60 protein-coding genes and 1 pseudogene (1 of these 61 running past the window's edge) are annotated in these 55,694 nt (G+C 58.9%); 27 read left to right on the forward strand and 34 right to left on the reverse strand.

Going from position 1 to position 55,694, the window contains the following annotated elements; translation table 11 throughout:
- From BM131_RS12400 to BM131_RS12415, 4 genes and pseudogenes are all read right to left on the reverse strand, one after another.
- Window positions 1-219 (reverse strand): annotated as a pseudogene (locus BM131_RS12400) (IS110 family transposase); the annotation flags it as partial.
- An 82-nt stretch (window positions 220-301) separates the two neighbouring features.
- Window positions 302-1,045, reverse strand: a complete 744-nt coding sequence (locus tag BM131_RS12405; protein WP_175499322.1) for a CHASE4 domain-containing protein — start codon at window positions 1,043-1,045, stop codon at window positions 302-304.
- Window positions 1,046-1,513: 468 nt separating this feature from the next.
- Window positions 1,514-2,437, reverse strand: a complete 924-nt coding sequence (gene ctlX / locus BM131_RS12410; protein ID WP_090189936.1) for a citrulline utilization hydrolase CtlX — start codon at window positions 2,435-2,437, stop codon at window positions 1,514-1,516.
- Window positions 2,437-3,498 (reverse strand): ornithine cyclodeaminase, encoded by a 1,062-nt coding sequence (locus BM131_RS12415; RefSeq protein WP_090189938.1) that lies wholly within the window; start codon window positions 3,496-3,498, stop codon window positions 2,437-2,439. Before BM131_RS12415 ends, ctlX begins: the two co-directional genes overlap by 1 nt.
- 129 nt (window positions 3,499-3,627) lie before the next feature.
- Between BM131_RS12415 and BM131_RS12420 the strand changes: the two genes are divergently transcribed.
- Window positions 3,628-4,074: an Lrp/AsnC family transcriptional regulator gene (locus BM131_RS12420; RefSeq protein WP_090189940.1), complete on the forward strand. Its 447-nt coding sequence runs from the start codon at window positions 3,628-3,630 to the stop codon at window positions 4,072-4,074.
- Between the two features lie 24 nt (window positions 4,075-4,098).
- Here BM131_RS12420 and BM131_RS12425 read toward each other — a convergent pair whose 3' ends face one another.
- Window positions 4,099-5,436: a FliI/YscN family ATPase gene (locus BM131_RS12425; protein WP_090189942.1), complete on the reverse strand. Its 1,338-nt coding sequence runs from the start codon at window positions 5,434-5,436 to the stop codon at window positions 4,099-4,101.
- A 67-nt stretch (window positions 5,437-5,503) separates the two neighbouring features.
- Here BM131_RS12425 and BM131_RS12430 point away from each other — a divergent pair, with 67 nt between their 5' ends.
- From BM131_RS12430 to flhB, 8 genes are read left to right on the forward strand one after another with little or no spacing between them, the layout of a single operon-like run.
- A complete protein-coding gene (locus tag BM131_RS12430) occupies window positions 5,504-5,908 on the forward strand; it encodes a flagellar basal body rod protein FlgB (protein ID WP_090189944.1) in 405 nt (134 codons plus the stop codon).
- 9 nt (window positions 5,909-5,917) lie between these two features.
- Window positions 5,918-6,328, forward strand: a complete 411-nt coding sequence (gene flgC / locus BM131_RS12435; RefSeq protein ID WP_090189946.1) for a flagellar basal body rod protein FlgC — start codon at window positions 5,918-5,920, stop codon at window positions 6,326-6,328.
- Between the two features lie 7 nt (window positions 6,329-6,335).
- Window positions 6,336-6,662 carry a flagellar hook-basal body complex protein FliE gene (fliE, locus tag BM131_RS12440; protein WP_090189948.1) on the forward strand — a complete coding sequence of 109 codons (327 nt, stop codon included), beginning with the start codon at window positions 6,336-6,338 and terminating at the stop codon, window positions 6,660-6,662.
- Window positions 6,663-6,665: 3 nt separating this feature from the next.
- Window positions 6,666-6,935: a flagellar biosynthesis protein FliQ gene (fliQ, locus tag BM131_RS12445; protein ID WP_090189950.1), complete on the forward strand. Its 270-nt coding sequence runs from the start codon at window positions 6,666-6,668 to the stop codon at window positions 6,933-6,935.
- Entirely contained in the window at window positions 6,932-7,753 is an 822-nt protein-coding gene (locus BM131_RS12450; RefSeq protein WP_090189953.1) for a lytic transglycosylase domain-containing protein, read from the forward strand. Before fliQ ends, BM131_RS12450 begins: the two co-directional genes overlap by 4 nt.
- A complete protein-coding gene (gene flhA / locus BM131_RS12455; RefSeq protein ID WP_090189955.1) occupies window positions 7,750-9,831 on the forward strand; it encodes a flagellar biosynthesis protein FlhA in 2,082 nt (693 codons plus the stop codon). Before BM131_RS12450 ends, flhA begins: the two co-directional genes overlap by 4 nt.
- A gap of 3 nt (window positions 9,832-9,834) precedes the next feature.
- Window positions 9,835-10,590, forward strand: a complete 756-nt coding sequence (locus BM131_RS12460) for a flagellar biosynthetic protein FliR (protein WP_175499324.1) — start codon at window positions 9,835-9,837, stop codon at window positions 10,588-10,590.
- 4 nt (window positions 10,591-10,594) lie between these two features.
- Entirely contained in the window at window positions 10,595-11,713 is a 1,119-nt protein-coding gene (gene flhB / locus BM131_RS12465) for a flagellar biosynthesis protein FlhB (protein WP_090189957.1), read from the forward strand.
- Here the strand turns inward: flhB and BM131_RS12470 are convergent.
- Genes BM131_RS12470 through BM131_RS12485 form a run of 4 tightly spaced genes read right to left on the reverse strand, consistent with a single transcriptional unit; the run spans window position 11,710 to window position 14,204 of the window.
- Window positions 11,710-12,339: a MotE family protein gene (locus BM131_RS12470; RefSeq protein ID WP_090189959.1), complete on the reverse strand. Its 630-nt coding sequence runs from the start codon at window positions 12,337-12,339 to the stop codon at window positions 11,710-11,712. The genes flhB and BM131_RS12470 overlap by 4 nt on opposite strands.
- Window positions 12,336-12,737, reverse strand: a complete 402-nt coding sequence (locus BM131_RS12475; RefSeq protein ID WP_090189961.1) for a hypothetical protein — start codon at window positions 12,735-12,737, stop codon at window positions 12,336-12,338. Before BM131_RS12475 ends, BM131_RS12470 begins: the two co-directional genes overlap by 4 nt.
- Entirely contained in the window at window positions 12,718-13,665 is a 948-nt protein-coding gene (locus tag BM131_RS12480; RefSeq protein ID WP_090189963.1) for a flagellar motor switch protein FliM, read from the reverse strand. Before BM131_RS12480 ends, BM131_RS12475 begins: the two co-directional genes overlap by 20 nt.
- A complete protein-coding gene (locus BM131_RS12485) occupies window positions 13,662-14,204 on the reverse strand; it encodes a flagellar basal body-associated FliL family protein (RefSeq protein WP_090189964.1) in 543 nt (180 codons plus the stop codon). Before BM131_RS12485 ends, BM131_RS12480 begins: the two co-directional genes overlap by 4 nt.
- A 182-nt stretch (window positions 14,205-14,386) precedes the next feature.
- On the opposite strand from BM131_RS12485, the gene fliF reads away from it, so the two are divergent.
- Genes fliF through BM131_RS12510 form a run of 5 tightly spaced genes read left to right on the forward strand, consistent with a single transcriptional unit; the run spans window position 14,387 to window position 19,066 of the window.
- Window positions 14,387-16,075, forward strand: coding sequence for a flagellar basal-body MS-ring/collar protein FliF (fliF, locus tag BM131_RS12490; RefSeq protein ID WP_090189966.1), 1,689 nt, complete (start codon window positions 14,387-14,389; stop codon window positions 16,073-16,075).
- Window positions 16,072-16,719: a FliH/SctL family protein gene (locus BM131_RS12495; RefSeq protein ID WP_090189968.1), complete on the forward strand. Its 648-nt coding sequence runs from the start codon at window positions 16,072-16,074 to the stop codon at window positions 16,717-16,719. Before fliF ends, BM131_RS12495 begins: the two co-directional genes overlap by 4 nt.
- Window position 16,720: 1 nt before the next feature.
- Window positions 16,721-17,164 carry a FliM/FliN family flagellar motor switch protein gene (locus BM131_RS12500; RefSeq protein WP_245754233.1) on the forward strand — a complete coding sequence of 148 codons (444 nt, stop codon included), beginning with the start codon at window positions 16,721-16,723 and terminating at the stop codon, window positions 17,162-17,164.
- 49 nt (window positions 17,165-17,213) lie between these two features.
- A complete protein-coding gene (fliP, locus tag BM131_RS12505) occupies window positions 17,214-17,987 on the forward strand; it encodes a flagellar type III secretion system pore protein FliP (RefSeq protein WP_090189969.1) in 774 nt (257 codons plus the stop codon).
- A gap of 26 nt (window positions 17,988-18,013) precedes the next feature.
- Window positions 18,014-19,066, forward strand: a complete 1,053-nt coding sequence (locus BM131_RS12510; RefSeq protein WP_090189971.1) for a flagellar motor switch protein FliG — start codon at window positions 18,014-18,016, stop codon at window positions 19,064-19,066.
- A 7-nt stretch (window positions 19,067-19,073) separates the two neighbouring features.
- Here the strand turns inward: BM131_RS12510 and BM131_RS12515 are convergent, their stop codons facing one another.
- The 12 genes from BM131_RS12515 to BM131_RS12570 form a co-directional block, all read right to left on the reverse strand.
- The gene (locus tag BM131_RS12515; protein WP_090189973.1) at window positions 19,074-19,904 is read right to left on the reverse strand and encodes a DUF1217 domain-containing protein; all 831 of its coding nucleotides are present in this window, start codon (window positions 19,902-19,904) and stop codon (window positions 19,074-19,076) included.
- A complete protein-coding gene (locus BM131_RS12520) occupies window positions 19,901-20,326 on the reverse strand; it encodes a flagellar biosynthesis repressor FlbT (protein WP_090189974.1) in 426 nt (141 codons plus the stop codon). The genes BM131_RS12515 and BM131_RS12520 overlap by 4 nt, the downstream gene beginning before the upstream one ends.
- 1 nt (window position 20,327) lies before the next feature.
- Window positions 20,328-20,732, reverse strand: coding sequence for a flagellar biosynthesis regulator FlaF (gene flaF, locus BM131_RS12525; protein ID WP_090189976.1), 405 nt, complete (start codon window positions 20,730-20,732; stop codon window positions 20,328-20,330).
- A gap of 84 nt (window positions 20,733-20,816) precedes the next feature.
- Window positions 20,817-21,653: a flagellin N-terminal helical domain-containing protein gene (locus BM131_RS12530; protein ID WP_090189978.1), complete on the reverse strand. Its 837-nt coding sequence runs from the start codon at window positions 21,651-21,653 to the stop codon at window positions 20,817-20,819.
- A gap of 129 nt (window positions 21,654-21,782) precedes the next feature.
- The gene (locus BM131_RS12535) at window positions 21,783-22,655 is read right to left on the reverse strand and encodes a flagellin N-terminal helical domain-containing protein (protein WP_090189980.1); all 873 of its coding nucleotides are present in this window, start codon (window positions 22,653-22,655) and stop codon (window positions 21,783-21,785) included.
- 107 nt (window positions 22,656-22,762) lie between these two features.
- On the reverse strand, window positions 22,763-23,140 hold the full coding sequence (locus BM131_RS12540) for a hypothetical protein (protein ID WP_090189982.1): 378 nt from the start codon (window positions 23,138-23,140) through the stop codon (window positions 22,763-22,765).
- A complete protein-coding gene (locus BM131_RS12545; protein ID WP_090189984.1) occupies window positions 23,137-23,439 on the reverse strand; it encodes a rod-binding protein in 303 nt (100 codons plus the stop codon). The genes BM131_RS12540 and BM131_RS12545 overlap by 4 nt, the downstream gene beginning before the upstream one ends.
- A gap of 11 nt (window positions 23,440-23,450) precedes the next feature.
- Window positions 23,451-24,551 carry a flagellar basal body P-ring protein FlgI gene (locus BM131_RS12550; protein ID WP_090189986.1) on the reverse strand — a complete coding sequence of 367 codons (1,101 nt, stop codon included), beginning with the start codon at window positions 24,549-24,551 and terminating at the stop codon, window positions 23,451-23,453.
- Window positions 24,552-24,566: 15 nt separating this feature from the next.
- Window positions 24,567-25,595: a flagellin gene (locus tag BM131_RS12555; protein ID WP_090189987.1), complete on the reverse strand. Its 1,029-nt coding sequence runs from the start codon at window positions 25,593-25,595 to the stop codon at window positions 24,567-24,569.
- Between the two features lie 56 nt (window positions 25,596-25,651).
- A complete protein-coding gene (flgK, locus tag BM131_RS12560; protein WP_090189989.1) occupies window positions 25,652-27,070 on the reverse strand; it encodes a flagellar hook-associated protein FlgK in 1,419 nt (472 codons plus the stop codon).
- A 14-nt stretch (window positions 27,071-27,084) separates the two neighbouring features.
- On the reverse strand, window positions 27,085-28,353 hold the full coding sequence (locus BM131_RS12565) for a flagellar hook protein FlgE (RefSeq protein WP_090189992.1): 1,269 nt from the start codon (window positions 28,351-28,353) through the stop codon (window positions 27,085-27,087).
- A 101-nt stretch (window positions 28,354-28,454) separates the two neighbouring features.
- Window positions 28,455-30,173 carry a hypothetical protein gene (locus BM131_RS12570; RefSeq protein ID WP_139222624.1) on the reverse strand — a complete coding sequence of 573 codons (1,719 nt, stop codon included), beginning with the start codon at window positions 30,171-30,173 and terminating at the stop codon, window positions 28,455-28,457.
- A gap of 151 nt (window positions 30,174-30,324) precedes the next feature.
- On the opposite strand from BM131_RS12570, the gene flgF reads away from it, so the two are divergent.
- The 5 genes from flgF to BM131_RS12595 all read left to right on the forward strand — a co-directional run bounded on the left by flgF (window position 30,325) and on the right by BM131_RS12595 (window position 33,986).
- On the forward strand, window positions 30,325-31,068 hold the full coding sequence (gene flgF, locus BM131_RS12575) for a flagellar basal-body rod protein FlgF (protein WP_090189997.1): 744 nt from the start codon (window positions 30,325-30,327) through the stop codon (window positions 31,066-31,068).
- A 39-nt stretch (window positions 31,069-31,107) separates the two neighbouring features.
- A complete protein-coding gene (gene flgG, locus BM131_RS12580; RefSeq protein WP_090189998.1) occupies window positions 31,108-31,893 on the forward strand; it encodes a flagellar basal-body rod protein FlgG in 786 nt (261 codons plus the stop codon).
- Complete coding sequence (gene flgA, locus BM131_RS12585) at window positions 31,893-32,552, forward strand: flagellar basal body P-ring formation chaperone FlgA (protein WP_090189999.1); 660 nt, start codon at window positions 31,893-31,895, stop codon at window positions 32,550-32,552. The genes flgG and flgA overlap by 1 nt, the downstream gene beginning before the upstream one ends.
- On the forward strand, window positions 32,549-33,319 hold the full coding sequence (locus BM131_RS12590; RefSeq protein WP_090190001.1) for a flagellar basal body L-ring protein FlgH: 771 nt from the start codon (window positions 32,549-32,551) through the stop codon (window positions 33,317-33,319). Before flgA ends, BM131_RS12590 begins: the two co-directional genes overlap by 4 nt.
- 82 nt (window positions 33,320-33,401) lie before the next feature.
- The gene (locus tag BM131_RS12595; protein ID WP_090190003.1) at window positions 33,402-33,986 is read left to right on the forward strand and encodes a hypothetical protein; all 585 of its coding nucleotides are present in this window, start codon (window positions 33,402-33,404) and stop codon (window positions 33,984-33,986) included.
- A 9-nt stretch (window positions 33,987-33,995) separates the two neighbouring features.
- Here BM131_RS12595 and BM131_RS12600 read toward each other — a convergent pair whose 3' ends face one another.
- The 6 genes from BM131_RS12600 to BM131_RS12625 all read right to left on the reverse strand — a co-directional run bounded on the left by BM131_RS12600 (window position 33,996) and on the right by BM131_RS12625 (window position 39,595).
- Window positions 33,996-34,667, reverse strand: coding sequence for a flagellar hook assembly protein FlgD (locus BM131_RS12600; protein ID WP_090190005.1), 672 nt, complete (start codon window positions 34,665-34,667; stop codon window positions 33,996-33,998).
- A gap of 11 nt (window positions 34,668-34,678) precedes the next feature.
- The gene (locus tag BM131_RS12605) at window positions 34,679-35,908 is read right to left on the reverse strand and encodes a flagellar hook-length control protein FliK (protein ID WP_090190007.1); all 1,230 of its coding nucleotides are present in this window, start codon (window positions 35,906-35,908) and stop codon (window positions 34,679-34,681) included.
- A 42-nt stretch (window positions 35,909-35,950) separates the two neighbouring features.
- Window positions 35,951-36,586 (reverse strand): hypothetical protein, encoded by a 636-nt coding sequence (locus tag BM131_RS12610; RefSeq protein ID WP_139222625.1) that lies wholly within the window; start codon window positions 36,584-36,586, stop codon window positions 35,951-35,953.
- 303 nt (window positions 36,587-36,889) lie between these two features.
- Window positions 36,890-37,810 (reverse strand): flagellar motor protein MotB, encoded by a 921-nt coding sequence (locus BM131_RS12615; protein WP_245754234.1) that lies wholly within the window; start codon window positions 37,808-37,810, stop codon window positions 36,890-36,892.
- Between the two features lie 34 nt (window positions 37,811-37,844).
- The gene (locus BM131_RS12620) at window positions 37,845-38,279 is read right to left on the reverse strand and encodes a Ros/MucR family transcriptional regulator (protein ID WP_090190012.1); all 435 of its coding nucleotides are present in this window, start codon (window positions 38,277-38,279) and stop codon (window positions 37,845-37,847) included.
- 200 nt (window positions 38,280-38,479) lie between these two features.
- Complete coding sequence (locus BM131_RS12625; RefSeq protein WP_090190014.1) at window positions 38,480-39,595, reverse strand: hypothetical protein; 1,116 nt, start codon at window positions 39,593-39,595, stop codon at window positions 38,480-38,482.
- A 95-nt stretch (window positions 39,596-39,690) separates the two neighbouring features.
- On the opposite strand from BM131_RS12625, the gene motA reads away from it, so the two are divergent.
- From motA to BM131_RS12640, 3 genes are read left to right on the forward strand one after another with little or no spacing between them, the layout of a single operon-like run.
- Window positions 39,691-40,557: a flagellar motor stator protein MotA gene (gene motA, locus BM131_RS12630; protein ID WP_090190015.1), complete on the forward strand. Its 867-nt coding sequence runs from the start codon at window positions 39,691-39,693 to the stop codon at window positions 40,555-40,557.
- Complete coding sequence (locus BM131_RS12635; RefSeq protein WP_090190016.1) at window positions 40,554-40,823, forward strand: hypothetical protein; 270 nt, start codon at window positions 40,554-40,556, stop codon at window positions 40,821-40,823. Before motA ends, BM131_RS12635 begins: the two co-directional genes overlap by 4 nt.
- A complete protein-coding gene (locus BM131_RS12640) occupies window positions 40,820-41,251 on the forward strand; it encodes a hypothetical protein (RefSeq protein ID WP_090190017.1) in 432 nt (143 codons plus the stop codon). Before BM131_RS12635 ends, BM131_RS12640 begins: the two co-directional genes overlap by 4 nt.
- 25 nt (window positions 41,252-41,276) lie before the next feature.
- Here the strand turns inward: BM131_RS12640 and uvrA are convergent, their stop codons facing one another.
- Window positions 41,277-43,781 carry an excinuclease ABC subunit UvrA gene (gene uvrA, locus BM131_RS12645; RefSeq protein ID WP_245754235.1) on the reverse strand — a complete coding sequence of 835 codons (2,505 nt, stop codon included), beginning with the start codon at window positions 43,779-43,781 and terminating at the stop codon, window positions 41,277-41,279.
- A gap of 379 nt (window positions 43,782-44,160) precedes the next feature.
- Entirely contained in the window at window positions 44,161-44,826 is a 666-nt protein-coding gene (locus BM131_RS12650) for a GntR family transcriptional regulator (RefSeq protein WP_245754236.1), read from the reverse strand.
- 160 nt (window positions 44,827-44,986) lie between these two features.
- Here BM131_RS12650 and dctP point away from each other — a divergent pair, with 160 nt between their 5' ends.
- The 5 genes from dctP to BM131_RS12675 are packed head-to-tail and all read left to right on the forward strand — an operon-like array spanning window position 44,987 to window position 50,716.
- Entirely contained in the window at window positions 44,987-45,976 is a 990-nt protein-coding gene (gene dctP / locus BM131_RS12655) for a TRAP transporter substrate-binding protein DctP (RefSeq protein ID WP_090190019.1), read from the forward strand.
- Window positions 45,977-46,035: 59 nt separating this feature from the next.
- Window positions 46,036-46,602: a TRAP transporter small permease gene (locus BM131_RS12660; RefSeq protein ID WP_245754237.1), complete on the forward strand. Its 567-nt coding sequence runs from the start codon at window positions 46,036-46,038 to the stop codon at window positions 46,600-46,602.
- The gene (locus tag BM131_RS12665; RefSeq protein ID WP_090190020.1) at window positions 46,602-47,921 is read left to right on the forward strand and encodes a TRAP transporter large permease; all 1,320 of its coding nucleotides are present in this window, start codon (window positions 46,602-46,604) and stop codon (window positions 47,919-47,921) included. Before BM131_RS12660 ends, BM131_RS12665 begins: the two co-directional genes overlap by 1 nt.
- On the forward strand, window positions 47,921-49,189 hold the full coding sequence (locus tag BM131_RS12670) for a malonyl-CoA decarboxylase (protein WP_090190021.1): 1,269 nt from the start codon (window positions 47,921-47,923) through the stop codon (window positions 49,187-49,189). The genes BM131_RS12665 and BM131_RS12670 overlap by 1 nt, the downstream gene beginning before the upstream one ends.
- A 12-nt stretch (window positions 49,190-49,201) precedes the next feature.
- Window positions 49,202-50,716: a malonate--CoA ligase gene (locus BM131_RS12675; RefSeq protein ID WP_090190022.1), complete on the forward strand. Its 1,515-nt coding sequence runs from the start codon at window positions 49,202-49,204 to the stop codon at window positions 50,714-50,716.
- Here the strand turns inward: BM131_RS12675 and BM131_RS12680 are convergent.
- The 5 genes in view from BM131_RS12680 to BM131_RS12700 are tightly spaced (at most 23 nt apart) and all read right to left on the reverse strand, a layout consistent with a single transcriptional unit that may run on beyond the window.
- Window positions 50,713-51,960: a glycerate kinase type-2 family protein gene (locus tag BM131_RS12680; protein WP_090190023.1), complete on the reverse strand. Its 1,248-nt coding sequence runs from the start codon at window positions 51,958-51,960 to the stop codon at window positions 50,713-50,715. The genes BM131_RS12675 and BM131_RS12680 overlap by 4 nt on opposite strands.
- A complete protein-coding gene (locus BM131_RS12685; RefSeq protein WP_090190024.1) occupies window positions 51,960-52,646 on the reverse strand; it encodes a D-lyxose/D-mannose family sugar isomerase in 687 nt (228 codons plus the stop codon). Before BM131_RS12685 ends, BM131_RS12680 begins: the two co-directional genes overlap by 1 nt.
- Window position 52,647: 1 nt before the next feature.
- Window positions 52,648-53,919 carry an amylo-alpha-1,6-glucosidase gene (locus BM131_RS12690; RefSeq protein WP_090190025.1) on the reverse strand — a complete coding sequence of 424 codons (1,272 nt, stop codon included), beginning with the start codon at window positions 53,917-53,919 and terminating at the stop codon, window positions 52,648-52,650.
- An 18-nt stretch (window positions 53,920-53,937) separates the two neighbouring features.
- Entirely contained in the window at window positions 53,938-54,978 is a 1,041-nt protein-coding gene (locus tag BM131_RS12695; protein WP_090190026.1) for an ABC transporter ATP-binding protein, read from the reverse strand.
- 23 nt (window positions 54,979-55,001) lie between these two features.
- A protein-coding gene (locus BM131_RS12700) for a carbohydrate ABC transporter permease (RefSeq protein ID WP_090190027.1) crosses the window boundary here: on the reverse strand, window positions 55,002-55,694 show its 3' portion. The gene runs 147 nt beyond the window's last position; only the last 693 of its 840 coding nucleotides appear in the window; its start codon lies beyond the right edge, outside the window; it ends in the stop codon at window positions 55,002-55,004.

Raw genomic sequence — 55,694 nt, forward strand, 5'->3', positions numbered from 1 at the left:
GCGCACGTCGTGGCCCAACTTCTCAAATTCCCGACCCCAGCCATGCGCCGTTGCACAAGCCTCCATGGCGATCAGGCATTTAGGCTGCTGCGCCACGAACGCGAGAAACTGACCTCGTGAAAGCTTCTTACGAAACGCGACCGAACCGTCTTGGTGTGCACCGTGCAGCTGGAAAACGCGCTTTGCCAGATCGACACCGATAATAGTAACTTCGGACATGGATACTCCTTCCTTCTGTGATGGTTTCAACACTCATCATAGTGGCACATTGCGATGCCGTCGGGAGGGGGCATCCAAGCCATCAACAAAGCACGTCACCCGACGGACTGGTCACAGGGATACCCGCCTGATGTCCAGCAGGCGGATCCGTATTGAATTCCGCGCTGTCTAGCTCGATCGGGGAACCGATTTGTGTGGCGAGCTCTGCGTCGAAGTACCGCAAAGCGACATGCAACGCTTCGGTTCCCGGCTTTTGCGCGATGTCGCCAGAGTCAGAAATAATGGGGATGACACTGACGATAGCCGTCCTGTCGCCAATCAGAACAGATGCCACGACCGCAACTTCGGCCAGCGCCTCGTATGGATCGTCCTCGCCTTGGCTGACTTCTGCCATATTTTCGCGCAGCTGCGCGACAAGCGGTCCGATGAATTCAGCGCGGGCCTCATAGCGTTCTGGGGGCACGATTTCACCTAAGACCGCGGCGAAGAAGGCCACATTCGCTTGGTCTAGGACATAATTTTCATCATGCCCAAAATAGCTTTGCATCCAGGACCCAAGGTTATCGTCCATCCACTTCGTATCACGGGCAGCTGTTTGCTCAACCGCGTCATCCCAAACGGTGGCGCTGCGCTGTTGTTCTGGAAGGACCTCAATCGCGGCGGTAAGGCGTTTCGCGGCAAAACGTTCCTGCTGCGCGCGCGCGTTCTGATCCGCGATATTGATCGCGTTATGTCCAACAAAAACAAGGCTTAAAAGGCCAACGCAAACGACGATAAACAGCGATCTGACGATCTGGAACGAAAGCCTGTTTAGACTAGCCGTCATGATGGAAATCGCCTTCATATGCGTGTCACTGAATGGGCTGTTCGATACCTAAACCAAAGGCGAATTGGGATAGGTCATAGCGCCTGAAAGACGGTTAATTAAACACTATGGCAAATAAAAGGCACGGCGGGATCGCCAAACAAGTTGGCGCGGTTCATGCGCAAAAATCATGGCAAGGCGCAGTCTGCTTGTGGCGCCATATGACGCCGGTATAGTCGGTTTTGGCTGGTCGGGACTGTCTACGCCACGACCCCCAGCAGAGTCTGCATCATCGACAGCGATAGCGGCGACCCGAAGACAAATCCGAATGATCACCAAGGCCCGAATGTCGCCATCGCCATCCTTCTCGCACCGCTGCCCTTTACGACGCCCAAGTGGCTGTCAGCGTTTGGCCCGGCCGATCCGGTTTGGATCAACCCTATTCCCCAGTTGTGCCACAGCCAAGCCCGGCACCCCTGGCCCAGTCAATCATCGCCGGGGCGCAAGGTGGATGCCCGCGATGGTGCACCGGACCGAACCGCCTGCCATCTCGATTGTCGGGATGGACAGCGGGACAAGCGTGGCGCTTTGGGCGATCAATGCAATTTGGGACGGGTCCAGCGCATCATAGGCGGTCTGCGACAGCGCCAGCAGGCGACCATCGCGGCCCTGAAGTTCGATCGCATTTCCGGCGAATTGGGCGATCTGCGCCTCGGTCAGGGCGATGACGTCGCGGCCAGAGTCTTGCAGGCGGGTGATCACCTCGTCGCGGCGGGCATCGTCAGTGATCATATCGGTCCCCAGCAACGCATAATCCGTTCCGATGCACATCAGCACGTTGGTATGATAGATGTTAACGCCGCGTGAATCCGCGGCCGGGAACACCATGGGTTCAAAATTGAAATGCGTGCAGAACCGTTCGAGCGCGATGGAGTTCGTGCGATCAGATGCCACCGCATAAGCAACCCGGTCGATATGATCGAGGACCATCGCACCGGTCCCCTCTAGGTACAGGCGGTCGGGCTCTAACCCCGAATAATCAATCACATCCTGAACGCGATATTTTGCTTTCAGCAACTCGATCACATCGGCGCGCCGTTCCAGCCGACGGTTCGCGGCCTTCATCGGATAGATGGCCACATGACCGCCCGCGTGGGTCGAAAACCAGTTGTTGGGAAAGACACAATCCGGCGTAGCCGCATCGGTACCTTCAAACACATGGACGCGCATGCCGCGGCGTTCCAGTTCCGCCATCGCAGCCGTATGTTCGTCATAGGCGCGGCGTGACAGGTCACTGCCCTGCACATCCATCTGCGCCTGAAAGGCATTGTCCTGCGCGGTTTGCGTATTCACCGTGAAATGGTGCGGGCGCACCATCACAACGGCGGCCGGGACCTGAACAGAGGGGCGCATTATGCCCCTTCGATGCCAGCGCGGCGCACCATGCCGAACAGATCACGGGGATCGTCCGGGTCGGCAATCATGTCGAGCGCATCATAAAGCCCCGTGCTTTCCAGCTGATCGCGCAGATAGCGCAGCGCCGAGAAATCCTCGGTCGCGAAACCGACGCCGTCGAACAAGGTGATCTGGCGCGCATCGCGGCGGCCCTTGGCTTTGCCGGTGATGACTTCCCACATCTCGGTCACGGGGAAATCGGCTGGCATCTGCTGGATTTCACCCTCTATCCGCGTTTGCGGCGGGTATTCGACGAAGACGTCTGCGCGGCTCAGGATGTCTTTGTGCAATTCAGTTTTGCCGGGGCAGTCGCCACCGATGGCGTTGATATGCACGCCGGCACCGACCATGTTGTCAGTCAGGATTGTAGCATATTGCTTGTCCGCCGTGCAGGTCGTGATGATCTGCGCGCCCTCGATTGCCTCTTGGGCGGATGAGCACGCCGTCAGCTCGAACCCCTGATCCGACAGGTTGCGCAGCACCTTTTGCGTGGCCGCCGGGTCGATATCATACAGCCGCAGCTTGGTGATGCCGCAGATCGCCCGAAAGGCCGTCGCCTGAAATTCAGACTGCGCGCCATTGCCGATCAGCGCCATCGTGTCGGCCCCTTCCGGAGCCAGATATTTCGCGACAAGCGCCGAGGTCGCCGCCGTGCGCAGCGCCGTCAGCAAGGTCATTTCAGACAGCAAAACCGGATACCCGGTCTGGACGTTGGCCAGCAGGCCAAAGGCCGTGACGGTCTGTAGCCCCTCGGCCGTATTCTTGGGATGCCCGTTGACGTATTTAAAGCCGTAGACCTGCCCGTCAGAGGTCGGCATCAGTTCGATCACACCGACGTCGGAATGCGATGCGACGCGCGGCGCTTTGTCGAACAGCTCCCAGCGGCGAAAGTCTTCCTCGATATAGGCGGCGATGCCGGTCAACATCTTGGACAACCCGGTGCGGTTGATCAGCCGCATCATATTGGCGACGCTGACAAAGGGCACATAGGCCAGTTTTGATGGTGCAGGAGCCGACATGGTGGACCTCATTTTTAATATGTTCCATTGTCTGCTATAATAATTGCGCCGAATATGGCGAAGTTGCTATGATTATGCGGGCAAATTGTGCAAATTGCGTAGTGTTAATTAACAAATTGCAGGGCAATCATGGGGCAACAGGCAGAGACGAAATATGTCTTCGACAATCTGGACCGCACATTGATCGGGCTGCTGCGCAGTGATGGCCGGGCGCCCGTATCCAAGCTGGCCGACATCATGGGGGTGTCGCGCGCCACGGTGCAGACACGTCTGGACCGTCTGCTTGCCTCTGGCGCCTTGCTGGGCTTCACCGCGCGGGTGCGCGAGGATTACGCCATCAACCAGATCCGCGCGATCATGATGATCGAAGTGTCGGGCCGGAATACCACGCAGGTCATCAACAAGCTGCGCGGCCTGCCTGAACTGACCGCCCTGCACACGACCAGCGGCAAATGGGACCTGATCGCAGAGGTTCTGGTTGAAAGCCTGTCCGAGTTCGACAGCGTCCTGCGCGAGGTGCGTCTGGTCGATGGCGTGCTGAACAGCGAGACGAACATCCTGCTAACTAGCATTTAAAGCGAAGGCAGAACGCAAATACCCTCAAGGCCGAATACCCGCCTGATCTAGCAGCGTGGCGACGTCCGAAAACGCTGTGTCAGGCGGCGTTTGCTCGTGCTTGCGCTGCGACAGGAACGCCTCGCAGGGGCCAGCAAAGGCGATGGAGCAGTCCAAGTCCGGATTGCTACCGCTGCGATATGCGCCAATGCGGATCAATTCCTCCATGTCGGCATGGGCGGCCAATGCACGGTGAGCCGCCTTGAGAAGGGTATATTCCACGTCGGTATGACATTCCGGCAACGTCCGAGAGACGCTGGCCAGCAGGTCAATCGCCGGATAGCGCCCCCGCTCTGCGATCCGGCGATCCAGCACGATATGGCCGTCAGTGATCCCGCGCACAGCATCCGCGATGGGGTCATTCATGTCATCGCCATCGACCAGAACGGTAAAGATGGCCGTGATGTCGCCCTTGCCCACAGGACCCGGTCCGGCCCGTTCCAACATTTGCGGCAGCTCTGAAAAGACCGTGGGCGGATAGCCTTTCGCGGTTGGCGGCTCGCGAGAGGCAAGGCCGATTTCGCGCTGCGCCATGGCAAAGCGGGTCACGCTGTCCATCAACAGCAAGACGTGTTGGCCTTGATCGCGAAAATGCTCTGCCACGGCCATCGCTGTCCAGGCCGCTTGGCGCCGTGTCAGGGGCGGTTCATCGCCTGTCGCGACCACCAGCACCGCCTTTTTCATACCTTCTGGACCAAGGTCGGTCGAAATGAAGTCCTGTACTTCCCGGCCCCGTTCACCGACCAGCGCCATGACGACGACGTCGCATTCGGTATAGCGTGCCAGCATGGCCATCAGGGTGGACTTGCCGACGCCAGAGCCAGCAAAGATGCCCAGCCGCTGCCCGCGGCACAGCGGCGTGAAAATATCGAGCGCGCGCACATGCGTGGCCAGTTTTGGGCCAATCCGTTTGCGGTCGAACGCACTGGGCGGGGACGCACGCAGGGGGCGCGGTGTATCGCCCTCTGGCAGATGCCCTTTTCCGTCAAGGGGCGCGGCAGCGGCATTGATGACGCGGCCCTTCCAGCTTTCATCTGGTCTGATCACATCGCGGCCATGATCGACCTCGACCAGATCGCCCGCCGCCACACCGCGCCACGACCCGAACGGCAGCAGCTCTGTCCCGTGCGTGCCAAGGCCGACAACCTCTGCATGAACCGGCCCGGCAGACCCGTGGACAATGCACCGCTCGCCGATCCCAAGCACCCGTTGCAGGCCAACCGCAGTCAGGGTGATGCCGGTGATGGCCTGCACCTCGCCGGTGATGACGGCCTCTCCTGCGTCACGCGCAAAGCTCGTTAGCTCGGAAAATATGGTTTTCATGTATAATTCACTTTGAGAGGCGTTTGTTTTTGTACTATACAAGAATAAAATAAGCGGCAGTAAAAAAATGAACTTGTCTAACCTTTCTATTTTTGGCTTGGCATCCGACCGGATGACGTGGCTTGCTGCGCGGCAGAAGGTGACATCGGAAAACGTAGCGAACGCGGGCACGCCTGAATTTCAGTCCCGCGACGTGACCTCTTTTGCGTCAATGGTTGACGGCCGCAGCACTGCGACCTCTGGCCTTGCGACAACGGACCCGCGGCACATCACGGGCATAACCAGCACATCGACAGCTGGCATCCGCGAAATGGACGACCCGACGGCGACCCACGCCTCGATCAACGGCAATACCGTCAATCTGGAAGAGCAGGCCATCCGGTCTGCGGACATCAGCGACCAATATCGCATGGCAGCACAGCTTTACCGCAAAAGCTATGATCTGCTGACGATGGCAGTGACCGGAAGGTAAGGAATAATCATGGACCCGCTTCAGTCTATCGCACGTATCGCAGCCAGCGGCATGACCGCGCAAACGGCGCGTCTGCGCGTCATATCGGAAAACGTGGCCAACGCGGATTCCACTGGCGCGACCCCCGGCGATGATCCGTTCCGCCGCAAGACCATCAGCTTTTCAGAAATGGTCGACCGCGATAGCGGCGCGACACTGGTGGAAGTGGACCGGATCGGCCGCGATCAATCTGATTTCCGGCTCGATTACGACCCATCGCACCCTGCGGCGGACGAAACCGGTTATGTGAAACGGCCCAACGTCGATCCGATCATCGAGATGGCCAACATGCGCGAGGCATCGCGCAACTATGAAGCCAATATGAACATGTTCGAAGCAGGCCGCCGGATGCGCGGCCAAATGCTTGATCTGCTGAAGTGATGCTACGATGAGCGATCCAACCTCCCTCGTCTCCTCCGCCGCTGTCCGGGGTGCTTACCGCACCTCGCAGTCGATCATGGGCGAAAAGGGCGCGGCAGCGACCGAAGAGTCCAATCCGACCAGCTTTTCCAACATGGTGCGCAGCGCATCCGAAAACGCGATCGACACGATGCGCGCAGGCGAGCAGACGGCGCAAGCCGGCCTGCGCGGCGAGGCTGACACGCAGCAGGTCGTCGAAGCGATGATGGCGATGGAGTCGACCGTCAAAGTCGCCGTTTCCGTCCGCGACCGCTTTGTCGAAGCCTACCAAGAAATCCTGCGGATGCCGATCTAGGTCATGAATGAAGCGCAAGCCTACGACATCATCTCTGACACTGTGCTGGCCGTTTTGCTTGCATCGGCGCCCGTGCTTGGCGTGGCGCTTGTCATCGGGCTTGTGATTGCGTTCTTTCAGGCGCTGACCCAGATTCAGGAAATGACGCTGACCTTCGTGCCTAAGATCGTGATGATCTTTGTCACCCTGCTTGTCGCGACACCGTTCATGTACGGCACGCTCAAATCGCTGTCCGATACCGTCTTTGACCTTGTCGAAAATGGTGGATTATGAAGGGGCTGCACCGCATTCTTGTCGCGGGCCTTATCGGGCTTACCTTCGGTACCACCGCGCTGGCTGATGGCTGGGGGCAGTTCTATGTGTCCAAAACGCCGCGTGCGGCCCGCGCTGGGGCACCGATTGCCAGCGGCGGCGAAGATGGCGTTTGCATCCGCGAAATCCTAGCCGCGCAGGCGCGCCACGGCATTCCAGACAACATGCTGCTGGCCATCGGCCTACAAGAGGCCGGCACCCGCCGGAACGGGCAATTTACCGTCTGGCCCTATGCCGTGAATGCCGAAGGCGAAGGCCGGCTATTTGACAGCCGCCTAGCCGCGCTTGATTGGATTGCAGAGCGTCAACGCGCTGGTGTGCGGTCGATTGATGTGGGCTGCATGCAGATCAACATGCGATGGCATCCCGATGCGTTTGTAAACGCAGCCGAAGGGTTTGATCCGACGGTGAACGTCGATTATGCCGCGCGCTTCCTCAAGCAACTTTACGCCCAAACAGGCAACTGGATGCAGGCCGCCGGGTCTTATCATTCGCAAGAGCCGCAGTACCGCGACATCTATTTGTCGCGCCTGCACAGCAATATCGCTGCCGCCAATGCACGGCTGCCGGAATTTATCGCCCTTGCTGGCGGGTCCGCCCCCCGCCGCACAGCCCCGCCCGTCCAGCGTGACGACAACGGCAATGTCGTCGTGGCGCGGGCAACATGGGGTGCAAGTTTGGGCGGCGCATCGAACGCACGCACATCGCTTTATTCCTCGCAGACCATCCAGCCGATCCTGCCGACTTATACCTCATCACTCTTTGGACCAGCGGGATGAGCGGGAAACCCACAGTCCTGCCGCAGCTTGGCATCTTTCGCGGCAACAAGGACGTTGGCTTTGCTGTCGGCATGGCCCTTGTGCTGGCTATCTTGTTCCTGCCGCTGCCGCCGGTGCTGCTGGACCTTGGGTTGGCCGTGTCGCTCTCGCTCAGCGTGCTGATTTTCATGGTCGCGCTTTGGATTCCATCGCCGCTGCAATTCAACTCTTTCCCGACGCTTTTGCTGGTCACGACCATGCTGCGCCTGTCGCTGAACGTCGCCTCGACCCGGTTGATCCTAAGTGAAGGTCACACGGGGATGCAGGCCGCTGGCGACGTCATCCAAGGCTTTTCCAAGTTCATCATCGCAGGCAACTTCGTCATCGGCGTCGTGATATTTGCGATCCTTGTGATCATTAACTTTGTCGTCATCACCAAGGGTTCGACCCGCATTGCAGAAGTCGCGGCGCGGTTCTCGCTCGACGCGATGCCGGGCAAGCAGATGGCCATCGACGCCGACATGGGCGCAGGCCTGATCGACGAAGACGAGGCCCGCCGCCGCCGCAAGGAACTGGAGGACGAGACATCGTTTTTCGGCGCAATGGACGGTGCATCTAAGTTTGTGCGCGGCGACGCCGTTGCGGGCCTGATCATCACGCTGATCAACGTGATCGGCGGCATCCTGATTGGCGTCGTGCAGCGCGGCATGTCGGTCGGGGATGCGGCCAATGTCTTTACGTCACTGACCATCGGCGACGGTCTGGTCAGCCAAATCCCCGCGCTTGTCGTGTCGCTTGCGGCCGGTTTGATCGTCACCAAAGGCGGCACCCGCGGCGCTGCAAACGAAGCGGTTTTGGATCAGCTGTCGAACTTTCCCAAGGCGCTTTATATGTCGGCGCTGCTGCTTTTCGGGATCGGCATGCTGCCGGGCTTTCCACTGTTCGTCTTTAGCCTACTTGCGGCCACCATGGGCGGCCTTGGCTATTTCATCCAGATCAACGCCGCCAAAGCAGCCGAAAAGAAAACGCAATCTGACGCGCTGGACGCACAAAAGAAAGCGGCCCCTGAATCCGACAGTAACCCGATGCGCCTTGATGATTTACGGCTCGTCTTGGGCGAAGGACTTGTTGGGCTGGCCAACCGGCCAGATGCGGTATTGCCCAGCAAGATCAAATCCCTGCGCAAGCACTTTGCCGAAAAATACGGCTTTCCCATGCCATCGGTGCGGATCAAGGACGACGCCAGCCTGCCGATCAACAGCTATGTGTTTCAGGTACACGGCGTCGATGTCGCACGCGGCGACATCCGGGCCAATCAGATGATGGTCATCAATCCAGACGGCATCCCCCTGCAATTGGTCGGAGAGCGGACCAAAGAGCCAACATTTGGCCTTGATGCGCTTTGGGTCGACAAAGCGGTGGCAGAACAGGCCGAAAACAGCGGCCTGACCGTGGTCGACCCCGAAAGCGTAATCACCACCCACCTCACCGAAGTCGTGAACGAAAACATGGCGGAGCTGCTGACTTATGCCTGCGCCAAAGAGGCAATCGACGGTTTGGACCGGAACTATCAAAAACTGGTAAGCGATCTGCCTGTGCCATCGCCCGCAATCATGGTGCAAAAAGTGCTGCAGGAACTGCTGCTGGAACGGGTGTCGATCCGGAACCTGCCGCTGATCATCGAGGCGATGGCCGAGGCGACCCGCCACACAACCAAGCCTGCAATGATCCTAGAGAACGTTCGCCGCCGCCTGTCGAGCCAGATTTGCCAAGGTTTGCTGGACGATCAGGGATTTGTCCACGTCATCACCCTGTCCCCCGCTTGGGAAGTCGAATTCATCGAGGCGATCAAAAGCGTCGGCGATGATCGGAGTTTTGTCATGTCGCCAAAGCGTGTGCAGGAATTCGTGCTGCAATCGCGCCAGCAGATCCAGCGGTTTGCCAGCGATGACGTCTGGCCCGCCATTATGGTCAACCCAGAGGCCCGGTCCTACATCCGCTCCATGCTCGAACGGGTCAGCCCGATGACGCCGGTGATTTCCAATGCGGAAATCCACCGCAAAGTGTCATTGCGGACCGTCGCCACCATCGGGTCCTAGGACGTGGACCTGTCCACCCTGCTGACCGGCACCGTCATGGGCTACTTCGTGGTTTTTGCGCGGATCGGGTCGGCGCTGCTCTTTATGCCGGGATTTGCCGAAAATACGGTCCCCGTCCGCCAGCGGCTGTTGTTCGGCCTGATCCTGAGCGCGGCGCTTTTCCCCGTCTCTGGCGTTGGACCCATCGTAGAGGATCGGCCCGTCGCACTGATGTTGCTGTTCGGGGCAGAAGTCACGGTTGGCCTGTGGATCGGGCTTGTTGGGCGCACATTGCTGTCGGCGCTGCAGTTCGCGGGCTACCAGATCGCGCTGATGTCCGGCCTTGCCAATGCCCTTGCCCCCAACACCGGATCGATGGAAGGCGCGACCAGTCTGGCCGCCATGTTGATTGCCGGGGCCACAGCGCTGATTTTTATCACGGATTTGCACCATATCATCATCCGATCCTTGCTGATGTCTTATCAGGTCTTTGCGCCGGGCAGCTTTATGCTGGCTGAACTGACCGACCAATTCGCCCGCGCGGTGCAGGTCAGTCTGTATATGGGGCTGTCGATTGCCGCGCCGTTCTATATTGCGGGTCTGGTGCTGAACGTCGGCATGGGCCTTGCGAACCGGATGATGGCAAGCCTGCAGGTCTTCTTTATCGCGCAGCCTGCCTTGATCGTCGCGGGCCTTGCCTTGATGGTGCTGGCGATCCCAACCATGATGCGCGGGTTCCTTGAACCCTTTGCCGATTGGCTGGCGACTTACGAGTTCTGATCACATGTCAGAAGAAGACAAAAGTTCAAACACCGAAGAACCAACCGACAAGAAATTGCGGGACGCGCGCAAAAAAGGCGACGTAGCCCAATCGCGCGAGACAGGCACGGCCATGGTCGTATTTGCCCTGCTGATGATCCTTGTCTTCATCCTGCCCGCCTCTGCCAGCCGCATGGTGGCCGCGTTGCAAAGCCCATTGCTGTCCGCGAGCATCACGCAAATTGGGACGGACAGCGTGGGATTGGTGGAAACGGGGATCGTGCTGAAGGAATTGGGCTATACCCTTGGCATGGCGATGGTCCCGATTGCGTCTGTTATGGTCCTTGCTGCGCTGTTTGGCGTCTTGGTGCAGGGCGATACCGTCGTCGCCACCGATAGGATCAAGCCAAAATTGTCAAAGCTGAACCCGCTGGCGGGGTTTAAACGGCTGTTTTCCGTCGATGCCTTTGTCGAGTTCCTGAAAAACACCGTCAAAGTTCTGGCGATCTGTTTCATCACATACATCGCTGTGCGCGATATCGCGCAGTCATTGGCGCAAACCCAAGGTTTTGTGCCTGAACGCCTCGCTGCGCTGACGCTGGACAAGGTGCGCTGGATCTTCCTTGTCACCACCATGATGCTAATCCCCATCGCGATTGCGGACATCATCTGGAAGCGGTTCCAATGGAAGAAAAAGCAGATGATGAGCCTGAAGGACATCAAGGACGAGAACAAGGATAGCGAAGGCGATCCGCAAATTCGCGCGCGCCGGGCCGAATTGCGACGCGCCCGCGCACGTCAGCGGATGGCGCAAGCAGTGCCGACGGCCAGCGTTATTTTAACCAATCCCACGCACTACGCCGTCGCGCTCAAGTATGAGCAGGGCAAGGACGATGTGCCGATCTGCGTCGCTAAGGGTGCCGATGTAATGGCAAAGCGCATTCGCGAACTCGCGCTGGAACATGACATTCCGATGATCGAAAACCGCCCCCTCGCCCGCGCACTGCACGCCGCTGTCGAGGTTGATCAGCGCATTCCGATGGAGCACTGGCAAGCCGTCGCGGAAATCATCGGCTTCGTGATGGACGTCCGCCGCAACGTGCGCCGCAAACCGCCCGCCGGGTCCACCCTGCGAGAGGACTAGCGCAGGCGCAGCCCTTCTAGGTTGCGGTCTGCGGGCAGCTTAGAGCGTTCTAGAAGGATTTTGGTAATCAGCCGCGCGCGGACCAAACTGAACGATCCCATGATCTGCGCGGCGTCACGTTCTGCCATGGCCCCGATCACCTCGACCGCGGTTTCGATGTCGATTTCGTCCATGATCCCTGCGGCGACTTGCGGTTTCATATTGCGGTAAAGCTCGACCAGTTTCGTCATGTCTTGGTCTTTTGCGCCCTCAATCACAGCAAGCTGCGCAGCGATTTCGTCGCGCGTTTCGGACAGGCGTGTCTGCTCGGCCCGCAGGCTTTCCTCTGCCAGCGCAAGGCGCGCCTGCTCGTCTGCGATCTCTTGCCGCTGCGTGATCAGCAACGCGCGTTCTTCTGCGATTGCGTCGGCAATCACCTGGCTTGGCTCGCACACATTGCTGTCGATGATGTCGCCGGTGGGCCGGGTGGTCGCGGGCAGATCAGCGCCGACTTCGGGCGCTGGCAATGCGCTGTCAGTTGCGGCCTCTGCAATCGCGGCCATCGGCATCAGGTCGACCGAAAGCTTTAACATGCCCGCCACACCAAGGCCCAAGACGATGATCTTTGGAAGCGAGAAGAACTTCATTTTTTACGCTCCTTGGTGATGTCGAAAAACGTGCGGACCAGTTCTGATTTGCCTGGCACTGGCGTCTGCCACTGGACCGGCTCGTTCGCGCGCAGCCGTGCCGCGCGTTGCTGGGCAGGGGTCTGGTCTGTCAGGGTGCTGGTGCGGATGGTTTTCGGCGCGGATTTTGGCACCTCTTGCGCGGTGGCCACGGCGTGACGCGCCGCTTCGCTCAGATCGCGCATATCCTCGACCGACCGTGTCGTCTGGTCGACGGCGTTGGAAAAGGCGGTGACCATCGGCTCCATGTCCCGCAGCGTCGCCATCAGTTTGCGCATCCGGCGGTCCAGAATGACGGCATAGGTGAGCGTGCCGACCAGCAGGACCATGATGACAATATCAATCACTGCTGACATCATCTTGGCCTTCCTCCGGTTCAGTTTTTGGCAATAAGGATCGAATAACACGCAGCGCCAATGCGCCATTGTTGCGCTGCCCGAACGAGGCATGGAACATCGGTTGCGCGTTGACCATGCCCAAAACCGGCGTGTCGATGGTCATGCCAAGGTCGATCACCTCGCCCACCGTCCAATTCAGCACCTCGTGCAGCGGGAGAGAGATTTCCTGCATCATGCCCGTAATCGTGACGTTTGTCCCCGATATCTGCGCATTCATGTCACTGCGCGAACTGCTGTCGCCCCCAAGCCGGCCACCCAAAAAGGGCTGCGCAAGCTTGGCGCTGACGTCATCCAGCGTGCCATAAGGCAGGACGAATGTGATATGCCCGCTGCGATCCTCGAACTGCAATTTCAGCCTAATCCGCAACGTCGCCGTCCGCGGGGCCGCCAGCAGAACAGACCGGGGGTTTGATTCAAGCGACTGCGTGGCAAAGTGCACGGGGATAATGTCGGAAAAACTGGATCCCAGCGTCGCCAGACATAGATCGGCCAGCTGGCGACCCAGTTTCTGTTCAATCGCCGTCAGATTGCGCGGCGTCCAAACACGAGAGGTGGCACGCCGTCCGCCCAGCATAATCTCAAGAACAGAGAACAGCAGGTCAGGCTCTATCACGCAGGCCAGCTGGCTATCCCAAGGATCAGCCGCCGCGATGGCGATCAGCGACGGCGACGATACCGTTTCCATCGCATCCTCGTAGGGAAGGTAGTCCAGCGAGGCCAGTTCGATTTCCGGCGCGATGGTGCAATAGGCTTTCATCTGCGGCACGAGCGCGAGCAAGAAGCGGTCGACAATGATTTCAAGCGTCGGCAACCGGTCGAAGTTTTCCCGCGCATGGCGGATCATCGCCTCTTCCAGCGACTCCGCTGCGATATTCTTCGCGACACTCATTGCACCACCATATCCGCGATCAAGATTTCAACCGGCGCTTCGGTGTGGCCAACAGCGCGGGCGCGGCGCAGCAGTTCTGATTTAATCATGGCCAATCCTTGACTACCCCGGATATCGGCAACCTCTAGCTGGCGTAGGAAATCCTGAAATGTGTCGCGCAAATAGATTTCGCGGCTGATGAGCCGATCCGCGCCCTCTTGGGTGTCATCATAGACCAGCAGCATGTTCAGCTTTAGAAAACGGCTGCTTTGACGCCCATTGGCACCCGTTTCGGTAACGTTCACGATAATTTCTGGAAATGGCATGACAGGCATTTCGCCCGCGTCAGCCGCTGCTTCACCATGCCCGCCTGCGTCTTCGCCCTCCGCAGGTTCTTCGGCCGCATGATCCTCTGCCGGGGCGGCATCGGGCGCAGCCGTATCAGACCCAAGGCCCGCGACACGCATCATCGCGTCCGTTCCGACCGCAAGCGTCGCCCCGCCGATACCGGCGAGAAGACACAAAAGACCGATAGCAAGGATAACCAGAGACTTTTTCATAATTTAAACTTTAATAAAAACCTTTGCGTGCCGCTACCAGCAAGGACAAACAAATCGTCATGCAAGCCTTACTGCAACAGTAACATGATTATTTGCCACACCTCGCAAGTATAAAAACGTATATACTTGCGTTTTATCCCGTCTCGCAGGAACCTTAGGTCAAAACAGCGAAGTGAGGGTCCGTGCGTCAGATTATCGACAACCTAAAAGACTTAGGCCCGCAGCGCTTAGCCGTGCTGGGCGGCGTCGGTCTTGCCATCATCGCAGCGGTCCTGATCGGGATGCGCACTATTTTCGCGCCAACCTATGTACCGCTGTATAGCCAACTGTCCCCCGGCACTGCGTCACAGATGATGCAATCGCTGGAACAAGCGGGCCTGACGGTCGATTTGTCGCGTAACGGCGATACAATTTCTGTGGCCGAGGACGATATTGCCCGCGCGCGGATGGCATTGGCCGACGCGGGCCTGCCTGGCGAAGGCGTGCCGGGTTGGGAAATTTTCGACAATATGTCGGGCATGGGCATGAACACCTTCATGCAAAACGTGAACCGGTTGCGGGCGCTTGAAGGCGAGCTGACCCGGTCCATCCAGACCATCAATGGCATCAAAGCCGCGCGCGTTCACCTTGTCCTGCCAGAACGTGCCGCATTTTCGCGCGAACGCTCTCAGGCCAGCGCTTCTGTTATCGTGCGCACCTCTGCGAATACCACGCTGTCGCGCAATCAGGCACAGTCTATTCAGGCACTGGTCGCATCGGCTGTGGCCGACCTTGACGCACAGAACGTCACGATCCTGTCCGCCTCTGGCGAGACGATTTTGGCCAAAGAAGACGCCGGCGGGTCCGATTATTCCCTGCAAAGCCAGCGCAGCACGATTGAAGAGCAGTTGGCGCAAAAGGTGGAATCCATCCTGAACGCACGGGTCGGCACCGGCAATTCGCGGGTGCGGGTCAGCGTCGATCTGACCACCGAACGCGAACGGCGGGTCACGCAAAGCTTTGACCCCGATCAGCAAGTCGCCCGGTCCATCGAAACGCGCGCGCGCAATTCCAGCGAAGCCGACGGCAACGCTGGCACTGTCGATGTGGGTAATAACATCCCGGCTGAACTGCGCGACGCAACTGCGGCGGGCGGCGGCCAGTCGACCCGGAATGAGAACGACGAGATCATCAATTACGAGATCGGCTCGGTCGAAAGCGAAATGACCCGCGAACCGGGCGATATCGAACGCGTATCCGTGGCCGTTTTGGTGAACGGCAGCTACGGCACCCTGCCCGACGGGTCCGAAGGGTACATCGAACGTTCTGCCGATGAAATGGCGACGCTGACCCGGCTGGTCACAACGGCCATCGGATTTGACGAAAATCGCGGCGACCAAGTTCAGGTCGATAGCCTAGAGTTCCTGAACTACGAGACTGATTTCAACGGCATGCCGGGCCGCGGTTTGGGTACGATCCTTGCCGACAACACTATGGCGATCCTGCGCGCCCTGTTCGCACTGGCCTTTGCCGCGATCGTTATGCTGTTCGGTGCCAAGCCGCTGCGCCTGATCCTTGATGCGACCTCTCCGATGCCTGCATTGGCGGGCGCGGGCGGCGATGCGTCGATGCTGGGTGCCTCGTCTGGCAGCGGCTCGCGGGCCATTGGCTCTAGCGCCGGGCAAGACCGCCTGCCCGGCCCTGCCGTCAGCCAATCGCGCGAACTTGTGGTGGCTGGACAGGAAGGTTCCCGAGAGATGATCCAGATTGCCTCTGTCGATGGCGGGGTGCGTCAAAGCCAGATCAAGGCCGCCGTGGATCTGGCACAAGAAGACTCTGACGGCGCCCTGCGGGTGCTGGGTCAGTGGCTTGCAGAAAAGGATGCACGATGATCACTGCCCTGAAACTGCGCAACTTTGACGACGACGGCTCTGCGCCGTCCCACGACCCCAATCAGCTTAGCAGCGCAGAGGTCGCGGTGCTGGTCGCCAAGGCGCGTGAAGAAGGTCGGATCGGTGGCTACTTGGCCGGGGCAGAGGATGGTCGCAGTGAAATGCGCCGAACGATGCAAGCAACGCAGGCTGAAATGCTGGACAGCCTGACCCAGCAACTGGCCCAACTGGCCGCCACATCCGCCGCCCAGCAAGAGGCATTGGTTGAACAAATCGTCGGGTTTACTCTGCAAACCTGCGAGATCGTCTTTCCCGAACTGATTGAGACGATGTCGGTCGCGCGAGTCAAAAAGACCGCGCTGCAATCGCTGAAGATGGCCATCGGCTCTAGCCGGATACAGGTCAAACTGTCCCCCACGACCCTAGCTGAAATTGGGCCAGAATTGCAGGCGCGGGCAACCTATTACAGATGCGCCAAGGCGCTTGAATTGCAGGCAGACCCTGATCTTGCCGACGGCGACGCCCGGATGAGCTGGGATCACGGCAGCCTTGATTACGGCTTTCGGAAAATCTGTGATCGCCTGCTGGCCGAATTGCGCGAAACCCATAAACGAGCGGTAGACGCTCAAATCAAGAAAGACTGACATGCATAAGCTTGACCAGAAAGACGCTGACTCCGCCGCGCATGCCAAAACTGACGCGGACGACGTGGATACACCAATGACGCCGCAAGACACCGCCGAAATGACCCAAACCGCTACCAGCGAAAGCGCGGTCTTTCCCCATCTTGATACCGATGACACTGAAAACGCGCTTGCGGCGCAGCCCGAAGAAGGCGGCGCTGGCATGAATGCGATGCTGAATGTCCGTCTGGATGTGCAGGTCGTCTTGGGACAAGCACGGATGCCGATTTCGCGCCTGCTAGAGCTGACCCGCGGCTCTATTGTTGAGCTGAACCGCAAGATCGGCGCCCCTGTGGACTTGATGGTCAGCGGCCGACTGGTCGCGCGCGGCGATCTGGTCAAGGTTGGCGAGGATCGCCTTGGCGTGTCCCTGACCCAGATCGTCAAGGATTACGTCCCTGACTGATTTTATACATTTCCGTTCCGAGTGGGTGATCCGTTTACTGCTGGCAAGCATGTTTGTGCTGCCCGGCGTCAGCATGGCCAGCGCGCAGGACAGCGGTTTTCTAAGCACGCTGTCTGATGCCATCGGCAACGCAGCCCCCGGTAGCGACGAAAACGCCAACCTGTCGGGCCGGATCATCCAGTTCATTGTTTTTGCCACGGTCCTTAGCATTGCGCCCGGACTATTGGTCGTGATGACCAGTTTTACCCGCTTCGTCATCGTGCTGTCGATGCTGCGTTCGGCGTTGGGCCTAAACCAGACGCCGCCCAACATCGTTCTGACGTCTCTTGCGCTGTTCATGACCTTCTTTGTCATGCAACCGGTGTTCGAGGACGCCTATGAGGGCGGTGTCGTGCCGCTGCTGGAAAACACGCTCGCCGAAGATCAGGCCATCGCCCGCATCGCAGAGCCGTTTCAGGCATTTATGTTCGTCAACACACGCCCGCAGGATTATGCGCTGTTTCAAAACATCGCTTTAGGCGACGACGTGGTCGAAGACTTGGTTCTGCCCGAAACCGCCTCCGAGACATCGTTCCGCTTTCTTGTCCCCGCCTTTATGATTTCAGAGCTCCGCCGCGCCTTCACCATTGGCTTTTTGATCTACCTGCCATTCGTCGCCATCGACCTTATCGTCGCCTCTGTCCTGATGAGCGCTGGTATGATGATGTTACCGCCGGTTTTGATTTCGCTTCCCTTCAAAGTCATATTCTTTGTACTGATCGACGGCTGGTACATGCTGGCCGGATCGCTCATTGAAAGTTATGCGCCGCTGGCAGGCGGCTGACGTACCCCATCGATAAGGATTGCCCGATGTCCACCAACGCGCAGACCGAAGGACGCAAAGTGCCAAGCCCCGTCAGGAAACTGCGCGGGCCGACAAAGGCTGCGATTACCTTTCTGTGCCTTGGCGAAGAGGCCGGATCGGCCCTGATGCAAAAGTTAAGCAGCGCCGAAATCGAACGCGTCACCATGGCGATGAGCAAGCTAGGACCGATCCCCGCCAGCGTCGTCGAAGAGGTGCTGAGCGAATTTACCGACGGCGTGGTCAGCGGGTCGGGGTCTGTCATCGGATCAATCTCTTCGGCGGAAGCGATGCTGCGCAAGTTTTTGCCAGACGATCAGGTCGCGAATATTATCAAAAGCGTTCGCAGCAATACCCGAGAGGACGAAATCTGGCGCAACCTTGGCGCGCTGAACGAGACAGTCATCGCGAACTATCTGAAGGGCGAGCACGATCAGACCGCCGCCGCGATCCTGAACAACATCGACACCAGCGTCGCGGCAAAGGTCCTGCCACTGCTTGGACCAGAGCGGATGCAGGATGTGGCAGAGCGGATGATCGCGATGGAAGCGGTCCCGGTGCATATGATGCAGCAGATCGAAGAGACGCTGAAGCAGGATATCATGTCCGATACCGTCCACAAAAGCTCTGCTGAGACGCATCAACGTATGGCGGATCTATTCAACAAACTGGACGTGCAGGCGTTCGAACAATTGGCCGTTGCCCTTGATCGCCGTCTTCCCGAAACGTTCCAATCGATCAAACAGCGCATGTTTGTGTTCGAGGATCTGATCAAGCTGAACATGCAAGATTTGGCGCAAGTCATGCGCGGCCTAGAGGGTGACACCCTGCCGCTTGCTATGCGCGGCGCGCAAAAAGATTTGCGCGATCACCTGATGGCCTGCCTGCCGCAACGCTCGCGCCAGATGTTGATGGACGAAATGGAAGCCACCGGCCCCGTGCGCGGCCGCGACGTGCGCACGGCGCAATCTGCGATGGTGGATTATGCCAAAAGCCTTGCAGACGAAGGCGTCATCGAACTGCCATCCAGTTCTGATGAAGAAGATGAAGAGCTGTTCTAGCGCCCTGTCACCGGTAAGCGTTATAGCCCGTTTTTCCGATGGTCGGGATGTCGATCGTGATAATCGAAATGTTGCCGCCCTGCCCCGCAGATACGGCATTTTGCATCAACGTCAGCGCCGCGCTATTTTGCTGCGTGCTGATCCCTTCGATCACATCGTAAACGGCGGCAAAACGCGACACGAGCTTGTCGACCTCTGCCGGGTCCTTCAGCTTCGTGATGTCAAATTTTTGCGCAAAAATCTCGGCTTGCCGGTCGACATCAACGCCAACGACGGCGTCTGGAATGCTAAGCGCGCGGCGCATAAATTTGCCAAGGTCTGCGTCTTTTAGCACGTCGAACCACGTATTGATCCCAGATGCTTTTGCCTTGAAATCAAGGGCTAAACCCGCGCCTTCGTTATCCTCGGCTGCGTTATTCAGCACAAGGCGTTCCTTAAATCGGGCAACCATATCCGACTGCCAATCAAGGTCGGCGAAGTTTGCACTCCCGCCGCCGCCCGGCTCAAAGCCCAGCGTTTTGTACATCGTTTTGATATTCGTATCCGTCAGGCGGTTTACCAAGGCGCTACTCTCGGAAATATCGCTTTCCAGCGTCTTGCGGACCAGCGCCTTACCAAAGATCTGAGCCTCTAGATCAAAGGCGCGCATGACGAAGGTATAGACTTCGGTATCAGCGATCAGCTCTTTGGCCGAACCAATCGATCCGATCCGTTCACTAAAAGCGGCAATCTGGCGCGCGCTCAACGCGTCGCGCGCGACCAGATCAATTTGTTTCTCCCGAGTTGCCTCGAACAGCTTGATACCAAGCTGTGTTCCAAGCCCCCCGAGAGAGATCATACCTGCGCCATTTGCTGCGGCTGCACACGGTGTGCGGGGCGCATCTGCATCAGCTCGGTCTCATAACGCAGAACAACGCGCATTTCGCTCATCGCTTTGTAGTAATCGGCCGCGCTAACATAGTTTGCGGCGACCATCACCCGGCTGCGCATTTCAGGACCAAAGCAGCAGGCCAAATCGACGAGGCCTTTTTGGATCGCCGTGATTGCCTGTTCACGCGTTTCGGGCCGGATCAACGCCGTCTGCAACAAGAAATACACCTTTGACACGGGTGTAGCCTGTGCCTCTGGCTTCAACAAATCGGACTCGCGCACGATATCCGCGCGGTTTTCAACGGTCAGCGCCTGACGGCGATCGCCATTACGAATGACGCAACCATTTACGACAACACGTTCATGCGGCTTCAATGTCAGCTTTAACATCTCACACCTCCCGCACGGCAGGCGCGGCCTGACCGGACAGCCCTGCTGCAATGTTGACGTTCACTTCGATCAGACCAGACAAGCGACCCTGCCCCGCCATCAACGCAGAAGTTTGGCGATCGACCCAAAGCCCGATCGAAATCAGGGATGCCTTAAGCGTATCAGGCATCGCGTTCGCAGGTTCTGCCAGATCATAGCGCAACGCGGCCCAGAATTGCTGGTTTTCGGACAGCGCATCACGCAGGCCGCCAGCCAGAATGGCCAGGCGATCTTTGGTATCGACGGCGGCGTCAAATCCTTGACCACGCTGGGTCAAATCGTGGGTCACGCGCGACAGGATACGGCGTTCAATTTGCCTTGGTGTCTCGCTTTCGCGGATCGTCTTTTTATATGCGGCCAAGCTCATAGGTTTTGCCTCGTTTTTATATTTTTATCGTTGTGCCTTGCGGGGCAGCCTCACATCCGAGTGGATGCCGGCATCGATTTCACCTTATTTAAATAGGCTCAGAATGTTCTGCGGTGCTTGGTTTGCGATCGACAAGGACTGCGTCGCCAACTGCTGCTGCACCTGAAGGGACTGCAAACGCGCGGCTTCTTCTTCCATATCGGCGTCGATCATCGAACCCACGCCGGAATCCAGACGGTTGGTCAGCTCGCTTAGGAAGTTCTGCTGCGTCTCAATGGACTTTTCGGCAATACCAAGATCGGTGGCAGCGCCCGTTACCGTCGACAAGAAACCTTCGGCAGTTTGAAGTGCTGTCTGCAGATCCGCGGAGGATGTCGTATTATCGATGGAAAAAGCTTCAAAGCTTGCCTGAACAGCCTCAAGGTTCGTCGCGTCATACTTAATGACAGTCGTTGACAAAGAGCCACCAGAGCGGCTTACACCCGACACGATTTCTTTTGGACCCGACCCTGCAGCCGTTAGTAGATTCTCGCCATTGAAAGACGATTGTGCAATTGAAGTCTTCATCTGAGCGGCCAGCGACGACAATTCCTTTTGAATTGCATCTTGGTCAACGCCTTCAGTTTGGGCAAAAGCCAAGCGATCCACAAACTGCTGTGCCAAATCAACCATTGTTTCCGCACCAAGACGCCCCGTCGAAACAGAGTTTTTAGCCAGTGTCAGGCCGCTATTAATGGCTTTATTCATCCCGCTCTCGGAATCCATCGTGGTGGAGATCGAGAAATAAGAAGCGTTATCCTTCGCAGAATTCACCTTAAGGCCGGTCGAAATCCGGTTTTGCGTTTCGCCAAGCCGGTCATTAACGCCGCGCAATGTCGACAAGGCGTTCATCGCCGACGTATTGGTGAGGATCGAGGACATCGAAGTTTCCTTACTATTCTAGTAAAATTAAAGCTGTCATTCTGACAACCGCAAGCTGTGATCGGTCCCGACTTTGGAAGTGTTCCGGCCCCCAAGGGGGCCGGAGATGAGTTCGTCGTTCAGATTGGCTTAACGGAACAAGCTCAGGATGTTCTGCGGTGCCTGGTTTGCGATGGACAGAGATTGGGTAGAAAGCTGCTGCTGGACCTGCAGAGACTGCAAGCGTGCGGCCTCTTCTTCCATGTCCGCATCAACCATCGAGCCGACGCCGGAGTCGAGGCGGTCGGTCAGATTGCTTAGGAAGTCTTGCTGCGTTTCGATCTGCTTTTCAGCAATGCCCAGATCGGTTGCAGCACCTGTTGCAGCAGTCAGAAAGGCGTTCGCTGCTGTAAGCTTAGCCGCCATGGTCGTCGTAGCGTCTGAGACATCGATGTTTGCAAAGCTATCGTCAGAAGCAGCCGCACCAGGCCCAGTGACAACCGTTTCCAAATTAGTGGTTGTGAAGTTGATGTTGGTGGTTTCTAGGGTGGCACCGTTCCGGCTAACACCAGACACAACAGTACGAGCTGACGTTGCGGTGCTGCCGTTGCCAGCATCGCTGATCAGGTTTTGGCCGTTGAAGGAAGATTGTTTCACAGCGTTAGACATTTGCGCCGAAAGCGATTCCAGCTCTTTCTGAATGTCAGCCTTATTCACACCTTCGGTCTGTGCGAAAGCTACGCGGTCAACAAACTGCTGGGCCAAATCGACCAGAGTTTCTGCACCAAGACGTGCAGTCGCAACCGAGTTCTTCGACAAAGTCAGGCCTTCGCCAACAGCTTTGTTCATGCCGCTTTCCGACTTCATCGTTTCAGAGATGGAGAAATAGGAAGCGTTGTCCTTTGCCGAATTGACCTTCATGCCGGTCGAAATACGGGTTTGGGTGTCGTTCAAGTTCGAGTTCACGTTCCGCAACGTGGTCAGTGCGTTCATTGCGGAGTTGTTTGTGAGGATCGAAGACATGGTATATTCCAGACTATTCTTAGTTTAACATGTCGTCATTCTGACAACTGCGGTCTTTTACCGCGTACGTTCAACATCAATTAAGATTCAGACTTAATTGAGGCAGATTAGAAACTTTTATCGACCAATGTGCGGCCTATTGCAGAATTGTCACGCTTTGCACCGCTTGGGCCGTAAAGCCCCGCCGCGCTATGCCGTTTACGGGTATTAGAGACCTCTTGAATAATCTCTGCGGTCACTAATTGGGCTTGCTGAAGGTGCTGACTATCACGCACGATCAAATCTTTCAGCCCCTGCAGGACCTCTTTGCTAACCGATTGCGGATCGTCTTGTAACTGCTTTTCCAAAAGCGCGCTTAAGCGCGCTTTTTCAGCTGAAAACGTTACCACCTGCGCGAAATTACCGCTTTCAATCGCCGCAATCTCTTGCCGCAGAATCGATCCCAATGCGTCAATGGCGACCAGTACTTTACGTCGATCAGTCATAGATCCCGTCCTGTCCCATAACGCTGCATCGCCGATTCGATGCCTTTTGCGATGCCTGTCGAATTTTGGTCAGCGATACTTTTCCCGATGGCATTGGATAAAAAGCTACGCCACGTTTCTTCGGCATGGCCCCCGCCGAATTCGCCGATATTTACGGTCGAAAGCATTTCGTCGACCATTTGGCCTAAGAACATCGCTTCGAATTCCTTGGCCGACTGGGCCGTCAGCGCTGCGTTCTTATCGGCCGCGGGGGCCGGTTTGACCGCGAAGGCTGCCGCTGAAGGGGGGGGAAGTTCCATGGTCAAACTTCCTAAATTATTTCAAGATCGGCGTGCAGGGCACCTGCCGCTTTGATCGCTTGTAGGATCGAAATCGTCTCAGTTGCGCCGACGCCGATAGCGTTCAACCCGTCCACCAGTCGTTGCAGACTGACCGACCCGTCAATCACCGCAAATTTTGCATCGCGCTTTTCAACACCGACGGACGAATTGGGCACGATCACCGTGGTGCCGCCAATCGACAACGACTCTGGCTGGCTGACGTTAAAATCATCGCGCACCGTCACCGTTAGCCCGCCTTGGCTGACCGCGACGCGGTCGATGCGGACGTTTGCGCCAATCACGATTGTGCCGCTGCGGGCGTCGATGATGACCTTGGCCACCTGGTCAGGCTCGACCAAAAGCGGTTCGATATAGGCCATCATTTCCACCATCGACACTTTGCCGCTTAGCTCGATCGCGATGGTCCGTGAATCAATCGCCGTGGCAGCGCCCGGCAATTCCGCATTGATGACGCTTTCGACCCGCTTGGCGGTGACAAAATCAGGATTGCGCAGTGCCAAAAGGACACGGTCCAAATCGTTAAACGCAAAATCGACTTCGCGTTCAACGATGGCGCCATTCTCAATACGTGCGCCCGTCGGAACGCCTTCGACGATAGAGGCATTTAGACCCTGCGCCGCGTAGCCTGCGACCGCGATTGGGCCCTGCGCGACGGCATAGATCTCTCCATCTGCAGCCGACAATGGCGTCACGATCAAGGTGCCGCCGCGCAGCGACGACGCGTCACCAAGCGAGGACACAACGACGTCAATGGAAGCGCCTGCGCGCGCGAAAGGAGGCAGATCAGCGGTCACCATCACGGCGGCGGTATTGGCTGTGCGCATTTGGTCTTCGGTCAGGTTGCCGATGCCAAGGCGTTCCAACATCCCCTCTATCGCGCGCTGGGTGAAGGGAGAGTTACGCAAGGAATCCCCGGTGCCATTCAGACCGACGACAAGGCCATAGCCAACAAGTTGGTTCGACCGGACGCCTTCGACCGTCACAATATCCTTGATCCGCACCTGCGCCGTGGCAGGCAATGCCAGCGCAACGATAAGGCTGGTCAGCAAGAGTTTAAGCACCGCGTTCATCATCAGCCCCCTCGCCTACAAATAATTCAAGAAGGACAAACGCGAGAGCCGCGCCGTCACTGCATAACTGGATTCAAGCTGGTTCTGCAGCTGAGTCAGGCGGGTTGCGGCGTCGTATTGGTCCGCGCCCTCCAGCAGCAACTGTTCGCCGGCCAGCAGGCTGCCCCGGCTTTCCTGTGTCGCTATTGTATTCGCAAGCCGGGACCGGCTTAGGCCCGTGTTGGTCTCAAGCTCGGTCACGCCGGACAGGCCGCTTGCGATTGCGTTGCGCGCCTCGGTGATCCACGCATCGCGCGCGTCCGGGTCAGTGATCTGGCCGGAATCAACAGCGCTAAGCATCGCAAGTCCGCGCATCAGATCGCGCATCGCGGGGGCATTCGCCTGCGCGGGTTGCGCCATCGTTTCCGTGGTGGACACCCGCGCCGTCAACTGCGCACTTGACTGCCCATTCGCATCAAGCGTGGGGGAGCCGTTGTAGAAACTCGCCTCGAAATTACGCGACGGGTTCGCGGTGTCCGTGTCGGAAAACACGGCTTTCAGTGCGTCAATCTTGGACTGCACATCAGCCAAAGACGTCATCGGGCCGCTTAGGACATCGTCCACGATCCCGGCGGGCGACAGGCCCGTGCCCGGATTAATCTGGGTCCAACCCTGCAAGGGGCTGACATCGCTGCGCGTGCCGCTCATCAAAAAGCCCGATGAATCGCTGACCGCGCTACGTTCGATCAAAGTATCAAGCGCAGAGCGGGCGACCTGTGACAGCGACCCCGATCCTGCGCTGGTCAGCGCCACGAAAGACTGGTCCAGCACGTCCTGCGCCGTCTCTCGGATGGACCCTAGCGATGTTTCCACCGCCAAGAACCGCCGATCTAGCAGCGCATTGGACGCACTAAACCCGTCGTTGCGCACGATTTGCATGCGAATGGCGATGGCGTCTGCCGACTTATGCCCAAGCGCGTCAAGCGGCTGCGCCTTAAGGCCAGTCGTCGCTTCTTTGGACGCGTCAGAGATTTGATCCGCCAAGCGGCTCGTCGTCTCGCGCATCCGCAAACTTTGCAGTGCTGTTGATACAGACCTTGAAATTTCAGTCACTGTTCATCTCACACGGCATTCAAAAGGGTGTCGATCATGTCCGATAGACTGCTTAGCACCTGCGAATTGGCACCGTAGCTTTGCTCGATCTCCAGCAGCTTTTGCAGTTCGGTGTCGATATTGACGCCTTCCACCATGCTGCGGCCATCCTCAAACGTGGCAAGGCGGATGGACGCCGTCCCGGCCTGACTATCGGCGCTGACGCGAATGTTGTGCTGCGCCCCGACCATGCTAGAGGCCAGATCGCCCAGACGCGCCGAACTGCCCAGCCCGGCCGCTGTCGCGATGGGGCGGGCGGTATCGAAGGCCCCGATAAACGCATTAATCTGGGCCGTTGCGCCAGCGTCGCCGGGCGTTGCAGCAGACATACCGTCCCGCAGACGCCACAGGGCACCGCCCGTTTCAGGGCGCACGTTGGCATTGATGCCAAGCCGGCCCGCCAACCCGTCGCTTTGCGCCGGATCAAAGGCCGCGCCGCCATCAGTAAACAGACCCGGCTGCCCCGCGGTCAGCGAGCTATCCGCATCTTGAAAACTCTCAACCAGCCCGCGCGCCAGCTCGTCCTGCTGCAGCTTCATCTGCGGAATGACGTTGGACAGCATCTGGCTTAGCCCCGCCATCCGGCCAGAGGTGATGCCCCGGTTGCCCGGTTGGTTTGGCGTAATATCCGTACCATCAGCGAAAAGCGTGCCGCTTTGCGTATCGACCGTCAGCCGCGCTGCATCCGTCCCGCTAACAAGCTCGGTGCCGCCAGCAGTGAACAGGGTCAGGGTGCCGCTGGATTCCCAACGCGATTGGAAATCCATCTGGCTGCCCAGTGCATCCAGTCGCATGTTCATCTCGTCCATCAGACCGCTAAAGCTGGGCGATCCAATGCTTTGCCCGCGCAGCTGCGCATTCAGGTTTGCGATGTCTGATAGGGCAGAATTGACTTCCGTTGCAGCACTTTGAAAGCTGGCAGCTGCCTGCGTGCGGCTGCTTTCAAGCGCATTTGACGCCGTGTTTAAGCTGCGCACCAACGTATCGGCCCGCGCCAGCACATCGGCCTGCACCGAGGCGCTGGAAGGGTTGTTGGCCAGCAGATCAAGGCCCGCCTGAAAATCCGCCATCCGCGCCGCAGGAGAGATTTCGTCGCCGATATCGCCCAAAGTCGACAGATAGCCACGCAGCACTTCGCCGGTAACATTGGCCTGTCCCAATTGCGCACTGGCGCCGCGCGACATCGCCGCAAGCCGTTCGTCGACTTGCCGCGCCATGCGCAGATCGACCGTCTGCCCGCCTGTTCCGCCGCTGCTGACCTGCGTGCCCTCGCGCCGGGTATAACCCGCCGTGGATGCGTTCGCGATATTGCTCGCGACCATATCCGCCCGCGCCTCGGTGACGCGCAGGCCGCTGCTGGCAGAGTTGAAGGCAGAGGAGATGCTCATTCAAACGTTCCGGATCAGCGCTTGATACGCAGGGTTTCGTCCAGCATTTCGTCGCTGGTCGTGATGATCTTGGCATTCGACGAATAAGCGCGCTGGGTCTGGATCAGATCAGTCAGCTCTTGCGCGATATCGACGTTTGACCCTTCCAACACACCGCTACTGACGCTGCCCACGCCGTTCGACATCGCCTTGTTCAAGGTCACCGATCCGGATTCGAGCGTCGCAATATAGGCGTTGCCGTTGACGGACCGCATCTGGTCGGGGTTGGTGACATTGGCCACCGGGATTTCAAACAAAGCGCGGCGCTGCCCGTTGTCGAAAACACCGTACAGCACGCCCGTATCGCTCATCTCGGCGCGCACAAGGCTGCCAGTTTCTGTGCCGTCGTCGGTAAAGGCGGCGGGCGTCTGGTCGCCTGCAAACTGCGTCATACCGTCAAAGCTGCCCGGCGCGCCCAGCGAAATACTGATCTGCTGCGGCGCCGCGCCATTGTTGATGGTCAGGTTCACGGTGCCAGTGGCCGGGTCCATCGGCAGACCGTTCGACACATAGCTGGCCGGGCTGCCCGCATTCGCGCCGCTGTCGTTGAAATTCACGGTGGCACTGCCGTAGTTCGTTCCGGCGTCATCAGCGACGTTCACCGTCCACTGGTTAGGCGTCGCGCTAGGCTGCCAAGACAGATTCAGCTTTTCCGATCCGCCCAACTGGTTGACGTAGCGCATGGTCGACACGAACGGCGCGCTTGGCGTGGCAAGGCCCGTTTCTTGCGCTGGCATGTTACCGGACACACCGATTTCTGTGCTGGGGGCACCGGGGATTTGATAGCTCGCAATATTGACCGTGCTCAGATCGCCAAAGCCGGTGCTGCTGACCGCCCCTGTCGCGCCAGCAGCGTCGGTCGGAAAGCCGCTTAGGAAATAGCCTGCGGCGTTGCGCAGGTTGCCGTTCTGATCCGGGGTGAAAGAACCCGCGCGGGTCAGATAGTAGTTTGATTCGACGGGATCGTTCACATTCCGTGACACCACGAAAAAGCCATCGCCCTGCACCGCCAAATCAGTCGAACGTCCGGTGCTGACCAGACTACCGTTCGACGACACATCGGCGCGGGTTGTCGACAAAACACCAGCCTGCGTGCTGTTGGTGTTCTGCGTGACAAACTCGGAAAACGTACGGCGATAGCCGACAGTATTCGCGTTCGCGATATTGCTCGAGATGTTTTCAACCTTGGAGGAGTTGGCCTGCAACCCACTGACCCCGGTTTGCAGGGCGCTGGTAATGCTCATGACTTACTTCCGTCTTTTTGGTGTTATTCTTGGTTTATACTTTAGTAACACTTTATCAAGAATAGTTAGCAAGGATAAACTTTTCTGCATCGTCATAAATGTCACTGGTCCACCGATCCTTCGCGGACTTCTGTGACGGTGTTTAGGACACGATCAGCGTTATCCATACTCAGCCGCATCATTTCGGTGCTGAGAAGTGCCGCGTCAGGCGCCCCTTCTAGCAAGCCCGTTGCAAGCTCTTCCCAACCGGGCAGATCAGTCAGCGACGGAAAGGCGGTGGCGGTGCGGCGCACCGTATCCATGTCGCCCATCTGATAGGCCGCCAACGTCAGCCGCGTGGCATCAGCAAAGGTGAATTGCGCGGGATAGGTTTTCCATAGCCCGTCCAGCGCCTGCTGCGCCGCGCTCCAACTGCCGCTTTCATAAAGCGCCACCGCGCGGCCGCGGCGCGAATCGATATCCAGTGCGAGAACGCGCAACTCTGCCAACTCATCCGACCGGCCTGCCTTGCTCAGGGCTTGGATCAGCAGCCGCTTCATTTGGGGGTCGGCTTCTTGCTGATCGCCAAAGCTGATCAGCAGATCAACCGCCGCATCCGCCTGCCCGCCCGCCAGCAACGCCTCTGCTTCACTACGGCGCAAACGGTTGATCAAGGCAGGATCAAGCACGGACTGGCCCATACTATCCGCACTTTCAGCAACCGCACGCAGCCCCTGAAACTCGCGTGCGGCAAGGGCCGTCATGCCCGTATCAAGCAGCGACTGCGGCAGGGCAAAGGCGCTCTCGACGACGCCCTCTTCTAGTCCCCAGCGGGTCATGATGGCGGCGTGCCCGTCCAGAAAGGCGTCCAAAGACACGTCGCCTGCGGCCCCTGCCCTGTAAAAATCGCTGATCACAGAAAGCGCATGCTGCCGGGCTTGTTCCGCTTCTGCCGGGGCATCAGCCGTCGTCATGACACGCTGCAACGCCCACAGCGCGGCCTGCATATCGCCCAGTTCAGCAGCGTATTGCGCCAACAGTGCCGTGCCCTGCTTAGCAAAAGCATCGCCGCTCCAAGACCAGCGCGCCGCTTTCAGCAAGGCAACGGCGTCCTGCAGCGGCAAGGTTTCAGTGCGCAAGCCCAACTCTACAATCGCCAGCCGCGCCCGGTGGGCGTAAACATCGCGCCCCTGCGCGGCTTCGGCGTAGCCATCAAAGGCCGTCAGCAGATCACCCGACAGCTCTGACGCGCGCGCCAATAGGAACCGGTAGGCAGCTGAATCGCGCAGCTCTGGATGGTCCGAAAAATAGGACGCCAGCTCTTTTGCAGCGTCCCAATTGTCAGCCGCGAGCGCCGCCTCAAGCAGGTCGGGCAGAATAGCGGCGGCGATTGCATTAGACAGCGTTGGCAGTCCCGCGACGGCGGCGGGCAACTCATTGGACACATCCGAATCCATCCGCGCCATCGCGGCGACGCGCAAGGCCGCACCTTGGCTCCACCCCTCTGACTGGGCAATCGCTGACCCCAAATCCGAGTCATACCCTAGAAGGTCTAGCGAAAGCCGGATGCTATGATACCGCGCCATTGATGGCGCATCTAATTCGTCTGGCTTGATCGCCAACAGATAATCCGACGCTTCCGCCCGCAACATCTGCGCCAAGTGAAGCTCTGCCAGATCAAGATAGATGCCAGCGCGCTCTGCTTTTTCAAGCGGCCCCTGATCAGCAACTGCCAGGGCAGACAACGCGACCATCAACGCGCGCCGTTCGATCAAAAGATCCCGCGCCCCCCATTTGGACAAATTCAGATCACCGAACGCTGTCGCAGGTTGACCCGCCACAGGGGCGGCCAACAGCCATGACGCAACAAGGATAGAGCACAGTATTCGCATATATAGATGAACAAACGCAGTTTATACTTGCAATTAACCATCCCATGTTGCACGTATTCTAACAACAATCCATGCTATATTTGATATTGTAGGGCCAACCATGAGTGAAAGCAGCTATATCGGCCTGTCCTTGGCGTCATCGCTGCAACGGCAGCTCGACATCACGGCCAACAATATCGCGAACGCCAACACCGCCGGTTACAAGGGCGAGCATGTGGTGTTTGAAAGCTATCTGCAAAAGAACGTACCAATCGGGCAAGACGCCGCTTCATTTGTAAATGATAGCGGGTCTTACATCGACACACAGGCCGGGGCGCTGTCTCAGACGGGCAATCCGCTTGATGTGGCCTTGAACGGCGAAGGCTGGTTCAGCTATCGCACGCCGGAAGGTCAACAAGCCTTTGGCCGCGATGGCAGCTTTACGCTCGATACGCAGGGCAATCTGGTCATGATGTCAGGCGCAAGCGTCCTGAACGAAGGCGGCGCGCCCATCGTCCTGCCGACCGAAGGTATCGGAGAGATCAGCATTTCCGACGACGGCACGATTTCCGGCATCGGCACCGGGCCGCTGGACAAGATCGGCGTCTTCAACATCCCCGACATCCAAAGCTACGCGCGCATCGGCTCTAACATGTTGACCGCGCCCGAAGGGGCCCCAGCCCCGCAAGCAGCGCAAGGCACGCAGGTCATCCAAGGCTCGCTAGAGCTAAGCAACGTCAACCCGATCCGGGAAATGACCCGGCTGATCGACGTGCAGCGCGCGTACGAGCGGACGAACACCCTGATGGGCAATGCAGACACCCTGCGCAGCGATGCGCTGCGGCGGATTTCTCAGGCGGTTTAGGCCACACGGCTTAACCCCTGACATGAAAGGACTGACACGATGAAGGCACTCAGCATCGCCGCGACCGGTATGATGGCGCAGCAGACCAACGTGGACGTCATTTCCAACAATATCGCCAACGCAAACACGACAGGCTTTAAATCCAGCCGCGCGGCATTTCAGGACCTGATCTATCAATCCATGCAACGCGAAGGGGCCCTGACGTCGGAATCAGGCACCGCCCGCCCCGTTGGCATCGACATCGGCCTTGGCGTGCAAACCGTCGGGACTGTCCGCCTGAACACGCAAGGCGGCATGCTGGCGACTGAAAACTCGCTGAACGTCGCCCTTGATGGGCGCGGCTATTTTTCCGTCATCATGCCCGATGGCAGCCAAGCCTATACCCGCGACGGGTCGTTCCAGCTGTCCGCCGAAGGCGAGATTGTGACGATGCAAGGCTATCAGGTCGATCCCGGCCTCGTGGTCCCCGAAAACACCACGGCGGTCGAAATCAGCGAACAGGGCCTTGTGATGGCCTATGTCGAAAACGATCCCGTCCCCGTAGAGCTGGGCCAGCTTAGCATCGCGACCTTTATCAACGAACCCGGCATGCGCCCGGTTGGGAATAACCTTCTGCTGGCCACCGATGCCTCTGGCGAAGCGCAGACTGTGAACCCCGGCGATCCCGGTGCAGGACTGGTGCGGCAAGGCTACCTTGAGGCGTCAAACGTTAACGTCATCCAGCAGATTACCGACCTCATCTCGGCGCAGCGCGCCTACGAGATGAACTCGAAATCCATCGAGACCGCTGACCAGATGATGACCTCGGCGAACCAGATCCGATAATGCGGGTTCTGGCGATCATATGGCTGACGCTTCTGGCGTTGGCGCACCCCGCGCTGGCCGCCCCCGTCGACGTGCTGATCGAAGAGCGCGCCCGCGCGGATTATGCCGCCGATCTGCCAGACGGCTCGGAATTCGATATCATTCTGGCAGAACAGCCGCAGGCCGATGTCGTCACGCTGGCAGAGTTCTGGATGGACGTGCCGACGGGCAAATTTCTGGTCAACGCCGTGCTCAGCAACGGCACCATACAACGCCTTAGCGGCCTTGCCGTCGTATCAATCCCCGTACCCGTCCCAAATCGCCGCATCCTGCCGGATGAGATTATCAGCGAAGACGATTTGGTATCGGCGAACCTGCCGATGGGCCAGGTCGGCGGCTATATCGTCACCACGACCGACGACGTGATCGGCAAACAGGTCCGCCGGATGCTGTCGCCGGGCCGGCCTATTCAGGCGCAATCCATCATTCAGCCTTTGATCATCGCGCGGGGCGACCGCGTCGATATCGTGTTCAGCGACGGGCTTTTGTCCCTGTCGTCCCCCGGACGCGCCCTGGGCGATGCACATCGCGGGCAAGAGGTCCGCATCGTAAACCTTGTTAGCAATAAAACGGTCACTGCCATCGCCACCGGCGACGGCACCGTGGAGATCCTTCGATGACATCCCTGCCCTACCGCGCTGCCGTGTTCGCTGCTGTGTCCGCGCTTACCCTGACCGCCTGCAACCGCGCCGAACAGTTCGACCGCGACCCAAAAACGTCAGAGCTGGTTGTCGACAGTGTCACGATCCCCGAAGTCGCCCGCATTCAGGTGCCCATGCCTGCCATCATGGCGGAACCGCCTCGCACCGGCAGCGCAAAAGCATCCCTGTTTTCAGCTCGCCAAGAGCCGCTGTTCGCCGATCAGCGCGCCGATGATGTCGGCGATATTGTCACGGTCCTGATCAAAATCAGCGACAGCGCACGTCTGCGCAATTCGTCCGATCGCCAGCGCGACGGCAGCGGCTCTGTCGGCTTCCCGACCTTCTTTGGCTACGGGGCCAAAATCGCCTCTATCCTGCCGGGTATCAGCCGCAGCGACCTGCCAACCGGCGACATTGTCGACGTCAGCTCTCAGATGCAGGCCAGCGGATCGGGCGCGATCAACCGCAACGAAGAAATCGACCTGAAGGTCGCGGCACTGGTCATCGAAAAGCTGCCAAACGGCACGCTGGTCGTCGCCGGGCGTCAAGAAATCAAGGTGAATGACGAGCTGCGTGAACTGCGCATGGCCGGCATCGTCCGCCCCGCCGACATCTTGAACGACAATACAATTTCCTACGAAAAAATCGCCGAGGCGCGCATCGCCTACGGCGGACGCGGCAGCCTGTCGCGCACCCAAGAACGCAGCTACGGCGAAGACGCCATGGATGTGATCCTGCCTTACTAATCGCAATAAGGACACAATGTCAGGCCACGGCTGCCGCAATTGCTGCGTAATCCAATCGATGTCTTCTTAGGAAAGGTCGATTGTGAAAAAGATTGCAATCGCGGTCGTGGCCCTCCCCCTGACGTGTTTAGGGGCAGGCTATGCTGCGGGTCTCGCGCTTATTCCAACCACGCCCCCCGCTGCATCTGTGCAGGAAGACGTTGTGCAAGATCAACAGCTTGACGCTGAAGTCGATGACACGCATGGCGATACACCTACCGCGCATGACGCTAGTGCCGATGCATCAGCAGACACCCACGCCAGCAGCGAACAAGACCCCCTGAACCCTTATACGCTGGCAGAAGATCGCACCGTCATTCGACTGGGACAAATGACGATTCCCGTCGAAAAGCTGCATAGCGTGTCCTATGTCGTCGCGGATTTCGCACTCAAGCTGACGGATATCGAAACGGCCGACCGCTATGCTCGCGTCGAAGAAGCGACGCGCATCCGTGACGCGCTACTGACAGCAATGAATGTCGCGGCTGAAACTGCGGTCTTGCGTAGCGTCGCAATCGATAGCGATGCCTTGTCGGACATGATCCTTGGCCTGCTGCGCAAAAACTACGACGGCATCGACGAAGTGCTTTTCGTCTCGCTTTATAAACAAGACGTTGCGCGGCTGTAACGCGTCGCCTTACAGGACCGAACGCACGACCTGAGACAGAACAGTCTCGCCATTGCTCAACTGCAACTCTGGCCCGCGCGCGGTAAAGTTCACGCGCTCTACCCCGGCTGTTGTCAGACTGGTGGCCGCAATCGGATCACCGTTCACGTCAGTCGCTGCAATCTCGATCCGGAAATTGCCCGGCGGCGTCGGTAGACCGACAGCGTCGCGCCGATCCCATGCCACATCGATCAATTCACCATCTGCCACGGATGATCCGGTCAACTCTCTGACCAAACTGCCCTCTTGCGAATAGATGCGGATCTTGACGTCGGTCGCACCCGGCTCAACCTGATAGCTAAGCGGGAATTCAGTATCAGTCATCGTGACCTGGCTAGACGGCACCAACACATTGCGACCAATCATCTGCATGTCCGACATCGCGCCCATCGTCGCCAGCATGCTGCTGATCGATTCCAAGTTTGCGTTCGTCGAAATGCTTTGCTCGACCTGCGTTAGCTGCGCCAGTTGCGACACAAATTGCGTGGAATCGACAGGCTCTAAAGGGTCCTGATTTGATATTTGCGCGGTCAAAAGTGTCAGAAAGCTGTTGTAGCTTTCCTGCAGTTCGGTTGAGGATACTTGAGACGCCGACTGTGTCGTCGTTCCGGTTAGGCCGCTTGCAAGGGTCGCGTTGATCATCGTCTTACCTTTCAGGTGAGAATATCAAGCAAGCCAGAGCCGCCAGTCACCCGCGCCGCGGGGACCGGACTTGCGTCCGCTTCTTGTTCAGGTGCGAAATTGGTCAGCAAAGGCGACTCAGGTTGCTGTTGGTTCTGACGGCCGCGATCGTCGAATGTCTGGAAATCCAGATCAGTGTTTTCCATCGCAATGCCGCGCGATTGCAAAGCATCAAGAAGCTGGTCTTTATCATGCCGCAAAACGTGCAGCACCGATGCGGTTTCCGCCGTCATGGCGATTTGCATGCGCCCTGTTTCGGTCCGGATGACCTCGATCTCGATGTCGCCCATGCCGTAGGGCGACAGGGAAAAGCGAAACTTTGAATCGCCTAAATCGGCGGTGCGGATCTGTTGGCCAACATGTTGCCGCAACTGATCATCGGGCGACGGCGCGTGATGCGGCGCGGCCATCGGGGTCGGCGCGACGCGCTGCATGTCCTGCGGCAGCGGTACCTGCCCCGGCACAGCGGCAGATATATCGCGCAGCAACCCGTCTTGAACGGGCCCCGATACATTAACCGCAACAGCCTTTGCCACGCCGACGGTCATATCAGGCGTAAAGTTTTCCGTCCGCACAGCTGCTTTGTCAGTCAAAGGTCGATCCATGCCGGCAAGCTGGGTTTCAGCGACCGCTGCAGCGTCCAGACTTGCTGCCCCCTGCGATATCGCAAGCGCGGCAATACCCGCTCGCTTTGCAGCAGCAGGCTCAACCGCAACCTCTCTTGCAACCAAAGGCACCCCGGCAGACGCGATACTCAGCTGGCTGATGGTTGTTGCAATCGGAAAGGCCTGCGCAATGCGGTCCTGCAATGCCGTCACAAGCGCGGGGTCCGCGATTTGCGATACCGCATCCATGTCTTCCAAGCTGGCAACTGGCTTTTCACCAAGTGCGGCGGCAAATGCGGCCAAAACGTCCTTGGGTTTTACATCGTCACCGCTCGATTGAAGCGCTGCGATGGTATGATCAAGAAGCCCCGTCAGCCCATCGGCAGTCGTCACGTCGAAATCGCTCAACGCCACCTCGCCGCCTTGGGCTTCATCACCCAGTCCGGCTTCTGCCAGACCGGGTGATGTTTGGGCAAGTTGCGGCTCTGCTGGCCTTTGCAATAGTGCTGCAAATTCCGACGTTTTCCCGGACTGGGATGCAGGTGCCCCGCTCGCCGCCAACTGCGGGGTCGCAGCCGGCATGGCGAAGGAAATCATTGTGCGCCTGCCGGCAAGAGGCTCGGCACGGCCGCGTATTTGTCAGGAAATGCCGACATTGCCGCGCACTGCAGACATTGAGACATAGGCGAGCCCATCACAGACCAGCGATTTCAGGCGCAGCGTCCATTGGTTCAGCATCAGCTTTGAATCGAAATTCATCAGTGCGGCCAAAGATGGGGCCACCGCATTCACGCCGTCATGCTCTAGGCGGTGCACCGACAGGATTGCTGGCGGCGTATCCAAGAACAGGCAATCGGCGTCGGCGGGCTGCGCCCAATACTGCGCCAGAACCGCGCTTAGGCCAGCGCGGAATGCTGCGGGCTCAAGACCCAGTTGCGCCATGGCATCCGATTGCGCCGCCTTGTAATAGGCCAGCCCAAGCGCATAAAGCACACTGTCTTCATCGACGAGCGGGAACATCCCGCGGCCAATGACATGCAGAAGAACTTCGCCAACGATGGTGCCGGCGGCATGGGAAATATTGGCAAATGCGTTTTCATTCCGAACAATGACAAGCGAGCCATAAGGAACGTGAGCGTCCAGCTCTTCTGCAAGGACATCACCAAGACTGATACCCGGAATGCATTCAATGTCGTCGGGCATGACCGACGGATCGGCGGACCAACCCTGAACTTGAAAAATAGAGGTTTGAACCGGTACGAGCGCCTGGATCAACAACTTTAACTTGTTACTGTCATCTGCACGGTCTGCGCAGCACGCACCCTTCCAGATGCCATGGATAAGCGTTTTTTCCTGCATTTACTGCCTCGTTTTGGACATTCTGTCCTTGTTAAACCCAAGCTATTATTTTTTTTATGCTTGGCACTCGTTTATTAACTAATCTTTAGATTGCATACACAACCACGTCAACAACCGTGCAAAAAAGATGCAGAAAAAAGTCAGAAATGCGGCAGTTTTAACTAAAACCAAGTTAGTTTTTAACCAAATTTTAATAAAATCGTGCAGCGAATGCCGCCTTCAGTCCGCTTGGAAAACAAGCCGGATCGAGATGCGGCGGTTTTCTGGCGCAAAAAGATCCGCCGTATCGATGGGCTGCGTATCCGCAACACCAGAGATGCGCATGAACCGCGCCGGGGCGATACCAGCTGCAATCAAGGTGCGACGCGTCGCATTGGCGCGGTCCGCCGACAGTTCCCAGTTTGTGTAACCATTGTCGCTACCATAAGTTGCGGCATCCGTGTGCCCCACAATCTCGACCGGCTGGGATTGGGCGGCGATCACGTCGCCGATAGCCAGCAGCAACTCACGGGTCTTTGCGCTAACCTCTGCACTGCCGCTAGCAAACAGCGATCGTTCGTCCTGATCCAGAACCTGTACAGTCAGCGCGCCGTTCGATTTTTCAAGGCGCACATTGCGCGCAAGATCACTCAGCGCTGCGTCAGAATTGATCCGCTCTGCGATTTCGTCGGCCATCTGGTCGATTTCAAGGCGGCGCAGGTCTGCTGCCTTCTCGGCGGCAGCATCTTCGGGATTAGAAGGCTCTTCACTGTCCAGATATTCGACCACAAACTCTGGTGGGTTGTCGCGCAGACGGCTGTCAAACACCATCATGGGGTTATCGCGCCCAAAGCTAGGCACCTTTACCGATCCAGTCACGTCTTGCGCCCCGGTCAGGATGCCCGGTGCCGCAAGCGGGCGCAAATCAGACGCCGCATCCGAAGACGTCCCATTGTCAGACAGGGTTGGCGTGAAGTAATTTGCCAGCCCCCGCAGCTTTTCCTCGTCCGAGGCAGCAAGGATCCAAAGCAACAAGAAGAACGCCATCATGGCAGTCATGAAGTCGGCATAGGCGACCTTCCAGCCGCCGCCGTGATGCGCATGACCACCTTCTTCGTCATAGCGCTTAATGACGATTATCGCGTTCTTCTTGTTGGTCAAAACCGTGTCCTCACATGCGCTGTAGTCAGACTGATCAGTTGATCTCAGCGTTTTTGTCGGACGTTTCGCGGCTGTACGTGCCCAGACCAGACTGCTTGGCGTAATCGGCTTTGCGCTTGCTATAGCTTGGCGCGACCAGCGGCACATCAGCGTTCAGGTTGAACATGACGCGGTACTCTTCTTCGCTTAGGCCATGTTCAGCACCGATATGGCGCTTCAACATCTTAAAGCCCTTGCCGCAGCACAAACAGTAGATGGTGTCTTGCGTCATGGCCTGCTCTGCCGGGACGGCAGGAATGGCCAGCATTTTGCTTGATAGCGCTTTAGCCACTTCTGCAGGACCAGCCTGAAGCCGCGCGACCAGTGTGATAATATCGTCAATCGAAACATCAGACCGGCTTGCAAAGCCGGCGACGATTGTTGCGATCGCGTCTTCGTTCAAAACGTTTTTCATAGAATAATTTGACATAAAGGCGACGTCCTCGAAAAATTAATCTTGCCTTCTGCAAGTGCCATATAGACCGGAGGCGGATGCTCCGCCGAATAAAGCGCAAAGATAGATCTATCTCCGCTTGGTTTCAGTAGCACGATTCGGGTTATCTTTGAAACACAACAAGCATTGCCAAGCATCTTTTCGCCTAACCTGTGTTCATTTCCGCCGCGAGATCGTCATGGCCGTGCGTGTGCGACCACCCCTTGATCCAAGGGCCGCGCAGCATCCCGGGCGGCGGTTTCGGACGCGACGGCCTGCGTGAAAACCATGCTAAAGAAGCTGGTAATGACCATCCCCGCGACCGCGATCAGCGGGATGTGGAAGTTTTTCTTTAGCTTTGCGCGAAACCCGGTCTGGCGCGGCAAGATCGCAAAATCATCTTCCGGCTCGTCCGACTTGGCGTCGGCTTCTACCGGCACAAGCGCGCCGAACTCTACGAACACACCGCGCGGCATGACGGCGACCTGCACCTTGCGGCGCCCGCAGTTGTCCGAAAATCCAGCTGGGAACAGCTCTATCGGGATATCGATGACCATCTTATCCTTCGGATGCCACCGCGCTGGCAGAATGCTGCGCGGAATGTAGATCGATGAAAAATCATCCCGCAGCGCAATTTCGCGCACCAATGTCGGCACGGTAGGCACGGGAAAGTCAGGCTTGTCCGCAATCCGGATACGCCCACCGACCAGCCACATCTCTAGACTGACATAAAAGCTTTCTTCGACAGCAACCTCTTCGCTGGACACATATCCAACCGGCGGACCCGCCTGCGGTGCGCGCTTCTTTGGCGTGTTTTTAAAGCCAAAAGCAAAGATCTTGTCCGTCCGAACCCGCATCGACAGGCTACCGTCGTCAACGCGCTTGGCGCGCATCAGCTTGTCAAAGTCCAGATTTTCTTCGCGGGCGAAGTTGTAATTGATCAGATAGTCGTCTGCCGTCTCGCGCAGGCTGCCGCTGTCCTGAATCGACTTCAGCAGCGCGTTCTCTTCTGAAAACAGCAAGCGGCGCGCGGGATGACCTTCGACCTGCGGGCTGACGGCAAAGGCACCAACGGGGCGATCCAGAATTTCGGAAACGCGCGCAAAAATTGCTGACTCTTCATCATCATGGAACACGACAAACTCGCAAAGGCCCGCCGCATCCATGCAAAGCAGCAAACGCACCTCAACAGGCCAGCCCGGCGACAAAAGCGCCAGCTCCTCTGGGTCGACGAAATAGACGAAGGCGTCCGGCTCTGGCAGCAGTTCTTGTGCGCCCCGGTCCAGACCGTCAACTGATAAGTCACTATGCATTAGAGAAATCCATGCCTTTTTCTATTTAATACTTGTTTGCGCTCCATCACTCAAGGATAAAGTAAGAATAGTTTGAACGAAAGGTGGATGGATCAATGACACTCTTAATCGGTCTTGTCATGGTCTTCGGGTTGGTTTTTGGCGGCTTTATGCTGTCGGGCGGCAACATGGATATCGTACTTCACGCCCTCCCCTACGAGGGCATGATGATCGGCGGCGCGTCCCTTGGGGCCTTCGTGATCGCCAACTCTTTCTCCGTCGTAAAGTCATCGGCTGGCGGTGTCGTCCGTGTCATGAAGGGCCCGCGCTGGAAGGCCGGCGACTACAACGACCTGCTGAACCTGATGTACGAACTGGCCCGCTTGTATAAAAGCAAGGGCATCGTTGCGATGGACGAACACATTGAAAATCCAGAAGATAGTGCGATCTTTCAACGGTATCCAAAGCTGATGAAGGACCACTTTATCACCGACCTGATCAGCGACAGCTTTCGGATTATGTCGATGCAATTCGATGACCGCTACCAAATGGAAGACGTCATCAACCGCAAGATCAAACGCCACCACCACGAAAAACTAGTGTCCGCCCGCGCCATTCAAAGCATGGCCGACGGCCTGCCCGCCATTGGCATCGTTGCTGCCGTTTTGGGTGTGATCAAGACGATGTCCTCTATCGACAAACCACCAGAGATTTTGGGTGCCATGATCGGCGGCGCGCTTGTCGGAACATTCCTTGGTGTATTCTTGGCCTACTGCATGGTGCAGCCGATTGCAGGCCGGTTAGAGCAGATCGAAGAAGAGGACGGTGCAATCTATACGGTCATCCGTGACATCATTGTCGCAATCGTCTCTGGCCACCCCCCCGGCGTCTGCATTGAACTGGGCCGCGGCAATATCCCGACGATCAAACAGCCCAACTTCTCAAGCGTCGAAGCATCGCAGCGCGAGCTACCTGCAGCATGATCCGAACCGCCCTAGCCGCGCTATTTGGCCTGTGGGCTTTCGTGGGTCCGGTCTATGCGGCCGAACCCGCTCCGGCCGATGATCACGGCACTGCTGATAAAGCAGCGGCAACGGAACCAACTGGCCCCACCCTGCCCACATCCATGCTGCGCCACGGCGTCGCCGGATACGTGCCCCCGCCAGAGGGGATCGCAATCCTTGACCCCGCAATTCTAGCCGCCATGCGCGAGCGTCTGATCATGTACGTCCCGGAAAAGTCGCAATGACGAAACGCCGGACCGATGGCTTGGCTGTCCTGTCCCGGCTCAAGCGTCACGAGATCGAGGCCGTCGCCCAACAGATGGCAGAGGTGAACCGCGCGCTTGGCGTGATCGAGGCAGAGCGGCAGGACCTTTTGAACCACATCAATGAACGCGGCGACCCTGATGCGATTGAAAGCGCCCGCGTGCATTCAGCCTTTATTCGCAACGTGTCTGAAACCATCCACCGCAAAGAGGCTGAAGCGGCGCGCCTACGAGAAAGCAGCGCGGGGGTGCATCAACAGCTGAACGGTCTGTTTGCCGACGCGAAACGACTTGAAATGATTAGCACCAGCCGCGCTGAGCAACGAAAGCAGCGGCGCAATCAGTTAGAAACAGCCGCCCAGAACGAGGCGTTCTTGGCAATCTGGCTACAGGACCGCGCCGCCGACTAGCCGCCGGGCAATTTAGCTTATGTCATCACACATGTGCCGCCGGAAAAAGGAACGGCGCGGTCTTGCTCGTGCTTGATTGCGCCACCTGCGCGGGCGGACCTTCGGCCACGACCTTGCCACCCTCGCCCCCTGCACCGGGGCCGATATCAACGATCCAATCGCTCTGCCGCGCGACCAGCATGTTGTGTTCGACCATGATGACGGAGTTTCCTGCCGCGACCAGACGGTCCAGCTGCGCCAGCAACAAGGTCACGTCCGCCGGATGCAGCCCCGTCGTCGGTTCGTCCAGAACATATAGCGTATCGCTGCGCTGCGCGCGCTGCAGTTCTGTTGCCAGTTTGATCCGCTGCGCCTCGCCGCCGGACAGTTCTGTCGCAGGCTGGCCAAGCCGCAGATAGCCAAGACCGACTTCACGCAGGGCCGAAATTGCGCGCGCGATCGCCGGCGCGTCGGCAAAGAAGTCGTGCGCCCCCTCGACCGTCAGATCAAGAACCTCTGCGATCGTCTTATCGCGATAACGAATTTCAAGGGTTTCATCGTTGTAGCGCTGCCCACGGCACACCGGGCAAGGCGCGTAAACGCTAGGCAGGAAAAGCAGTTCAACACTGACGAAACCAGCACCTTCGCAGTTCGGGCAACGGCCCTTGGCCACGTTAAAGGAAAATCGCCCGGCATCATAACGCCGCGCCCGTGCCTTATCTGTTGCCGCGAACAGTTTGCGTACATGATCAAACAGCCCGGTATAGGTCGCCAGGTTAGACCGCGGCGTGCGGCCGATGGGTTTTTGGTCCACGACAACCAGTCGCTGGATATGCTGCATACCATCGACGATATGCCCGCCCGTTGGGGTGTCCATTTCCTGCTCCAGCAGTTCCGGCTCATTCTCTGACGCCTCGACTGCGGGCTTTTGACCCAAAGCGTCACCGACAAATTCGACCAGCGCCTGACTGACAAGGCTGGATTTGCCGGACCCCGAAACGCCCGTCACCGTGGTCAGCACGCCCAATGGCAGGTCGATATCAAGGTCATTCAGGTTATTGCGTGTCACACCTGCCAGCCGCAGCCAGCTTTGCGGCTCTCTAGGTGTGCGGCCCTCTGCACGCGCATCCGCGAACAGATGCCGCGCGGTCGCAGACGCATCAATCGCGCGCAATCCATCCACCGGGCCAGTATAGACAACGCTGCCGCCGTGGGTGCCTGCGCCGGGCCCAATGTCCACGATCCAATCCGCGTGCTTTATGACACTGACGTCATGCTCGACCACGAACAGGGAATTCCCTGCACCTTTTAGTTCGTCCAAAGCACCCAGAAGCGCCTGCGTATCAGCGGGGTGCAGCCCCGCTGACGGCTCGTCGAGCACATAGACCACGCCGAACAGCTGCGACCGGATCTGTGTGGCCAGCCGCAACCGCTGCAATTCCCCCGGCGACAGGCTAACGGTATTGCGTTCAAGCGACAGATAGCCAAGGCCAAGGCGCGTCAGCGCGGCCACGCGGGCCATGATGTCAAGGGTAATGCGCTGCGCCACGATGCCCTTTTCGGGATTCATGTCATTGGCCACCGGCTCCCGGTCCGCAGCATTTTGCAGCAGCGTCGCCAGATCGTTCAGCGTCAGCCGCGAAATCTGACCAATATCAAGCCCCTCAAAGGTGACCGAAAGCGACTCGCGCTTTAACTTCTTGCCGTCGCATTCCGGACAGACGGAAATGTCCATGAACTGGGAAACGCGTTTTTTCGTCCGGGCGCTTTGCGTTGTCGTGAAGGATTGCAGCACATAATTGCGGGCGCTGGTGAATGTCCCCATATAGGTCGGCGACCGGTTTTCTGCGCGCGCGCGGCGCGTCTCCTGCGGGGTCATCCGCGCATAAACGGGGACTTCGGGCGCGTCATCCGTGAACAAAATCCAATCGCGCGTTGCCTGCGGCAGGTCCTGCCACGGCGTATCAATGTCGTACCCCAGCGAAATCAGGATATCGCGCAGGTTCTGCCCGCCCCACGCGGGCGGCCACCCGGCAATGGCACCCTCGCGGATCGTCTTGGCCTTATCCGGGACCAGCAAATCCTCGGTCACGTCAAACACCCGCCCGATGCCGTGACAGCGCGGGCAGGCCCCGTCTGGCGTGTTGGGCGAAAACGCATCCGCGTATAGGATCCCCTGCCCCTTGGGGTATTCACCCGCGCGGGAATATAGCATGCGCAACCCGTTAGAGATCGTCGTGACGCTGCCCACAGAGGACCGGGCCGACGGCGCACCCCTTTGCTGCTGCAAAGCGACGGCAGGCGGAAGCCCCTCGATGCTGTCGACGTCTGGCTCCCCCACCTGATCAATCAACCGCCGCGCATAGGGCGACACGGAATCCAGAAACCGTCGCTGGGATTCTGCGAACAATGTGCCAAACGCCAGCGAGGATTTGCCAGACCCCGAAATGCCGGTAAAGACGACCAGCGCGTTGCGCGGCACGTCGATATCGACATCCTTCAGATTGTGAACACGCGCGCCCCGCACCTGAATACAGTTTTCACGCCCCAAAAGGCTGGCTTCAGATTTTTTCAGTGTGATCTTGTGACCTCATTTGCTGTTTGGTTTCCCAACATTCGCGTGAGTCAGGGGTTTTGCGGCGATCAATGCGCCAGATTAAGTCCTCATGTGCCCGCCCAGATGTCGTCCGGCACGTCTTAATCAGACATAGCTCACAAGTTCAGCGGGTCGAATTTAACCGGCCTGAAAAGTAAAGAACCTCCGCCGCGCCTAAGCGCATCAACGACCGCGGTGATGCCCTTAGTCAGCCGCGCTTTGTGCGGCAGACCGCACCGCAACATGCGCCGCGTCAGGCGTGACGGGCGGCAGTCGGACAAGGAGCCTTTGTCATGGATACCGCAAATACTCCCCCTGCCCTTCCGGTCGGATATCACAAGGTGCTGTCGGCCTTCTGGCGTTGCAGGGTGGCGATCAGGTCCGTGTATTGATCGTTTTGGATTGCCACATGGGTCCGCATCGCGTCGGCAGCTTCGGCGGCGTTTCCGGCAATAATTGCCTCTAGAATGCGCGCGTGTTCTTGCAACGATGTGCCGACGCGGGCGCGGGCGCGCAACTGCAAGCGGCGATAGGCCTGCAGGCGTTTTTGCGTGCGATTGATTTCCAAGTGCAGGAAATCATTGCCGCCAATGACACGGATGGCCTCGTGAAAGGCCTCATTGGCATAGTAATAGGTATCGCTATCTCCGGACTCGGCTGCCGCGACGCAATGATCGTGGCACGCTTGCAGCGTTTCCGCATCAGACGCAGTGGCGCGGCGGGCAGCATTGCGGGCGCAAAGCGCCTCTAGCTCTGCCATCACCTCGAACATCTCTCTCAGGCGGACGGGGCCCGGATCGACGACAAAGGCACCGCGGCGCGGAAACTGTTCGACAAGGCCTGTCGCCGCAAGCTGAAATAGCGCTTGGCGGATCGGCGTGCGCGACACGCCAAAATCCTGCGCCAAGGTAACTTCGTCCAGCCGCGCGCCGGGCCGCAAGGCACCGGTCAGAATGCGGTCTTCGATCGCGTCACGCAGGTTGGATGTATCACTGCTCAAGTTAACTCTCTTTTTCCTGATCTCACTATAAATACAAGAAACCGCTTCTTGTATACAATAGTTCTTGCCGTTCATGGATTAGCTGTTACCCTTACGTCACGCGCCGGTCCAGTCTTGGAGGGGACCCCGGCGATCCGTGATATATTGGGGAGGAAAACCAATGAAATACGCTCTTATGGGCGCCGTCGCTGCGCTTGCGACCACCGCCATCAGCTCTGCGGCGTTCGCAGAGACCCTTAAGCTTAGCCATCAGTGGGCCGACGGCGATGTGCGCCACCAAGTCGCGCAGATGGTCGCTGACGATGTTGCTGCGGCCGGTGTTGATCTGGAAATCCAGATCTTTCCGAACCAGACCCTGTTCAAGGCGCGCGAGCAGTATACGCCGTTGTCGCGGGGCCAGCTGGATATGACGATCCTGCCGCTGTCCTACGCTGGCGGCCAGCAGCCTGCTTATAACCTTACGCTGATGCCCGGTCTGGTAAAAAACCACGACCACGGCGCGCGGCTCTCGGCCTCTCCTTTCATGGAAGAGATCGAAAAAGTCATGGCAGGCGATGATGTCATCACGCTGGTGCATGGCTATCTGGCGGGTGGTTTCGGATCGAACAAGGACTGCATCACCAACCCTGATGACGTCAATGGCGTGACAATCCGCGCCGCAGGCAAAAGCTTTGAGCAGATGTTAGCCAGCGCCGGGGCGTCGATTTCGTCCATGGCCTCGTCCGAGATTTATCCCGCCCTGCAAACCGGGGTGCTGGACGCGACGAACACCTCGTCCGAAAGCTTTGTCAGCTACCGTTTGTACGAGCAGCTGACCTGCTACACCCCCGCTGGCGATTTCGCGCTGTGGTTCATGTATCAGCCGCTGATGATGAACAAGACGACCTTTGACAGCCTCTCGGCTGAGCAGCAAACCGCGCTGGTCGAGGCCGGCAAAAAGGCCGAAGCCTTCTATCTAGAGCAGGCTAAACTGGGCGATCAAATTGCGGCCGATGCATTTTCCAATGCGGGCGTAGAGTTGGCACAGATGACCGAGGAAGACTTTAACGCTTGGGTCGCGCTGGCGAAAACAACGTCCTATCCGGCGTTTGTCGAGGAAATGCCAGACGATGGACAGCGCCTGCTGGACCTTGCGCTGGCTGTTGAGTGATCGACGACGGAGGGCGGGTGTACCCCGCCCTCCACCCCTAACTTAAAAGGTTATCCAGCGTGAGTTATTCCGCCAGCGCCCCGCGCACCTTGCCTTTGGCTATTCGTCTTATCTTGGGTATTTCAACGCTTTGCGGGATTGTCGCATCCTTGATGATGTTCGCCGCCGTGCTGATCACCTGCCACATGATCTTTGTGCGCAATGTGCTGAACCAGTCGACCGTCTGGCAGACAGAGGTCGTGATTTATCTGATGATCGCAGCGACCCTGATTGGTCTGTCCTATGTGCAAAAGCTGCGCGGGCATGTGGGGGTCGATCTGTTACCAACGCTGCTGCCCCAACGCATGCGGCGCGGGCTGGGTATTGCCACGCTGGTGGTCACCGCCGTGATGATCGCTGTGATGCTCTATTACGGCTATGACATGTGGCATTTCGCATGGCAGCGCGGCTGGAAATCCGAAACCGTATTGGCCGCGCCGCTGTGGATCCCCTATCTTGCGATCCCCGTCGGCTTTGCCTTGTTCTTGCTGCAACTGCTGGCCGATTTGTGGCTGTCGGTGACAGCCTTTCCCATGGACGCCAAGGGCTTGCCCGCCATTGGCCTTGAGATGTCAGAGGATTACTGATGGACCCCCTTGCCCTTGGTGGCCTCGTTGCCCTGTTCACCGTCGTTGTGCTGTTTTCTGGCGTACCTGTTGCCGTCGGTCTGCTGATTGTCGCGACGGGCTTCCTTTATGTCTTTGACGGCCCGCGCAGCCTGCAAGCCCTGCCAGAGCTGTTTTACGGCGATCTAAACTCCTTTGCCCTGCTATCGATCCCGATGTTCATCATCATGGGGGCGGCGATTTCATCGACCCGCGCCGGGCCCGATCTGTACGAAGCGTTAGAACGTTGGCTGACCCGCGTGCCCGGCGGCCTGCTGGTATCAAACTTGGGGGCCTGCGCCCTGTTCGCTGCGATGTCCGGGTCTAGCCCCGCGACCTGCGCCGCCATCGGCAAAATGGGCATCCCAGAGATGCGCAAACGCGGCTACCCGGACGAAGTCGCAGCAGGCTCTATCGCGGCAGGCGGCACTTTAGGGATCCTGATCCCGCCGTCAGTGACGATGATCGTTTACGGCATCGCGACCGAAACCAGCATTGGCCGCCTGTTCTTGGCAGGTGTCTTGCCGGGTATCTTGCTCGTCTCGCTGTTCATCGCTTGGGCGATCTTTGACACATGGCGGCGCGGCGCGGCGGGTGTGGCACTGTCCGGCGTCACCTATAGCTGGCGCGAAAAGTTCGAGATTTTGCCCCGCGTTATCCCGTTTATCGTGATCATCGCAGGCGTGCTTTACGCCCTTTATGGCGGCATCGCGACGCCGTCGGAAACTGCGGCCGTGGGTGCGCTTTTGTGCATTGTCGTCGCTGTGGTCGTCTACAAGATGGTGCAACCCGCCGCGCTCTGGACGGTGCTGCGTGACAGCACACGTGAAAGCGTGATGATCTTGTTCATCATCGGCGCGGCAGGTGTGTTCAGCTTTATGCTGTCGTCCTTGTTCGTCACCCAGTCCATCGCCGCATGGATCGCCGACCTTGATGTGAACCGCTGGGTCCTAATGGGGGTGATCAACGTCTTTTTGCTGGTCGCTGGGTTCTTCCTCCCCCCCGTCGCTGTCATTTTGATGAGCGCGCCGATCCTATTGCCGATCATCACAGCCGCAGGGTTCGACCCCTATTGGTTCGCCGTGATCGTCACGATCAACATGGAAATCGGCCTGATCACGCCGCCTGTGGGCCTGAACCTTTACGTCATCAACGGGATCGCGCCGGATATCAGCCTGAAAAAGATCTTGGTCGGATCAATGCCCTTTGTGCTGTGCATGGTGCTGGCGATCATCATCCTGTCGGCCTTTCCATCCATCGTGACGTGGCTGCCCGACTATCTCATGGGGCCAGAACTGTGATGCGCGCCACCTCTGTCCTGAACGATCTTGTGGGCCGGGTGGCAGACCGGGGTCGCAGCATGATGGGCACAACCGCGCCGCGCACAGTGGCGCAGTTGTGCGATACCCTGCTGACAGGAAAGGGAGAGGCGACAGGCCTTGCCATCGCCAGCGCGATCTTTGACCGCTATGACGCGATGAGCCCCGCCGCGCGGCATGACTTTTTCACCATGCTGCGCGACCGGTTCAGCGTGGACCGCGCCCGCACCGAAGCGGCCTTGCAGCAATGGCAGGATGGCGACGATACCGCCCTGCGCGTCCTGCACGCCGCGTCAGAGCCGCGATCCCAAGAGCTAATCCGCCGCCTGAACCGCGCGCCCGGCGGCACCCGCCGCTTGGTGGCCATGCGCAATGATCTGCTAAATCTGATGGATGACGATGCAAGCCTTGGGGCGCTGGATGCGGATTTCAGGCATTTATTTTCGTCTTGGTTCAATCGTGGCTTTTTGGAATTGCAGCGGATCGACTGGCACACGCCGGCCAATATCCTTGAAAAGATCATTAAATACGAAGCCGTCCACGAAATCAGCGGCTGGGACGATCTGCGCCGCCGTGTGGCCGCGCTTGACCGCAGGCTTTACGCCTTCTTTCATCCCGCGCTTGGCGATGATCCCCTGATTTTCGTCGAAGTCGCCCTGACGGCGGATATTCCCGTCGACATCGGTGCAATCCTTGCCGCAGATCGTGACATGATGCCGCCAGCCAAGGCGCAGACGGCAGTCTTCTATTCCATCTCCAACTGCCAAACAGGCCTGCGCGGCATTTCATTCGGCAACTTCTTAATCAAGCAAGTGGTCGAAGAGCTGGGCCGCGAATGGCCAAACCTAAGCACCTTTGTGACTCTGTCCCCGGTTCCGGGATTGCGCCCTTGGGCGCTGGCGCAAAAAGACAAACTACCGCCGCGACTGGCGGACGTCGTGACCCAGGCCGAAAGCGGCGCGCGCCCAAGCGGCCTGTCGGACCTGACCGCGCACTACATGCTAGTGGCCCGCAGCACCCGCGGCGGCGCAACTGATCCTGTGGCGCGGTTCCATCTGGGCAACGGCGCGCGGCTGGAACGTATTCACCGCGACGCCGATACATCGGCCAATGGGCAACAGGCGTCATGGGGTGTCATGGTGAACTATCTTTACGATCTTGATACGATTGAACGAAACCACGAAGCCTACTCCACGGCGGACGACATCATCGCGTCGTCCACCGTACGCCGGCTGATTAAGACACGATGACAAGGATCCAATATGTATAGCGCGAACTGTCTAGCCTCCGCCCTGCGCGCCGCCTCGCTCGGGCGCGATGATGCGCCTTTTGCCACCGACGCCAGCACGGGGCAGATCACGACCTATAGCGCGCTTTGGACTCAGGTAGAGGCGATGGCCGGTGCATTGGTCGCCCTTGGCGTCGCACCCGGCGACCGCGTGGCGATGCAGGTCGAAAAATCGATCCCGGGCCTCGCCTGCTATCTGGGCACCGTGCTGGCTGGCGCGATCCACCTGCCGCTCAATACCGGTTATCCGGCGGCAGAGGTGTCGTATTTCCTGACCGACGCCGCCCCGCGCGTGTTCATTTGCGACCCGGCCAAGCTGGACACCATGTCGCCCGTGGCGCTGGACGCTGGCGTAAGCCACGTCTTGACGCTGGACGCAGACGGCGCAGGCACCTTGTCGGACGCCGCTGCCACGGCGACCCCGCTAACGCAGGCGGTGGCAAGAGGCGCGGACGATCTAGCTGCATTCCTTTATACCTCTGGCACCACGGGGCGCAGCAAAGGCGCGATGCTGACCCACGGCAACCTGACATCGAACGCCGACACGCTGCGCGATCTGTGGCAGTTCACCGACACCGACGTGCTGATCCACGCGCTGCCCGTCTTTCACACTCACGGCCTGTTTGTGGCGATCAACGTCACGCTGATGGCGGGCGGCGCGATCATTTTGCACCGCAGCTTTGACGCCGCCGCCGTTCTGGCGGATTTTCCCCGCGCCACATCGCTGATGGGCGTGCCGACCTTCTATACCCGCCTGCTGGACCAGCCCGGCCTGACGAAAGACGCCTGCGCCGGGATGCGCCTGTTCGTGTCCGGATCGGCCCCCATGCTGCTAGACACCCACCTGAAATGGCAGGATCGCACCGGGCATACCGTGCTGGAACGCTACGGCATGACCGAAACCTGCATGAACACATCGAACCCCTACGACGGACAGCGCAAGCCCGGCACCGTGGGATTGCCCCTGCCGGGGGTAGAACTGCGTCTGGCCGAGGCGGACGGCTCCCCCACACCAAAGGGCGCGCCCGGCGGGATCGAAGTGCGCGGGCCGAACCTGTTCAAAGGCTATTGGCAAATGCCTGAAAAAACCGCCGCCGATATGCGCGCCGATGGCTGGTTCATCACCGGCGATATCGGCCAGATCGACGACGACGGCTATGTCTCGATCGTGGGGCGGTCAAAGGATCTGATCATCTCTGGCGGCTACAACATTTACCCCAAGGAAATCGAGGCGCTGATCGACGACATTGACGGCGTGGTCGAAAGCGCGGCTTTCGGCGTGCCTGACGCAGATTTCGGCGAAAGCGTCGCCGTCGCCATTGTGCTGGAACGCGGCGCAACCCTCACGCCGGATGCGATCAAACAGGCCATCGCCCCGCAGCTGGCGCGCTATAAACACCCGAGGCAAGTCCATATCCTTGACGCATTACCGCGCAACACGATGGGCAAAGTGCAAAAGAACCAGCTGCGCGATACCTTTGCCGCCTAGGGCATGATCAGGATCGCGCGGAAATCGTTGACGTTCGTCAGCGTGGGCCCGGTCACGACCTGATCGCCCATACTGGCGAAAAAGCGATGCGCATCGTTGCAGCCTAGCGCGTCTTGCGGCGAAACGTTCAGGCCCTTGGCCCGCTTAAGGGTCTGGGGTCCGGCATAGGCCCCCGCGACCTCTGCTGCGCCATCGACGCCGTCGGTATCGCAGGCGATCAGGTGAATACGCGGGTGGCCTTGCAGGCCGATCGCAGCAGCCAGCGCATATTCCGCGTTCGGCCCGCCGATGCCATTGCCCTGCCGGGTGACTGTGCATTCGCCCCCAGACAGCAACAGCACGGGGCACGTCAGTGGCGCGCCTGCAATTTGCAACGCCAGCGCAGCATGGGACTGCGCCAGATCGCGCGCCTCGCCTTCAAGCGCATCGCCGAGCATCCGCACCTCAATCCCCGCCGCCTGCGCCTGCGCTGCGGCAGCCAGAAGCGAATGGGACGGGGCGGCGACGATCAAGGCAGTGGCGTTTGCAAGACGGGCATCATCCTTGGCGATGGGCGGGGGCGCGGCGGCAATCACAGCACGCAGATGGTCCGGCAGCGCCACGCGCCAATGGTCAATCAACGCCAACGCCTCTTTCGCTGTGGCGCGGCTGGCTACGGTGGGGCCAGAGGCGATCTCGCTCAGGTCGTCGCCGGGCACGTCGGACAGAACCAGCGATAACAGCCGCGCCGGGGCGCAGGCTGCCGCCAGCTTGCCACCCTTCACCGCAGACACCTGCTTGCGCACCACATTCATGCCAGAGATTGGCATGCCAGACGCCAGCAGCGCGGCGTTCAGCGCTTGTTTATCCGCCAGCGTCACACCGTCCACCGGCGCGCAAAGCAAGGACGACCCCCCGCCAGAGATCAGGGCGATCACTTGATCCTCTGGGCCAAGCGTCGCGCAAAGCGCCAGCAGGCGCTGCGCCGCGTCCACGCCCGCTTGGTCAGGCACGGGATGCGCGGCCTCGGTAATCTCGATCCCGGCGCAGGGGCGGGCATAGCCATAGCGCGTAATGACCAAGCCTTCGCAAGGGCCATAGGCGGCCTCGACCGCCTCGGCCATGCGGGCGCTGGCCTTGCCTGCACCGATCACAACAAGCCGCCCCGCAGGGCGCGGCGGCAGATGCGGCGGCAGGCACAGCATCGGATCAGCGCGGGCGACAGCGGCGTGAAACAGGTCCGTCAAAAACGCCTTCGCGTCCATTAGGCCAACCAGTCCCGATAGTCGCTGACCAACAAATGGGTCGGTGCCTCGTCCTCTTCGATCTGGGCAAAGCGGCCGATGGGCGCTTGAAAGATGTTGTCCGTTTCGTCGTCGTTGACGGTGCTGACCTCTCCGATCAGGACATCACCGCCCTCGCCCCAGAAGGCGTGCCAATCGCCGGGGCGCAGCGTGACGCTTTCGCCGGGGGCAAGGCGCAGCTTTTCACCGGGCGCAAAGGGGCGCGCGATGCCGTCGCACATGACGACCCCGCCGCGATCTTCGGCAAAACCGCCTTGGTCGTCAGAGCCGTAAAGCTTTACCACCAGCGCCCCGCCGCCGCGGTTGATGATATCCTCGGCCTTGATGACATGGGTGTGCATCGGCGACAGCTGATCCTGCCGCGAGATCAGCAGCTTTTCCGCGTAGCACATGCCACCACCGCGTTGCAGATCAGACAGCAAACCGTTGCGCAGGGTGAACAGGAACAGACCCATGTCGTCGAACTTGTCCCGGCCATAGTCGGTGATGTCCCAGCCGCAGCGCGCGTTGATGACATGCGCCGCGCCGGGTGCGCGGGCCTTGAACTGATCGGGCGACCAAGACGCAAAGGGCGGCAGGACAAAGCCATAGCTGCGGATCATCTCGTCCGCTTCGGCCATGATCTGGTTGATGCGCGACCGCTTCATCTTAGCGTCCTGCCTGTGCCAAAAACTCGATCACCATGGCCGCCGTCCACGTGAACCGTCCGCCGCCGCAAGGCGTGCCGTCGGTGGGGTCATAGTATTCGGCAAAGCCGCTTTTCTCGATCAGCGCTATGCTGTCAGCCACGATGCGGGCCGCGACATCGCCCTGCCCCGCCTGCTGCAAGCCGTCGGCAATCATATAGTTCACGATCAACCAGACCGGACCGCGCCAATAGCGCAGGCTGTCAAACTCTGCCGCGTCTGGGTCGTGGCTCGGCACAAGGTAGGTCACCTTCTCGCCCAAGATCGTCAGCCGGGTGCCGATGGCCGCAGCGCGGTGCTGCGGGATGGCGGCAAAGGTCGCCAGCAAACCGCCGATGGACGGGCTTTGGATCAATGTGCCCAGCGTGCGGTCTAGGCACAGGTACTGACCCTGCGCATCGCTCCACAGTGTTTCCATTGCGGCCAGACCGCGGGCCAGATGCGCCCGCGCTTGCGCTGCAATACCCGGCTGGTCCAGCGTGTCGGCCAGATCGGCCAGATCGGCGCAGGACCGCAGCAGGATCGCGTTAAACCCCGGATCAACGACCTGAAACGGTGATGCGTCGTGCAATTTGGTGTTGTCCCAGTTCAATCCGCGGAACAGCTGCACAAGATAGATGTAGCGTTCGTATTGCGCCTGCGTTGGGCGGTGATCGGGGTTCGCATGCTGGGTATCGCGGCGCACAAAAGGCAACACGCCCGTGGTCGGCACGCGTTCAAACGCAGCGTCCCAATCGACCGAGTTATCGCGCCCGGATTCCCACGGATGGATGATCGCCACAAGGCCCGTGCCCTGCGGGTCACGGCTGCGAAAGAACCAATCGTGCCACGCTGCGATCTTGGGCAGCAAGGCACCCGCGCGCGCCCGCGCCATGTCGCGGTCCTTGGTCATGTCGAAAATGCGGCGCACGGCAAAGCCTGCGACGGGCGGCTGGGTAATGCCTGACGTTGGCGTCGGGCGGTGCGTTTGCCACACGTCCGGGCCGGGAAAATAGCCGTCGTCGTGCTGGTGGAACACGATATGCGGCACCATGCCGTCGTCCCACTGGTGATCAAACAGCGTGTCGATTTCGGTCCAGGCGCGATCCTCATTGATGTGGGCCTGACCGATCGCTGTCAGGCAGGAATCCCAGTTCCATTGAAAGGGATACAGGCCGTGGGTCGGCACGGTATAGGTGCCGCGATCATTCTCGCGCAGGATCTCGGCGGCGTGGTCAAAGATAGCGTTTGCCATTGGGATACTCATTTCAGATCAGGCGACGGCTTGCGTCGTTTCAGGGTCGAACCAGCGGATACGGTCCGGCTGCGGGGCCAGCGTCAGAATATCGCCGGGGCGCACGGTCAGATCACTGTCCAGCACGGCGCGAAAGGATGCGCCTTCGACATCGCAGGTCACCAGCAGGTGCGCGCCAAGCGGCTCGACCACGCGGGCGGTGGCTTTCAGGCCTTGGTCTGCGGGGCTCAGGTCCTCTGGCCGGATCGCGAATTCCAGCGGCTTTTGCGTCGCAGGACCGTTGAAGGTTTGCCCCGCGACGGACCACTGCCCATTGCCATGCGATGTGGCGGGCAAGAAATTCATCGGCGGATTGCCGATAAAGCTGGCGACAAAACGGGCGGCGGGGTTGCGATACACCTCGATCGGGGATGCCGCCTGCACGATGCGGCCTTGGTGCATAACGCTGATCCGGTCGGCAAGGCTCATCGCCTCGACCTGATCATGGGTCACATAGATCGCGGTGGTTTTGCTTTCGGCCAAGACACCCTTCAGCTCTGCACGCATTTCCAGACGCAGCAGCGCGTCTAGGTTCGACAGCGGCTCGTCCATCAGGATCACATCAGGTTCCATCGCAAGCGCGCGCGCCACGGCAACACGCTGCCGCTGACCACCTGAGAGTTCCCCCGAATACCGCTTGAGCAGCTGTTCGATATGCATCAGCTCTGCCGTGCGTTCGACCCGCTTGGTGACCAACGCATTGTCCATTTTGGCCATGCGCAGACCAAAGGCGATGTTTTCGAACACCGTCAGATGCGGAAACACGGCGTAATTTTGAAACACCATCGCGATCCCGCGATCCCGCGGCGCAAGGTGATCGACGCGGCGGTCACCGATCCAGACTTCGCCCTCTGACGGGGTCTCTAGTCCTGCGATAATTCGCAGCAAGGTGGTTTTGCCGCAACCGGACGCGCCTAGCAGGACCATAAATTCCTGATCCGCAACATCAAGGTTGATGGAATGAAGCGCCTGGTAAGCCCCAAACCGCTTGGCAACGTTCTTAATTCTGATCTGAGCCATGAAGGTGATCCTTTCAGGTGGGGTTAGCGGTTTGCGATGCCCCACATTGCGAACAGGTATTTCCGGACCGCAAAGATGAATACGAGGGCGGGGACGACAAGGATGAACCCCCCGGCGAATTTAAGGTGCAGCGGCGAGGTGCCGAGCGATTGAAGCAAGAAGGCAGGCAAGGTCCGGTTCTGGATCGTCAGCACGGCGGCTGCGAAAACCTCGTTCCACGAAATCACGAAGGCAAAGATTGCGGATGCGGCGATGCCCGGTGCGATCAGTGGCAGCACGACCTTGGTAAAGGCGGTGAACCGCGTGCAGCCCAGCGTCCATGCCGCCTCTTCCAGCTCTATCGGGATGCCCGAAAACAGCGAGAAGGTGATCAGCACAGCAAAGGGAATTGCCAGCGTCGTGTGAACCAGCGCCAAGCCCAGCAAGGTGTCGTCCAATCCGGTGCGGATGAACAAGACGGCCAAAGGCAGGGCCAAGAGCGGCAGGGGAAAGGCGCGGGTCAGCAGGATCAGGACGCGAAACAGTTCCTTGCCGCGAAAGTCGAACCGCGACAGCGCGTAGCCAGCTGGTGCGCCAAAGGCGATGGACAGCACCATGGTCAGGCAGGCGACGATGACCGAGTTTTTCAGCGCGGTCAGCATCCCGGCGAAGTTCGCGAAAAACGTCAGTGACCCCATGTCGAATTCAGGGATGAACGATTTGGGAAAGGCATTGAC

Origin of the sequence: Loktanella salsilacus (assembly GCF_900114485.1) — a bacterium.
Lineage (GTDB): Bacteria > Pseudomonadota > Alphaproteobacteria > Rhodobacterales > Rhodobacteraceae > Loktanella > Loktanella salsilacus.

What these genes read in the sequence shown, in the direction of transcription:
- BM131_RS12565 (WP_090189992.1), bottom strand. Translation starts at nt 28,353, where the DNA reads ATGAGCATTACCAGCGCCCTGCAAACCGGGGTCAGTGGGTTGCAGGCC.
- flgK (WP_090189989.1), bottom strand. Translation starts at nt 27,070, where the DNA reads ATGAGCATCTCCTCTGCCTTCAACTCTGCCAGCAGCGGCCTGCGCGTC.
- BM131_RS12540 (WP_090189982.1), bottom strand. Translation starts at nt 23,140, where the DNA reads ATGACTGATCGACGTAAAGTACTGGTCGCCATTGACGCATTGGGATCG.
- BM131_RS12470 (WP_090189959.1), bottom strand. Translation starts at nt 12,339, where the DNA reads ATGAAGTTCTTCTCGCTTCCAAAGATCATCGTCTTGGGCCTTGGTGTG.
- flhB (WP_090189957.1), top strand. Translation starts at nt 10,595, where the DNA reads ATGTCAGAAGAAGACAAAAGTTCAAACACCGAAGAACCAACCGACAAG.
- BM131_RS12620 (WP_090190012.1), bottom strand. Translation starts at nt 38,279, where the DNA reads ATGTCAAATTATTCTATGAAAAACGTTTTGAACGAAGACGCGATCGCA.
- flgG (WP_090189998.1), top strand. Translation starts at nt 31,108, where the DNA reads ATGAAGGCACTCAGCATCGCCGCGACCGGTATGATGGCGCAGCAGACC.
- fliE (WP_090189948.1), top strand. Translation starts at nt 6,336, where the DNA reads ATGAGCGATCCAACCTCCCTCGTCTCCTCCGCCGCTGTCCGGGGTGCT.
- BM131_RS12475 (WP_090189961.1), bottom strand. Translation starts at nt 12,737, where the DNA reads ATGATGTCAGCAGTGATTGATATTGTCATCATGGTCCTGCTGGTCGGC.
- BM131_RS12555 (WP_090189987.1), bottom strand. Translation starts at nt 25,595, where the DNA reads ATGCGCGAGACGACGAGCCGCTTGGCGGATCAAATCTCTGACGCGTCC.
- BM131_RS12515 (WP_090189973.1), bottom strand. Translation starts at nt 19,904, where the DNA reads ATGATCTCTCTCGGGGGGCTTGGAACACAGCTTGGTATCAAGCTGTTC.
- BM131_RS12510 (WP_090189971.1), top strand. Translation starts at nt 18,014, where the DNA reads ATGTCCACCAACGCGCAGACCGAAGGACGCAAAGTGCCAAGCCCCGTC.
- BM131_RS12545 (WP_090189984.1), bottom strand. Translation starts at nt 23,439, where the DNA reads ATGGAACTTCCCCCCCCTTCAGCGGCAGCCTTCGCGGTCAAACCGGCC.
- BM131_RS12690 (WP_090190025.1), bottom strand. Translation starts at nt 53,919, where the DNA reads ATGGCAAACGCTATCTTTGACCACGCCGCCGAGATCCTGCGCGAGAAT.
- BM131_RS12625 (WP_090190014.1), bottom strand. Translation starts at nt 39,595, where the DNA reads ATGCATAGTGACTTATCAGTTGACGGTCTGGACCGGGGCGCACAAGAA.
- flgF (WP_090189997.1), top strand. Translation starts at nt 30,325, where the DNA reads ATGAGTGAAAGCAGCTATATCGGCCTGTCCTTGGCGTCATCGCTGCAA.
- BM131_RS12520 (WP_090189974.1), bottom strand. Translation starts at nt 20,326, where the DNA reads ATGTTAAAGCTGACATTGAAGCCGCATGAACGTGTTGTCGTAAATGGT.
- BM131_RS12405 (WP_175499322.1), bottom strand. Translation starts at nt 1,045, where the DNA reads ATGACGGCTAGTCTAAACAGGCTTTCGTTCCAGATCGTCAGATCGCTG.
- BM131_RS12500 (WP_245754233.1), top strand. Translation starts at nt 16,721, where the DNA reads ATGCATAAGCTTGACCAGAAAGACGCTGACTCCGCCGCGCATGCCAAA.
- BM131_RS12430 (WP_090189944.1), top strand. Translation starts at nt 5,504, where the DNA reads ATGAACTTGTCTAACCTTTCTATTTTTGGCTTGGCATCCGACCGGATG.
- motA (WP_090190015.1), top strand. Translation starts at nt 39,691, where the DNA reads ATGACACTCTTAATCGGTCTTGTCATGGTCTTCGGGTTGGTTTTTGGC.
- BM131_RS12590 (WP_090190001.1), top strand. Translation starts at nt 32,549, where the DNA reads ATGACATCCCTGCCCTACCGCGCTGCCGTGTTCGCTGCTGTGTCCGCG.
- BM131_RS12670 (WP_090190021.1), top strand. Translation starts at nt 47,921, where the DNA reads ATGCGCGCCACCTCTGTCCTGAACGATCTTGTGGGCCGGGTGGCAGAC.
- BM131_RS12635 (WP_090190016.1), top strand. Translation starts at nt 40,554, where the DNA reads ATGATCCGAACCGCCCTAGCCGCGCTATTTGGCCTGTGGGCTTTCGTG.
- BM131_RS12450 (WP_090189953.1), top strand. Translation starts at nt 6,932, where the DNA reads ATGAAGGGGCTGCACCGCATTCTTGTCGCGGGCCTTATCGGGCTTACC.
- BM131_RS12530 (WP_090189978.1), bottom strand. Translation starts at nt 21,653, where the DNA reads ATGTCCTCGATCCTCACCAATACGTCGGCGATGAACGCCTTGTCGACA.
- BM131_RS12640 (WP_090190017.1), top strand. Translation starts at nt 40,820, where the DNA reads ATGACGAAACGCCGGACCGATGGCTTGGCTGTCCTGTCCCGGCTCAAG.
- flhA (WP_090189955.1), top strand. Translation starts at nt 7,750, where the DNA reads ATGAGCGGGAAACCCACAGTCCTGCCGCAGCTTGGCATCTTTCGCGGC.
- BM131_RS12685 (WP_090190024.1), bottom strand. Translation starts at nt 52,646, where the DNA reads ATGAAGCGGTCGCGCATCAACCAGATCATGGCCGAAGCGGACGAGATG.
- BM131_RS12605 (WP_090190007.1), bottom strand. Translation starts at nt 35,908, where the DNA reads ATGATTTCCTTCGCCATGCCGGCTGCGACCCCGCAGTTGGCGGCGAGC.
- BM131_RS12675 (WP_090190022.1), top strand. Translation starts at nt 49,202, where the DNA reads ATGTATAGCGCGAACTGTCTAGCCTCCGCCCTGCGCGCCGCCTCGCTC.
- BM131_RS12495 (WP_090189968.1), top strand. Translation starts at nt 16,072, where the DNA reads ATGATCACTGCCCTGAAACTGCGCAACTTTGACGACGACGGCTCTGCG.
- ctlX (WP_090189936.1), bottom strand. Translation starts at nt 2,437, where the DNA reads ATGCGCCCCTCTGTTCAGGTCCCGGCCGCCGTTGTGATGGTGCGCCCG.
- BM131_RS12420 (WP_090189940.1), top strand. Translation starts at nt 3,628, where the DNA reads ATGGGGCAACAGGCAGAGACGAAATATGTCTTCGACAATCTGGACCGC.
- BM131_RS12665 (WP_090190020.1), top strand. Translation starts at nt 46,602, where the DNA reads ATGGACCCCCTTGCCCTTGGTGGCCTCGTTGCCCTGTTCACCGTCGTT.
- BM131_RS12480 (WP_090189963.1), bottom strand. Translation starts at nt 13,665, where the DNA reads ATGAGTGTCGCGAAGAATATCGCAGCGGAGTCGCTGGAAGAGGCGATG.
- fliQ (WP_090189950.1), top strand. Translation starts at nt 6,666, where the DNA reads ATGAATGAAGCGCAAGCCTACGACATCATCTCTGACACTGTGCTGGCC.
- flgA (WP_090189999.1), top strand. Translation starts at nt 31,893, where the DNA reads ATGCGGGTTCTGGCGATCATATGGCTGACGCTTCTGGCGTTGGCGCAC.
- BM131_RS12680 (WP_090190023.1), bottom strand. Translation starts at nt 51,960, where the DNA reads ATGGACGCGAAGGCGTTTTTGACGGACCTGTTTCACGCCGCTGTCGCC.
- BM131_RS12425 (WP_090189942.1), bottom strand. Translation starts at nt 5,436, where the DNA reads ATGAAAACCATATTTTCCGAGCTAACGAGCTTTGCGCGTGACGCAGGA.
- BM131_RS12695 (WP_090190026.1), bottom strand. Translation starts at nt 54,978, where the DNA reads ATGGCTCAGATCAGAATTAAGAACGTTGCCAAGCGGTTTGGGGCTTAC.
- flgC (WP_090189946.1), top strand. Translation starts at nt 5,918, where the DNA reads ATGGACCCGCTTCAGTCTATCGCACGTATCGCAGCCAGCGGCATGACC.
- dctP (WP_090190019.1), top strand. Translation starts at nt 44,987, where the DNA reads ATGAAATACGCTCTTATGGGCGCCGTCGCTGCGCTTGCGACCACCGCC.
- BM131_RS12600 (WP_090190005.1), bottom strand. Translation starts at nt 34,667, where the DNA reads ATGATCAACGCGACCCTTGCAAGCGGCCTAACCGGAACGACGACACAG.
- BM131_RS12550 (WP_090189986.1), bottom strand. Translation starts at nt 24,551, where the DNA reads ATGAACGCGGTGCTTAAACTCTTGCTGACCAGCCTTATCGTTGCGCTG.
- BM131_RS12485 (WP_090189964.1), bottom strand. Translation starts at nt 14,204, where the DNA reads ATGAAAAAGTCTCTGGTTATCCTTGCTATCGGTCTTTTGTGTCTTCTC.
- BM131_RS12535 (WP_090189980.1), bottom strand. Translation starts at nt 22,655, where the DNA reads ATGTCTTCGATCCTCACAAACAACTCCGCAATGAACGCACTGACCACG.
- flaF (WP_090189976.1), bottom strand. Translation starts at nt 20,732, where the DNA reads ATGAGCTTGGCCGCATATAAAAAGACGATCCGCGAAAGCGAGACACCA.
- BM131_RS12415 (WP_090189938.1), bottom strand. Translation starts at nt 3,498, where the DNA reads ATGTCGGCTCCTGCACCATCAAAACTGGCCTATGTGCCCTTTGTCAGC.
- fliP (WP_090189969.1), top strand. Translation starts at nt 17,214, where the DNA reads ATGTTTGTGCTGCCCGGCGTCAGCATGGCCAGCGCGCAGGACAGCGGT.